The sequence below is a fragment of the Turicibacter sanguinis genome (assembly GCF_013046825.1).
Lineage (GTDB): Bacteria > Bacillota_I > Bacilli_A > MOL361 > Turicibacteraceae > Turicibacter > Turicibacter sanguinis.
Genome location: NZ_CP053187.1, coordinates 1,779,838 through 1,837,508 on the forward strand (window position 1 = coordinate 1,779,838; position 57,671 = coordinate 1,837,508).

A 57,671-nucleotide genomic window follows, 5' to 3' on the forward strand; every position below is an offset into this window, starting at 1 on the left:
ATCAAGGAATTTAAGTCAGTTTTTAGATGTATAGGAGGAGAGACATCATGATACGAGATAATATATTAGAAACTGAAAAGATTTCAAAGCTTTTTATTAAGTTTTCGATTCCAGCGATTCTTTCGTTAACAATTGCGGGGATTCAAACAATGGTCGATGGAGTTTTCCTTGGAAACTTTGTTGGAACAAATGCAATGGCAAGTGTGAATATTGCCGCTCCATTTATGCAACTTATGATTGGAATGAATTTAATTATTGGAGTTGGAGGAGCAAGTTATATTGGACGAAGTCTTGGCGAGGGGGAAGTGAAACGTGCCCAAGATATTTTTAAGTCCGCGTGCTTATTTATGCTAGGATTATCATTGGTCATTGCAGTTTTTGGGTTTACATGTAGTCAACAAATCGCGACGTTTTTAGGAGCGAATGATGTGCTATTAGCAGATTCGGCAATGTATATTAAGATACTAGCTTTATTTGCACCATCTATTGGACTATCATTTATTTTAGGAATTTTTGTCCGTTGTATTGGAATGCCAAATGTGTATTTAGTTAGCTCGATTGTCAGTCTGATTGCCAATATTATCTTTAACTATGTTTTAATCAAAGTTTTAAATTTAGGAATCATTGGTGCTCCGATTGCAACGGGACTATCATTTACGGCATCCTTCTTGATTGTAGCTATTCCATTCTTCAAGAAATCATCAATTTTAAATTTTACAAAAGGAAAATTTAATGCGAAATTAACGGGGGCCCTTTTATATAATGGTTCGTCGGAGGGGGTCTCATCGTTGGCAACAGCTATTTCGACATTTGTTTTTAATACAGCTTTTATGCGTATTGCAGGGGAAGCGGGGGTATCTGCTTTTACAGCCATCGGGTACCTATCTTTATTCGCTTCTTTGATTGTGTGCGGTATTTCTGCTGGAATTGGACCGGTTATTTCTTATAATTATGGGGCAGGATTACAAGAGCGTGTCCGTCAACTGTTAAAATTATGTTGTCAGGTTGCCTTAGTAATGGGAAGTTTATTATTTATTTTAATTTTCTTTTTTGGAAAATATATGGTGTTATTATTTGTAAAGGATAATCAGATTGTATTAGAGTTAGCGACTCATGGAGCTAAAATTTATGCCTTTACATTCTTCTTAAATGGAATTAATATTTTATTCTCAGGATATTTTACCTCAATTGGAGATGCCCTATCTTCAATTATTGTGGCAATCTGTCGTGGAATGATTTTTATTTTAACGGGAATTATGATTTTCCCAAGGTTCTTTGGAATTAGTGGAATTTGGATGACGGTTCCATGTGCTGAATTATTAACTATTTTAGTGGTTATTTTCTTAATGAAAAAATCAAAAGCAAAACATGAAGCAGTGGCCAAGCAAGAATTAATATTAGAATAAAAAAAGAGCCTTCGAGGCTCTTTTTTTATTTTGTTTCACGATATTGTTTAGGACTTTTACCATAAATTTTTCGAAAGACTTTTGAGAAAGCAAAGGGATCAGGATAACCAACAGATTTAGCAATCTCATTAATGGGTTGATTGCTGTTCATTAATTGATGACTTGCCTTTTCCATTCTAAAGTTCATTAAAAATTCTTGAGGTGAAATATTGAGTTTTTGTTTGAAGATAGAGGTTAAATAACTACGGTTTACACCAATGTAGCTGGCAATATCATTAATTTTAATGGGTTTCATGTAATAGTTATTAATAAATTCAATGGATTGCTCTAGGTATCCTTCAGCCGCTACTTTACTTCGGTGTTTTAAATCAATATTAGCGTTATTAGAAGCGAGTTTAGATAAGAAAAGATAGAGAAGGGATTGAATTTCAAGTTCATTAGAGGGGGTATCTGCATTTAATTCAAACATTTTCTTCACACAGTTATATAAGCTAGCAGAATCTTGACATTCAAAGATGAGATTTTCTTTATTAAGATTAGCGTAATTTAAGTAGTGTGCTGCTTTTACCCCGTTAAAACCAATCCAGATGTAAGTCCAAGGATTTTGTTCATCAGCTTGATAAGAATGTTGCGTTTCAGGTGTAATTAAGAAACCTTGATTCTTTTTTAAATGATAGGTTTTGTCATTTACTTTATAGGTTCCCTCTCCATCTAAAATATAGTGAATCAAATATTGCGAACGTACCTTATCGTAAGAATGTCTAGGGGGACAAGCTTCAATCCCACAGAAACATAAAAACAAATCAAATGATTGTTTATTTAATGGTTCAAAATAAGTGACAGTCTCGTCTTGAAAATAGTTACACTCTCCCATATAATACTCTCCCTCCAATAAAGCTAAAGATAACCCCCTTACATTTTCGGATTAACTCAGACTTGTAATTTTTATTTTACTATAAAAAAAACGCTTATAAAAGTTTGTTTCTCACATTTTAACATAAAGGGCTTACATTTTACCATGTTTTAACCTGTTAAAGTGTAATATTATAATTATGTAAACCTTTACAACGAGTTTTAAGCGATAAAGAACATAGAAGAGTTTACTAAATATTTCAAGAATAAGTTCAAGTACTAAGAAGGAAAAATCCTTTTAAAAATTAATCCATGGGGGGAAAATGGCATGAAAAAACATTTAAAAAGATTATTTGGGGCGACAATGGCAACTGCTCTTTTAGGAACAACATTAGTAGGGTGTGGAAATGAGACAGCATCAGGTTCTGATACAACGAAAGGAAACTCAAAAGGAACGACAATTACTTATTCCATTTGGGATAAAGGTCAAGAGCCAGGCATGCAGGCCATTGCGGATGCATTTGAAGAAAAAAATCCAGGAATTACAGTTAATGTAGAGGTAACTCCTTGGGATCAATATTGGACAAAACTTGAAGCTGCGGCTACTGGGGGAACGTTACCAGATGTATTCTGGATGCACTCAAGCCAACATATCCGTTATGCAAATAGTGGAATGTTAATGGATTTAAATGAAGTGATTGAAAATAGTGAAGTACTCGATATGAACAATTTTGCTCAAGGTGTTGTTGATTTATACAATGTGGATGGAGCGCAAATTGCCATTCCAAAAGATGTTTCAACAATCGGTCTGTGGTACAACAAAACATTATTTGATGAAGCGGGTGTTGAATATCCAAATGAAAATTGGACATGGGATGATTTATTGAGTGCTGCTCACGACCTAACTGATTCTGAAAAAGGGGTTTATGGATTAAATGCTCCTTTAAACACAGAAGAAAATTTATTTAACTATGTTTATCAAAATGGGGGAGATATCCTTATCAACGATAAAACAGAATCAGGGTATTCATTACCAGAAACACAAGAAGCTTTAGAGTGGTATGCAAATTTAAGTTTAGTAGAAAAAGTGTCACCTTCTCAAACACAATTTGCTGAAAATGGAAATTCAACCTTATTTACATCAGGAAAAGTTGCAATGGGAATGTTCGGTTCTTGGATGTATAACGAATTTATTACAAATGAATATACGGCAAAAAATTGTGCAGTAGCAGCATTACCACAAGGAAAAGCAGGAAATGCAACCATTTATAATGGATTAGGAAATTCAGTAGCAGCTAATACGAAAAATAAAGAAGCAGCAATTAAATTCATTGAATTCTTAGGATCAGAAGAAGCAAACATCATTCAAGGTGAGTACGCATCAGCTATTCCGGCTTACGGTGCAGCGCAACAGGCTTGGGTTGAAGCAACAACTAAAAATAATTTTGATACACAATGCTTAGTTGATATGTTAGAGTACGGACACATTAAACCTTACACTAAAAACACAGCAAAATGGGAAACAGTAGAAATGGAAATCTTACGTAAAGTATGGGCTGGTGAGTTATCAGTAACAGATGCTTGTCATCAATTAGTGACGCAAATTAATGCTATTTTAGCAGCAGAATAAAAATAAACAAAGGGTAACTGTTCAATTGAACGGTTACCCCTAAAAAAAGCGGAGGGGAAAATATGGCGATTGCATTAAATAAAAGAAAAGTAAAAAGTACCGCTAAACTAAAAAATGCGAAGCATAATGAGTGGATGTGGGGATATATTTTAGTAGCGCCAACAGTCATTGGATTATTAATTTTAAATATTATCCCACTAATTCAGACATTTATTTTAAGTTTTCAAAAAACAGGTGATTTTGGATCTTCTCAATGGGCTGGTTTTGAAAATTATAAACGTTTATTTTCAGATCCAGCCGTTTGGCAAGCCACAGGGAACACATTAAAATACGTCCTCATGGTGATTCCATTTATTATCATCTTTTCATTATTAGTTGCTGTCTTATTAAATCAAAAAATTAAAGGGAAAAGCATTTATCGCGTTATTTATTTTTTGCCAATGGTTGCGGCACCAGCTGCTGTTGCGATGGTTTGGAAATGGTTATTTAACTCAGAATTCGGTTTAATTAATTATTTATTAAGCCTCATTGGAATACAGGGACCTCAATGGGTAAGTGATCCTAATTTCGCTTTAATTGCCATTGCCATCGTTGGAATTTGGAGTGCTGTTGGTTACAATATGATTTTATTATTAGCAGGTCTTCAAGAAATTCCAAAAGATTATTACGAAGCCGCTAGTATTGATGGAGCAGGATCAATTCGCCAATTCTTCAGTGTCACATTACCATTAGTTTCACCAAGCTTATACTTTGTAATGGTCACAAGTATCATCTCAGCGTTCCAAGTATTCGATGTTATCTTCATGATGATTGATAAAACAAGTATGGCAATTGAAAGTACACAATCACTTGTTTACTTATTCTATCAACATTCATTCACCGTTAATGATAAAGGTTATGGATCAGCGATTATCATGTTATTATTAGCCATTATTATGGTCATTACATTTATTCAATCAAAAATTGAGAAAAAATGGGTACATTACTAAGGGAGTAGAGGTGAGAAAAATGAAAAAAATTAAAAAAGGGAATCTATTAATTCACATCATCTTAATCTTAGGTGCTGTCGTCATGATTTTACCTTTCGTATGGATGGTCTTAACATCTTTAAAAACATTAGGAGAATCAACTCAGATCCCTCCAAAAATTTTCCCAGACAAAATGCAATTTAGTAACTATACAGAAGTACTTCGTTTATTACCATTTGGAAAGTTCTATCTTAATACGATTTTAATGATAATCTTCCGCGTTATCGGATCAGTATTATTTAGTGCCATGGCTGCTTATGCTTTTGCAAGATTAAATTTTCCAGGAAAGAAATTTTTCTTTAGCTTAGTTTTAATTCAAATGATGGTACCAGGACAATTATTTATCATCCCACAGTTTAACTTAGTTCAAAACTTAGGGTTATTAAACACCGTCACTGCCTTAGTGATTCCAGGGGTAGTAAGTGCTTTTGGAACATTCTTATTGCGTCAGTTTTTTATGGGAATTCCAGCCGAACTTGAAGAAGCAGCAAAACTTGATGGATGTAGTATTGGACGTACTTTCTTTACCATCATGCTCCCGCTTGCTAACTCTGGACTCGTTGCACTTGGAATTTTCACAGCATTATTTGCTTTCAAAGACTTAATGTGGCCGTTAATTGTTAACATGTCAATTGATAAAATGACGCTATCTGCTGGATTAGCCTCATTACAAGGACAGTTCTCAACAAACTTCCCGCAATTAATGGCGGGGTCATTACTTGCCATTTGGCCAATGTTATTAATCTTTATCGTTTTCCAACGTAAATTTATTGAAGGAATTGCAACAACTGGAGGAAAATAATTAAATTTCATTCTTTATACCTGCCTATTTTAAAATATAGAGGACTGATTGCTGCCTACCCATATCAGTCCTTTTTTCTGTTATAATTTAATAAAAGGGTAGAAACATGAAGATCGAAAAACAAATGTATGAAATAGTAATAAAATTTATTGAGAAAAGATATCTAACTGGCTTAAGAGAGACAGTTGTCATAAAACTCGGTACTGTATCATATAACAATGGTATATTAGAATTTCGTATTACCTAGTGATTGAGGAACTCTCTCTACGAGAGGTTGGGGCCCAAAAAGTTATTCATCAATACAATGTTAAAAGGGACGCTAAATTGTTAGCGTCCCTTTAGATTATTTATATTCTGGTAACCATCCTTCGTGGGCTTTGATTAAATCATCGACTAAGGCGTAGATGTCATCAATTGAAAGCTCAGATGAAGTATGAGGATCAAGCATGGCTGCATGGTAAATATGTTCTTTTTTTAGTGTTAAAGCTGCTTTAACGGTTAACTGATGGACGTTAATATTGGTACGATTTAAAGCGGCAAGTTGTGGAGGCAAATCTCCTACAAAGCAAGGTGTGACACCACTTGCATCAACTAAACATGGGACTTCAACCACGCAGTCATTAGGAAGGTTAGTAATTAAGCCAGTATTTAAAACGTTAGCGCCAATTTTATAAGGCTTGTTTGTAATCATGGCTTCCATGATATAGGAAGCATATTCGTGGGTACGGGTATGAGATAAGCTATGATCATGAACAATCTCTTCGCGGAGTTTATTCCAGTTTTTGATTTGTTCTATACAACGACGAGGATATTCATCTAGTGGAATATTAAAACGCTCAATCAACTCAGGGTATTTCTCTTTAATGAAGTAAGGCATATATTCTGAGTTATGCTCACTTGATTCCGTTACATAGTAGCCAAATCGTTTCATGATTTCAAAACGAACCATATCATAGTGTTTTCCTTCAAAAGCAATTGCTTTCTCTTTGATTTTTGGATATAAATCTTGACCATTCGATTCAACTTCTAATAACCATGCCATGTGGTTAATCCCTGCAATTTTATACGAAACATTGTCGTATTCCATCCCTAAATGACGTAAAAGATCTGGTGCACACACTTGAACGCTATGGCAAAGCCCGATTGTTTTAATTTTAGTCGCCTTTAAAACGGCCAACGTTAAAATACTCATTGGATTCGTGTAGTTTAGTAGCCAGGCATCTGGACAAACTTCTTCCATGATTTTGCAGTAGTCAAGTAGAACGGGAATCGTACGCAGTCCTCTAAAGATACCGCCAATTCCTAACGTATCGGCAATCGTTTGACGAAGACCATACTTTTTAGGAATCTCGAAATCTGTAACCGTACAAGGCTCATATCCTCCGACTTGGATGGCATTCACAACAAATGTTGCATCAGTCAAAGCTTCGCGAGCATCCGTATAAGAAACAATTGTTGCACGGCTTTCATTGCAGTTTTTATTAATATTTTCAAGCATTTGATATGATTCGTCTAATCGTTTTAAGTCAATATCGTATAAAGCAATATGAGCATCTTGAAGACTTGGGGTTAACATACAATCCCCTAGTACATTTTTAGCAAAGACTGTACTTCCGGCTCCAATAAAGGTAATTTTAATCATTTATAAATCCCCCTAATAGTAAGTTGTTTTTACCTCTCCATTATAATTATTGTGAAATCGTTTTAATAGGTCTAGATGTCGGATGCATATGGAAAAATGATGGTTGTTATAAAAAATAACTAAAATTTTACTAAAACGAAGTTGTTTATTCAGGTTAACTATAATATAATAACTTTGGAAGCGTTATCTTTAAAAACGATTAGAAGACGTCTTAGGTTATGAGGAAAAAAGCAATAGAAGTGTATAAAGAGGAGAGATAGGATGGGATTTTTAATTGATGAAAAACGCCAACTGTTTGGATTAGAAACAAATAAAACAACATATGCTTTTGCAGTTGATAATATGGGATTATTACGTCACTTATATTGGGGACCAAAAGTAAATAATCTTGAAGATTTTGACGTACCGGCTTTAGCGGAAATGTCGAGTAACGATCCAATCTTGGATTTAACGGATGAAGAATATCCAGTCTTTGGTGGGATGCGTTATAAGGAACATTGTTTAAAAGTAAACTTTGCTGATGGAACGCGTGACATTGAGTATCGCTATGTTGGGTATACGCAGACTGAAGAGACGTTAGTGATTCACTTAAAAGATGCACATTACGAGTTTGAGTTTGATTTACATTATAAAGTATATGAAGTTCAAGATTTAATCGAACGTACAGTATCGGTTCGTAATACTGGGAACGATATCATTGAAATTGAAAAAGTTCATAGTGGACAAATCCATCTTCCATATCAAGATTTAACGTTAACAAGCTCTCATGGACGTTGGTTAGCGGAGTTCCAAGAATTTAAACAACCACTTGGTCAAGGGAAAATCGTGTTAGAAAACCGACGTGGGATTTCAACGCATCATCACAATCCATTCTTTGTTTTAGATCATCAGGCATCAGAAACAAATGGAGAAGTATACTTTGGGGTTTTAAAATTAAGTGGAAACTTCCAAACGATTATTGAACCACGTCCTTATGGCGGAACGCTTGTTCAAATGGGAATCAGTTCACACGACTGTGTGATTTCACTGCAACCAGGTGAGGAATTCATGGCTCCTTCCATGTTAGTGGGTTACACGAATTCAGGATTTGAGGCGATGACACATGCCATGAATGACTTTGCTAAACAACATGTCCTGCGTGATGGAGTTCGTCCTGTCCTTTACAACTCATGGGAAGCAACTGAGTTTGATGTTCACTGTGATGAACAAATTGCATTAGCTAAAAAAGCGAAAGAGATGGGAGTCGAGTTATTTGTTATCGATGATGGATGGTTTGGGCAACGTCATTCTGATGCAGATGGACTTGGAGATTGGTATGTAAATACCGATAAGTTCCCTGAAGGATTAACCCCCTTAATCTCGGCTGTTAAAGAGATGGGAATGATGTTTGGAATTTGGATTGAACCAGAAATGGTGAATCCACCAACACAGTTATTAAAAGATCATCCGGACTGGATTTATCATTTTGAAAATCGTATGAATGATACGTCACGTAACCAAATGGTATTAAATGTAACGTTACCCGAAGTGCAAGAATTTATATTTAATATGATTGATGATTTATTAGCAAATTACGAGATTGATTATATTAAATGGGATGCAAATCGCCCAATCTCTCAAACAGGAATTTCACGTGATATGTGGTACCGTCATATTGAAGCGGTGTATGACATTGCACGCCGTGTGAAAGAGAAGTATCCAAACTTATTACTTGAAGCTTGTGCAAGTGGTGGAGGACGAGTAGACTATGGAATGTTAGATTCATTTGATGATTTCTGGACAAGTGATAACACAGATGCCTATGACCGTCTAACAATTCAACGTACTTACTCATATGTGTACCCAATTAAAGCGATGCGTGCCTGGGTAACAGATGCTAACAATCGTTCGACGATTCCATTAACATTCAAGTTCCATAGCGCTATGATGGGGACACTTGGAATGGGATGCAATATTTTAAAATTTACAGAAGAAGAGATGGAATTATCTCGTCAGTTGATTGAAGAATATAAAGAAATTCGTCATATTATCCAAGATGGGGATTTCTATCGATTAAATCCAATCACGTCAAATAACTATCAGGTATATGAATATGCAAATGAAGATGAAGCTGTCTTATTTGTCTTCTTACCTCAAACACAAATTTCACGTCTTGGCGCTTGTATTAAAATACGAGGACTTGATGCAGATGCACGCTATGAATTTAACTTAAGTGATGATCTCATCATCAAATCGGGATCGTATTTAATGAATCACGGAATTCAAGTGAAGTTATCAGGTGATTATGCAAGTACCATTATTAAATTTAAAAAAATAGCTTAACCAAAAGACTGTATCAGCTTATTTGATACAGTCTTTTTGGCTAATGAGGGGGGGATTGTTTTTTGTAATTTAAGTAAAATAAACTGATTTTTAGTTTTATAAAACGGAAAACGATAACTTCAATGTTTTTATATAGGTGTAAACGGTTTTTCAAAGATAGTTTAATGGAAATAAAAAAGGAATAATATGATCTATTTTCAATATATTTTCGTTTAAAAGTCGCTATTAAAGGTAAAAAAATAAATAAATTTTACTCAAATATGTTGTAAAACGATTTCACACGTGGTAGTATATAACCATGATAGATGATGTAAGCAATTACAGAAAACGATTGCTTTCAAACCAAAAAGGAGGGGGAGTTAGTGATGAAACTAACTGCTAAAGCGAAATATTCGTATGGTATAGGGGCATTAGGAAAAGATTTAGTTTATGGTATTGTGGGGACCTATTTAATGTTTTATTTTACAGATGTTGTGGGGTTAGCTCCAGCGTTTGTCGGAACATTATTCTTAGTTGCACGTATTTGGGATACAGTAAATGATCCAATGATGGGAATGATTGTAGATAATACCAAAACTCGATTCGGTAAATTTAGACCTTGGATTTTAATCGGAACACTTATTAATGCTGTTGTGTTAATTTTCTTATTCAAAAAACCTGATTTAGAGGGATTACCTTTATATGCTTACTTCTCAGTGATGTATATTTTATGGGGGATGACGTATACCATTATGGATATTCCTTATTGGTCAATGATTCCTTCTTTAACAAAGGATAAACAAGAACGTGAACGTGTGGCTGTTATTCCTCGTATCTTTGCTAGTATCGGTGGTTTAACAATTGGAACATTTGGTTTAACATTTGTTGCCCTTCTTGGGGGTGGAAACGATGTTAAAGGATTTGAATTATTAGCAGTTGTCATTGCAGCCATCTTTATTTTAAGTTCTGTGATTACCTGTCTTAATGTTAAAGAGCCTTCAACATTAACGGCTGAAGGAACAGATAAAAAAGCAGACCGCGTAACATTCAAACAAATGACTCAAATTATCCGTAAAAATGATCAGTTAATGGTCTTCATGGGTGTTGTATTATGTATGAATTTAATGATGCAACTTTTAGGTGGAATGGCGATTTACTACTTTAAGTATGCAACAGGTAATGATGGAATGTTCAAAATTTACAATGGAACAGCAGGACTTGCTGAAATTGGTGGTTTATTATTATTCCCGATTTTAGCTCGTAAAATTGGACGTCAAAAATTATTTAAAGTGGGATGTTTCATTCCAGTTATCGGATTGGTCGGGTTATTATTCTCAGGATTATTAGCACCAAATCAACCGATCTTCACCATGATTTCAGCCATTTTAGTACGTGGTGGAGGAGGGTTCGTCTTAGCTTCAACAACCGTTATGCTTGCAGATGTTGTTGACTATGGGGAATTTAAATTAGGAACACGTAATGAAAGTATTATCTTCTCTGTTCAAACGTTATTAGCAAAAGCAGCGTCAGCCTTTAGTGGATGGGCGATTGGTGTAGGGTTACAATTAATGGGATATGAAGCGAATCAATTACAATCTGCTGGAACAATTATGGGAATGCGTGGATTAATGATTTTCGGACCGATTGTGTTTATCATCTTATGCTTCGTCATTTACAAAAAGTTCTATAAGTTAAATGGAGATTTCCATGAGGAAATCATCATGGAATTAGAAGCACGTCAAGCTTTAAAACCTGCAAAGATTCAAGGATAATAAAGAGCCTCAGCGATAGCTGAGGCTTTCTTTTTAGGTAAAAACGATGATGAAATGACAAAAAAGAAGATAATTTAATCAAATGAATAAGAATACGAGCAGATGTGTTAATACAGTCAAAAATATGTCTTTTTAAATAAAATTCAGGCAATCATTTTCCGACAATCAATCAAAGAATGGAGAAGAAGCCTGTCATATTAACGGAAAATCGACATTGTAAACGGTTAACTATTCGTATTGTTGGATAGTTTTGTAAAATGATAGATTTTCAAAAATGGGTAAGGATGCTAAAATGTTGTTATATGTTTATTTAGGTTTAACTGGGGGGAATTATAGATGCGAGTATACGAATTTGCACGAAAATATAATATGACAAGTAAAGAAGTTGTAACGGTATGTCAAGAACTAGGGATTGAGGTCAAAGCTCAATCTAAATTAAATGATGAATCTCTTGAAGTACTGAATGGACGTTTAAGTCAAGGAAAAGACACAGAGGTAAAAGAGATAAAAGAGGTCGTGAAGCCTACAGTCATTAAACGTCAAAAAGTTAAAAAACCAATGTTATATGTGGTAACGGAATGTGAACCATTTACAAACCTTGGAGAGCTTGGAAAAGTTTCGAAAGCATTTGTTGAAGCTCAAGAGGGAGATGTAATAGTGGCTTTACCAAAGTATTTAAATATATCTGAAACATTTGGAAATGAAATGGATTGGCTTATGGATTTACCGGTTAAATTCGGAACACATGAAGCTCGTGCTTCAATTTTTAAATTAGTAGAAGGAAATGTGACGTATTTATTTGTTGGAAATGATCACTACTTCCACCGTAATGAGATTTATGGATTCGCAGATGATGTGGAACGTTTTGCTTTCTTTAATCGTGCCATCTTAGATGTGTTACCTCTTTTAGGAATGCAAGTGGGTGAAATTCAGGTGAATGAATGGCATACAAGTATGTTACCGTTAATGTTACATGTTGATTATCATCAACATCCTTATTTCTCGAAAGTCAAAACAACGTTAAACATTCATAATTTAGAATATCAAGGTTGGTATGATGCAAGCATTTTAACAGAAGTATTAGGAATCAGTCGTGAGTATTATGACAATGGATTGACACGTATGGGGGATTCTGTTAACTTACTAAAGAGTGGAATTGAAACAGCACATAAAGTCGTTTTAACAGATATTAGTGCTGGGCAAATGAAGTTAGATGGAATGGTGAACAGTGGAATTACGGCTGTTTTGGAAAATAAAGTCCTAAATCAAGCAGTATAAGAGATGATGAGTTGTTTCAACAGAAGGTGAAACAACTCTTTTATTTTTCATTTTAAGAGAAGAAAGGAGGACTAAATCTAAATCCGTTAGTTGATTTAGTTTGAAAAGAAGTGCATAATAAAGGTATCTAAAAAAATCAAAATAAGATTCAGAATAAATGGTTAATATTCTGTCTCGTGATAGAAGGTGAATCCATATGTCAATTCAGCGTAATGCGCCATGTTGGTGTGGTAGCGGGAAAAAATATAAGCAGTGTCATTTAGATTATGATCGAGTAGTTGAAACATACAAGCGTAAAGGGATTGTGAAAACACCTGAACAAATTGAAGGAATTCGCCGTGCAGGTATTGTGAATACGAAAATTTTAGATCGTGTGGCACAGTTTATCAAAGCAGGAATTTCAACGGAAGAAATCAATACGTTAGTCCATAACTATACGATTGAATTAGGTGGGACACCGGCACCGTTAAATTATCAGGGATTCCCTAAAAGTACATGTACGTCAATTAATGATGTTGTTTGTCATGGAATTCCGTGTGAGGAAGAAGTTTTAGAAGAGGGAGATATCATTAATGTTGATGTCACAACAATCGTTGACGGTTACTACGCAGATGCTTCGCGTATGTTCACGGTTGGAACTGTTTCAAAAGAAAATGAAGATTTAATCCGTGTGACGAAAGAATGTTTAGAGCTTGGATTAGCGGAGGCAAAACCAGGGAATCATATTGGCGATATCGGTGCTGTCATTGAAGAACATGCTAAAAAACACGGTTATACAGTAGTCGCTGAAATTGGTGGTCATGGAGTGGGAGTTGAGTTCCATGAAGAGCCGTTTGTACCACACGTTGGAAAGCGTGGAACAGGTCCATTAATTGTGCCAGGTATGACGTTTACAATTGAACCGATGATTAACATGGGAAGGGCAGATGTTTGCCAGGATGAAGAGGATGGATGGACAATCTTCACAGAGGATGGAATGCCGAGTGCTCAGTGGGAATATACTATTTTAATCACAGAAGATGGAAGTGAGATTTTAACTCATTAGTTGAAGAGGACGTTAAGTCCTCTTTTTTTACATCATTAAGGTAATGGATAATCAAGATTGTTGAGTTAACTAGGTGGTATCGTATTTAAATGAGTAGGAAAGTTACGGAGAAGGCTTGCATGTGATTGCTATCGGTAAAAAAATTTTATTTACCTTAATGGATGGGGTGCATCATGATCAAATCAACGTAAAGAAGAGGTAGAAAATTAAAGTTTCTACCTCTTTTTTTTATTTAATGGATAAATACTAGGCGCCATGCTATAATTTGTAGAAAGATGTAGAAACATCGTGAGGGGGAAAAACTAAATGAAAAAGTATAAGAGTGTTTTTGTGGGGATTGGAGTGGTTATTGTAACACTGATTGTGTTGAGTATGTGTACAACAAAGATTAAACCAGGGTATGTAGGTGTTGTTTATAGTTTAAATGGTGGAATTAAAGGTCAAGTATTAACGCAGGGGTTACATGTTGTTAATCCACTTTATAAAGTGACGAGCTATTCAGTGGCAACAGAACAAGGATATTTATCTGCGGATTCGAAAGAAGGAGCAAGTGGAGATGATAGTTTCTTAATTCCTACTTCTGATGGAAAAACAGTTAACATTGATTTGGAGTATTCTTATCATTTTGACAGTGAGTTATTACCACAAACTTTTACCAAGTTTAAAGGTCAAGATGGAAAGGAAATTGAAGAAACATTTATGCGCGGAAAATTAAAGACGTGGGTTGGAGAAGTTTCATCAAAGTTTTCAGTAATTGATATTTATGGTGATAAACGTACAGAATTAAATGCTAATGTTTTAGAGTATGTAAAAGATAAATTTTATGAATATGGAATAGTAATTGACTCAGTCAATGTTTCCCGTATTGGATTAGATGCTCAAACAGAAGAGGCGATTCAACTAAAAATTAATAAGCAACAAGAGCTAGAAACAGCTCGTTTAGATAAAGAAAAAGCAGAAATACAGGCTGAACAAAAGTTAGTAGAAGCACAGGCTGAAGCAGATGCGAAAAAAATTGAAGCTCAAGCTGAAGCAGATGCTGAATTGATTAAAGCAGAAGCTCAATCGGAAGCTAATCGTATGATTTCAGAGTCATTAACTGAAGAGTTATTAAAATTAGAACAAATTCAAAAGTGGAGTGGAGAAGTTCCGCAAGTGCAGGGAGCCTCAACGCCAATTATTAGTTTGGATTAATATGAAAAGGAGTTGTCTTTTTTACAGATAACTCCTTTTTTCTATAAAGGTTAATAAATTTCGTGAAAACGATTTACCTTAATAAAAATCTATGATAAAATATTACTATAATTATTAATAAAATTTAGTAAAATATTTTCCGAAGGGGAGGAATCGGGTATGAAAACAACAGAAGAAATTCAATCAGTGTTAATGAATCCAGAAATTTTTGAAATCAACCGTTTAAAGGCACATAGTGATCATCGTTATTATCAAACATTAGCAGAAGCAGTGTCTAAAGGTGAGATGACGTGGCGCCACTCATTAAATGGACAATGGTTATTTAAATATAGTGAAAATGTGATGGAGCGTCCAGTTGGGTTTGAAGCGTTAAACTTTAATCTTGATGGATTTGAGCGTATTAATGTTCCAGGGCATATCCAATTACAAGGTTATGATAAACCACACTATGTGAATACTCAGTATCCTTGGGATGGGCATGAAGAATTAAAACCTCCATACATTCCAGTTAACTATAATCCAACGTCATCTTATGTGACTTACTTTGATGTGCCAAAAGAGTGGGGTGGGCAACCAGTTTGTATTTCATTTCAAGGGGTCGAGACTGCTTTTAACGTTTGGTGTAATGGAGAGTTTGTTGGATATAGTGAGGATAGCTTTACGCCAAGTGAGTTTGACTTAACAAATTTTATCAACCGTGAAGGTGAAAATAAATTAGCAGTTCAGGTTTATAAATGGTCAACAGGAAGTTGGCTTGAAGATCAAGATTTTTGGCGTTTATCAGGAATCTTCCGTGATGTTTATTTATTCACGAAACCAACGACTCATGTCGAAGACTTATTTGTGAAAACAACACTAAAAAATGACTATCAGGATGCAATGGTCAGCGTAGACTTCAGGGTAATCGGTGAAGAGGCAACGATTGTCGCACAATTAGTGGATGGAGAAGGTCAAGCTGTAGCAAGTGGAACTTGCGAAGTGGTAAATGAAACAGCACACCTTGAATTAGAAGTAGAAGGTGCTCACTTATGGAGTGCAGAACATCCGTATCTTTATCAATTGCAATTAGAAGTGAAAGTGAAAGGTGAAGTTGTTGAAGCGATTTGTCAACGTGTTGGAGTCCGCCAATTTGAAATGATTAATAAAGTGATGCACTTAAATGGAAAACGTATCGTCTTCCGTGGAGTTAATCGCCATGAATTTAGTGCGACTTATGGACGTAGTGTCACAAATGAAGAAATGGAATGGGATGTTAAATTCTTAAAAGAATATAACTTCAATTCAGTTCGTACGTCACATTATCCAAATGCGTCTTACTTCTATGAATTATGTGATGAGTACGGTCTATATTTAATTGATGAAACGAATCTTGAAACACATGGAACTTGGCAACGTATGGGGGCAGTTGAAGAAAATGACGTGACACTTCCAAACGGACGTCCTGAATTTTTAGAAATTATTTTAGATCGTGCAAAGTCAATGCTTGAACGAGATAAAAACCACCCAAGTATTTTAATTTGGTCTTGTGGAAATGAAAGTTTCGGGGGAGAAAACTTATATAAAATGTCGGAGTACTTCAGACATCGTGATGAAACGCGCTTAGTCCATTACGAAGGGGTATTCTGGGATCGTCGTTTCAATGGGACATCGGATATGGAAAGTCGTATGTATGCAAAGGTTCCAGAAATCCGTGAATACTTAGATAATAATCCTGAAAAACCATTTATTTTATGTGAATATACCCATGCAATGGGCAACTCAAATGGTGGAATGGATCGCTACATTGAATTAGAAAATGAGTATGACATGTACCAAGGTGGATTCATTTGGGATTATATAGATCAAGCATTATGGACTGAAGATCGATATGGTAAGCCATATTTAGCGTTTGGTGGAGATTTTGGTGATCAGCCAACGGATTATAACTTCTGTGTCAATGGAATTATTTATGCTAATCGTGAAGCATCGCCAAAAATGCAAGCGATTAAAGGAGCATATCAACCATTTACAATTGAAGTTAAAGACGGTGGGGCGCAAATTCAAAACAAGAACATGTTCACAAATTTAAATGAATATACTCTAAAGTGGGAAATTGTGCGTGGTGAAGAAGTCGTATCATCTGGTGAGAGATACTATGATTTAGAACCATTATCAACTGGTTTCATTGATTTAGGGATCAATGTGACTCCACATCAGGAAGAACAAGTGATAACCATCTCAATTTGTTTAAAAGAAGACACAATGTTTGCTCCATGTGGTCATGAGGTAGCATTTGGTCAGTTAATTGTGGATGCAGTTAAAGAAGAAGAGATTCGTCCTGTTAAAGCGTTCCAAATTGCAAATGGTGACGTGAATGTTGGAATTAGCGGTGAAGGATTTGAGGTCATATTTGCTAAAAACTTAGGACGTATGGTTTCAATGAAATATGATGGGATTGAGTATATTCACCAACCAAACTTATCGTTAATGCCAAATTTCTGGCGTGCATCAACGGATAATGATCGAGGAAATCAAGCGCCGATTAGAATGGCACAGTGGAAGTTGGCTTCGATGTATGCCTTCAATGAATTTATGGAAATTAATCGTCTTGAAGAAGGATTAGAAGTTATTTTTACTTATAATTTAAATACAATGCCAGTTTCGCATGCAATTGTTAAATACTTCATTAATAGTTATGGTCAAATTCACGTGACAATGAGTTATGAAGGTGTTGAGGGATTACCAAACATGTTTAAGTTTGGAATGGATTTAGCGATTCCTTGTGAGTTCAATACGTTAACTTGGCGAGGATTTGGACCTGATGAAACGTATGCAGACCGTGAGTTTGGAGCACGCTATGGAACATTTACGAACAAAGTAGCTGACAATCTAGCGGCTTATGTGATTCCTCAAGCATGTGGAAATCATACGGGAGTACGTTATGCAACGTTAACAAACGAATCAGGAGCAGGGTTAAAAATTACAGGAGATGCTCCATTAAGTTTCTCAGCGCTTCCGTACACATCTCATGAGTTAGAAGCGGCGTTCCATCATTATGAATTGCCACCTGTTCACAAAACAGTTCTTTCAATTAATCATCAGGAAATGGGAGTTGGAGGCGATGATTCTTGGGGAGCGCGCCCAGACGCAAGATTTGAATTGCCAGCCAACATGAAGTATGAATATAGCTTTGTAATTGAGTCAGTAAAATAGTTAAAATTCTTAGCACCTGAACTTTTTATAGTTTAGGTGTTTTTTTTATAGAAAGTTAATTTTTATTATTTCAACTTTATAAAGAAAGCGTTAATATTAAATCTAAGTATTCATATGAAAGGATATGATGGATGCTTAATGAGTGTTTGATTTTATGAGGAGAAAAGATTTCATCGTGATGTTTTCTGATGAGGGTTCATGCAAAAAATTAATTTATGAGTGGGGGATTAAAGTATGAAAACGACGCAAGAGATTCAGTCAGTGTTAATGAATCTAGAAATTTTTGAAATTAATCGTTTAAAAGCACATAGTGATCATCGTTATTATCAAACATTAACAGAAGCCATTTCTAAAGTACAGATGACATGGCGTCGCTCATTAAATGGAGAATGGTTATTTAATTATAGTGAAAACGTGATGGAACGTCCGGTTGGATTTGAAGCGTTAAATTTTAATTGTCAGAATTTTAATCGTATTCATGTTCCAGGCCACATTCAATTACAAGGTTATGATAAACCTCATTACGTAAATGCACAGTATCCTTGGGATGGGCACGAGGAGTTAGTCCCACCCTATATTCCGACGACATTTAATCCAACGGCTTCTTATGTCACTTACTTTGAAGTACCAAAAGAGTGGGAAGGACAAACGGTTTGTATTTCATTTCAAGGGGTTGAGACCGCCTTTAATGTCTGGTGTAATGGAGAGTTTGTTGGATATAGTGAGGATAGCTTTACACCGAGTGAATTTGATTTAACAAACTTCATCAACCGTGAAGGTGAAAATAAATTAGCAGTTCAGGTTTATAAATGGTCAACAGGAAGTTGGCTTGAAGATCAAGATTTTTGGCGTTTATCAGGAATTTTTCGTGATGTTTATTTATTCACGAAACCAACAACGCATGTGGAAGATTTATTTGTGAAAACAACACTAAAAAATGACTATCAGGATGCAACGGTAAGCGTAGACTTCAAGGTAATCGGTCAACAGGCAACAATTGTTTCACAATTAGTAGATGCAAATGGACAGGTTGTGGCTAGTGGAGCTTGTGATGTTTTTGATGGATGTGCAAAATTAGAGTTAGATATCACTAATGCTCACTTATGGAGTGCAGAACATCCGTATCTTTATCAATTGCAATTAGAGGTAAAGGTAAAAGGTGAAGTTGTTGAAGGGATTTGTCAACGTGTCGGAATTCGTCAATTTGAAATGATTAATAAAGTGATGCATTTAAATGGGAAACGCATCGTGTTCCGAGGTGTAAATCGTCATGAATTTAGTGCAACTTACGGACGTAGTGTAACAAAAGAAGAGATGGAATGGGATGTGAAATTTTTAAAAGAGCATAATTTTAATGCAGTTCGTACCTCACATTATCCAAACGCTTCGTATTTCTATGAGTTATGTGATGAATATGGATTATATTTAATTGATGAAACGAATCTTGAAACTCATGGGACTTGGAAGTATGGTGTTTCGGTTGAAGAAAATGAGCCGGCTATTCCAAACGGACGTCCTGAATTTTTAGAAATTATTTTAGATCGTGCAAAGTCAATGCTTGAACGAGATAAAAACCATCCAAGTATTTTAATTTGGTCTTGTGGAAATGAAAGTTTTGGGGGAGAAAACTTATACAAAATGTCACAGTACTTCCGTGAAGCTGATGAAACCCGCCTTGTTCACTATGAAGGAGTTTTTCATGACCGCCGTTATCATAAAACATCAGATATGGAAAGTCGCATGTATACGAGAGTTCCTGAAATTCGTGAATACTTGGATAACCATCCTGAAAAGCCATTTATTTTATGTGAATATACCCATGCAATGGGCAACTCAAATGGTGGAATGGACCGCTACATTGAGCTTGAAGATGAGTACGAGATGTACCAAGGTGGATTCATATGGGACTATATTGATCAAGCGTTATGGACAAAGGATCGCTACGGTAAGCCATATTTAGCGTTCGGTGGAGATTTTTCTGATCAGCCAACGGATTATAATTTCTGTGTCAACGGAATTATTTATGCGAATCGTGAAGCATCACCAAAAATGCAAGCGATTAAAGGGGCATATCAACCCTTTACGGTGATTGTAAAAGAGGGTGGAGCACAGATTCAGAACAAGCATTTATTTACGAATTTAAATGAATATACACTGAAGTGGGAGGTTGAATCGGGTGAAAAATTAGTAGCATCTGGTGAGGGATACTATAACTTAGAACCATTATCAACAGGATTTATTGATTTAGGAATCGATATGACGCCACGTCAGGAGGAATTAGTGGTAACTGTTTCAATCTGTTTAAAAGAAGATAAATTATTCGCTTCATGTGGACATGAGATAGCATTTGGTCAATGCATCATAGAGGCAGTTAAAGAAGAAGCAGCTCAACCTGTAAAAGAATTTACGATTGTAGAAGGTAGTACAAATGTTGGAATTCATGGTGAAGGATTTGAAGTGCTGTTTGGTAAAATACTCGGGCGCATCGTATCGATAAAATATGATGGTGTGGAGTATATTCATCAACCAAACTTATCATTGATGCCAAGCTTCTGGCGAGCGGCGACTGATAATGATCGTGGAAGTCGAGCTCATCTTCAATCTGCACAATGGAGAACAGCAACCCTTTCTTCATTCCATGAAAAATTAGAATTTAATCGACGTGTAGACGGCTTAGAAGTAATCATTACGTATAATTTAAATACCATTCCAAGTTCTCATGCTATCGTGACCTACTTTATTAATAGTTATGGACAAATTCATGTTCACATGAGTTATAAAGGTATTGAAGGCTTACCAAATATGTTCAAATTTGGAATGGATTTAGCGATTCCATGTGAGTTTAATACATTAACATGGCGAGGATTCGGGCCAGATGAAACATATGCTGACCGTGAATTTGGGGCTAAATATGGAACTTATACAAATAAAGTTGCTGATAATGTAGCAGGATATGTGATTCCTCAAGCATGTGGAAATCACACGAGAGTACGTTATGCAACCATAACGAATGCAACTGGAGCAGGATTAAAAATTACAGGAGATGCTCCATTAAGTTTCTCAGCTTTACCTTATACATCTCATGAATTAGAAGTAGCGTTCCACCATTATGAATTACCACCTGTCCATAAAACAGTTCTTTCGATTAACGCTCAAGAAATGGGAGTTGGAGGTGATGATTCTTGGGGAGCACGCCCAGAAGCGAGATTTGAATTGCCTGGTAACGAAAATTATGAATACAGTTTTGTGATTGAGCCGACAAAATAAACTAACAGGGGACCTTGCTAAGTGAAGGTCCTCTTTTGTTTTGAAAAAAGAGCCTTTAAATTTTAAAGGATCTTTGAAACTCCTGTTAAATGATTATTGAAAATATTTCACTTATTGATGCATTTGTTGTCAAGCGCTTGTTTCGAATGTAGTAGATTTTTTTGTCTAAAAGATTATGTACGTTTTCTTTGAACTAAGGAGGAATCTCGCGAATATAGTTTATTAGATGAAACAAGCAACCAGAAACACTTCAAACATTAAAGGAGTTGTTACCTATGAGAGTGTATCAAATTAAATTTAATTCAGTTGAAGAGGTTAAAAAATTCGTTAATATTGTTGGAAAATATGGATATGAAATCGAATTAGAGCGTGATGGTCATAAGGTTGATGCGAAATCAATCATGGGGGTTTTAAGTCTCGGATTCGAAAGACCCTTAAATTTAATTGCTTCTACAGAAAATGCAATTAGTTTACAAAAAGAAATTCAAGGTTATTTATTATAAGATTTTAAACCAATGACAAAAAAGGGGAGGTGTCATTGGTTTTTATTTTGTAAAAGATTTTGGGATAAAAAAATAGAGAGAGGTCGTAGGTGGATATCAGAGAATAGCCTATAAAATTCCGTTTAAATATTAATAATTTTTAGTTAAAAAATAAAGTTTCTAACTCATTATTCGACATTTTGAAAAGTAAATATGTAAAAATTGTAGAAAATACATTATCAATTCATTGGTTTTTTGAATAGAAACGATTCAAATTCGTTAATCTTAATAATCTTCCTAACAACAAATAAAAAAACGATTAAATTTTAGAAAATAATATAACATTTCTATTCAATCTGTGTTACAATGAAACCGTTAACATAGTAACTGATTTAAACTTTAAATTACTAAAAAAACTAAAAAAACTAGGGAATAGTTTCAAGATAGTAGGGGCAAGCATTAAAAGTTTATGTTAGTTATTGATTAAGTTAGAGGGGGATTCAAAAATGAAAAAAGTAACATCGTTATTGTTTGCAGCGACATTAGCAGCTGCAGGTTTAGCTGGATGTAGTAGTGGAAATGAAACAAAATCTGAAACGCCAACGGATTCATCAAGCAATACTGAAGTAAAACCTGAAACGACAACAGACTCAACATCTGGAGATAAAGTAGAAATTAAGTTATGGTTAGATTATGATAATTATGCAGAAGCATTAGAAGAAGCAATCGAAGCAAAATACTCTAATATTGATATTGTTTGGGAACACGTAGAATCAACTCAATCTAGAACTAAGTTAGAGTTAGATGGACCGGCAGGGGTTGGACCAGATATTTTCTTACAGCCACATGATACAATGGCACAATCGATTCAAGGAAATATTTTATTACCACTTGGATCATCTTTAAGTGAGAATGTAAAATCACGTTTTATTGAGAGCGCTGTTGAAACGGCAAAATCAGGAGATCAATATTATGGTGTTCCAATTTCAACTGAATCAATTGCTTTATTCTACAATAAAACATTATTAGAAGAAAATGGATTTGATGTTGCGACAACGTTTGAAGAAGTAAAAGCACAAGGAGATGTGTTTAATAATGCGGCTGAAAATAAATTCATCATGCGTTTTGAAGCGGGGAACGCCTATACGATGCAATTTTTCTTAACAGCAAACGGTTACCAATTATTTGGAGCGGATCATACTGACCCAAATGCAATTAATTTCGATTCTGAAGAGGCAATTGCTGGATTAGAATATTTCAAATCTATGCAAGAATATTTACCAGTCCCTTATGCTGACTTAACAACTGATACCGTTGAAGTTGAGTTCGGTAAAGGAACTGTGCCATACGTTATCGTTGGTCCATGGGCTATTTCTGAAATTAAAAACACAGCAGACTTTGAATGGGGAATTACAACCATTCCAACGATTAATGGGGTTCAACCATTAACATTCTCTGGGAATATCATTGCATCTATTAGTGCTTACACACAACATCCTGATGAAGCACGTCAAGTATTAGAATACATGATTTCTGATGAAGGATTAGAAATTCTTTATAAAGTTCGTGGAGCAATTCCAGCCTTACAAGATCCAACTGTTATTGATGGACTTTCTGATGATGCTTATGTAATGGGAGTTCTTGAACAAGCTCAATTCTCTGAACCGATGCCAAGTATTCCTGAAATGGCAAGTTTCTGGGCACCTGCTGAAACAATGTATCGTTCAGTTTGGGAAGGGTTAGCGACTCCACAAGAAGCGGCTACAAAAGCCATGTCAGATTACGAACAAGCATTATTGTTAGTACAATAATTTAATTTTGAAAGAAGTTATCTAGTTTGGGATAGCTTCTTTTTTTTAGATAAATAATAAGCTAAAATACTGTATTGATGTAAACTAAATATTTAGGATGTCTTGATTATTAAAGGAAAACAATAGATGCGATGATGAAAATAAGGAGTTTAGTTATGAAAGTTGGCGTTATTTCAGATACTCATAATGTTTTAAGAGAAGAGGTGTTAGATTATTTAAAAGACTGTGATTATATTATTCATGCAGGTGATGTCTGTCAGGTAGAGATTATGGAACGTTTAAATCAGATTGCTAAAACGTTCGTGGTAGCAGGAAATAATGATAAAGCACTCGATCTTCCAAAAGATTTAGAAATTGAGTTGGGTGAAATCTTAATTTATGTTGTACACGATAAATTAGATATTCCTAAAAATATGAATCATGTTAATCTTATTATTTATGGTCACTCACATAAGTATGAGTATGAGGAACGTGAGGGGATTAAGTATTTAAATCCCGGTGGTTGTGGACGTCGGCGATTTTCATTACCATTAACCATGGCAATCCTTCATCTAAATGATGATCATATGGAAATTGAAAAAATTGACTTACAATATTAAAAGGAGCATGTCATTAAAGAATGCTCCTTTTTTGTGTTTATGGAATCAGATGAATCCAACCATAAGAATCAGGTATTAATCCCCACTGAATTTTTGTAAGAGTTTCATAAAGTTTATGAGTGAGAGGACCGGTTTCAAAACCATTAATGATAATTTCATCTCCCTTATAATAAAGTTCTCCAATGGGTGAAATAACGGCAGCAGTTCCTGTACCGAACGCTTCAGTTAAGGTTCCATTATGGCCTGCGTCCATTAATTCTTCAATACTTAAAAGTCGCTCTTCTACCGTGATGCCCCAGTCTTTTAGAAGATGGATAATCGAATTACGAGTGACCCCAGGCAAAATAGAACCGTGAAGAGGGGCTGTAATTACCTTGTTATCAATCACGAACATGGCATTCATTGTTCCCACTTCTTCAATATATCGACGATGAATCCCATCTAACCATAATACCTGTGTATAACCGTGCTCTTTCGCTTTTCTCTCGGCGACGATGCTTGAGGCGTAATTTCCACCGCATTTTGTGAATCCCGTTCCCCCGATGACAGCTCGAACATATTCATCTTCAACCCAAATTTTAACAGGGTTCACGCCTTCAGGATAATAGGAGCTGACTGGTGATAAAATGATGATGAATTTGTATTGTTTTGATGGATGAACGCCAACTCCCGCTTCGGTTGCAAACATAAAGGGGCGGATGTATAGAGAGTGTTCAAACTCATCTGGAATCCAATCCTGTTCGTATTTGACGAGTGTTTCAATCGCTTTAATGAATAAATCCTCAGGAACTTCAGGCATACAAAGTCGCGCATTGGATTGATTTAAGCGATGAGCATTTAGTTCAGGTCTAAATAAAGCAATTTGACCATCTTGTAATTTATAGGCTTTTAACCCTTCAAATGTTTCTTGAGCATAGTGAAACACCATGCAAGCCGGGTCGAGTTCAATCGGTCCGTAAGGAATAATTTTAGCATCGTGCCAACCGATTCCTTCTGTATAATCCATTGTAAACATATGATCGGTAAAATATTGTCCAAACCCAAGAGGTTCACCACTCGGTTTTTTCTTGAGATGATTTGAACGTTCAATTTTAATATCCATTATGATTCCTCCTTATGCACAAAAAGAGACTATGCAAGTCTCTCATCTGATTTGACCTTTGATTCAATCCCTTTGTACATGAACACTAGGTCGTTGTAGTGAAATTTATTTTTGTGGTAAAACTGTGCGGCATCTACGTTATTAGTCATCAAGGTAATACCAGCTAGATTTCTTTCTTTCACATACTTCTCCATAAATCGAATCAAGTGTGTTCCATATCCACGATGTTGAAGATCCGGTGAGATATAAAACTCATTTATATTCAATTCATCGTGACGCCACCATGTGCGTTCATGACAAAGTGAAACTCCAACAATTTCTCCATCGTCTTCAAGTAAAAAACCAACAAAGCGTGGCATTTGAGTGAGTTCTTCAATATAGGTTTTAGCTTTTTCAGTAGACCAGCGACAATCCCAAGTCGTTGTATTATAAACTTCAATTAAAAGGTGGGCACAAGCTGCTAGATGTTCGGGCTCGTAGTAGATAATCCTCATTCATTTCACTCCTCTTTCAAGTCTTATACTTCTAACATATGAAGGAGTAGGGGAGTTTATTAAAAACTTCGAAAAAAAGTGATTCATGAGTTTTATCGTAATTGAGGAGAAGATAGCCTATTAGCAGTAAGGAGTTATAAGTTAACTTTTTAAGTAATAGGATGAAATCATTTATTTGGTTAGTTCTTGTACAAAATAATAAAAGAGGTGACTTCTAATGAGCCACCTCTTTTGTTATTTTGTAAATGTGAAGGTTGTTTCTTGAGTATAAATTTCGCCTGGTTTTAAAACTTGTGATTCGAAATCAAATGGAACTAAATGTGTTTCAAAACAAGCCCCTAAATGATTTTCTCCCATACGACCATTTTCAAATGTTAAATCTGGTGTTAGGAAATTTCCGGCATAAAATTGCATAGAAGGTGAGGTTGTTGAAACTTTTAAGGTGCGATTTGAATCTAAATGTTTAAAGACAACGGCATGGTCAATATCGCTTAGAAGATATAAGTGATCATATCCTGATGTGTTTTCAAATAAGGGTAACACTTCTTTAGACTTATGATTAACAATCGTTGGTTGATTGAAATCAAATAATGTTCCTTTAACCGGTACTAATTGTGTTGTAAATGATAAGTTTTCATCCACCTCAGCAACATAATCAGCTTTAATTTGTAACTCATGATTATAAATGTTTTCTTTTAAGTTACCTGATAAGTTGAAGTATGCATGTTGTGTTAAGTTTACAATGGTATCTTGATCGGTTGTGGCTTCATAAGTGACTTTAAAGTTGTTTTTGTCAAGAAGGTAGCATACTTTAACTGATAAGTTTCCAGGGAATCCATTTTCTTGATGTGGTAGTGTCGTTGTTAAGGCATAACCTGATGGAATTTCTATCACGTCAAAGTTAGCATAAGTTAAACACTGTGCACCACCATGTAAATTATTAGGTCCATTGTTAAGATCAACGTTAATCGTCTGGCCATTTAATTCGAAGATTCCGTTTTTAATACGATTTGAGGTACGTCCGATAATCGTATTTAAGTAACATCCGTTATCAAAGTAAGATTCAATATTCTCGTAAGCAAGTACTAAGTTTTCACTGTAGTCATCACTTGCAAGAGCAATTTTAGTGATTGCCCCTCCAAGATTTAAAAAACGAACTTCTAACTCTTCATTTTTCATGCTATATTCAACCACATTGATGCCATTGAATATACCTTTTTCAACTGTTTTGTATTCCATTTTTATCCCCCTTAATCATTCATTATAAACTACTTGAACGTCGAATAAGACGAGTCGGAATCGTTACTTTTTTTGCAATTTCACGATCATTGGCAATGCGTTCAATAATTAAGTCAATCGCTGTATCCCCCATGTGTTTTGTATTCATATCAATGGTTGTTAATGATGGAATCGTATACTGTGCTAGTGAGATATTATCATAACTAATAATTGAGACAACATCTGGTACTTTAATGTTATTTTCATTTAATGCTTTTAAGCATCCAATGGCCATCGCATCTGATGCCACGATATAAGCATCAAGAAGATGATCTTTTTTGATAATCTCAGACATGATTTCATACCCTGAATCAGCTGTAAAAGCTCCAAGATAAACATGGCTTTGATTAAATCGTTTCATTTTTGTCATTTCATCAATATAAGTAGTTAAACGCATATCAAGAAGTTCTTGTCCATCTAATGTTTTTTCAATTCCACAGATAAATCCGATTGAATTTAATTTTAAATCTACTAAATATTTAATAATATCTTTTGTTGCTTCTGTTAAATCTGCCATCACGACATCGATATTATAGTGTTTTGAATAGCAGTCAACTAAAACAAGATGGGGATTGATTTCATACAGTTTATCAATCTCATCATGACTGTATTTTCCGAGGGCAATTAATCCATCTAAATTCATGGCAGCAATATCTTCAAATGATTTCATTGGAAGATAGATTTTTTCTAATTTTATATTTTGAACCTGACATTGGTTTTCGATAGCTAATCGAATTGACATATAATACGGATCTGTAATTTCTTCTGCTACTGAATACCAGTAAACTAATCCAATTGTTAATCCGGATGTCTTTTTTGTTGTTTTGTTACGACGACTAAGTGGAACATAATTCAATTTTTCAGCAGTTGCCATAATTTTTAAACGAGTATCATCTGATACATTAAAGTTTTTATCTTGATTTAAAACTCGAGAAATGGTTGTAATAGAAAAACCAGTTAAGTCAGCAATATCTTTAATTTTTGCCATAAGGCGCCTCCTTTCTATGAATAATGAATATTTTTATCACTATTTTCACTATTATTTTATCATCATCTTTCATAAAATAAAACAGAATAGCCGAAACATTTCAAAAAAATGTAAGGGTTTTAACAAAATACTATTGATTTTTTTAGTAAAAAAGTATAAAATTTTAGTACAGAAAGAAATCGTCAAGTAAAAGAACGAATAAAGGAATAGAAAAATTAAAAAAAGAGAGGGAAATGAAATGATGGTTGAAAATATGAAAGAAGCATTTGAAAAAGTATTCGGTGAGGGGAAAGAAACCAAAATGTTTTTCTCTCCAGGACGTGTTAATTTAATTGGGGAGCATATTGATTACAATGGGGGATGTGTATTTCCATGTGCAATTACTTATGGGACTTATGCAGTTGTATCAGAGCGTGAAGATAAAAAAGTTCGTTTATATTCAGGAAACTTTGAAGAACGCGGCATGATTGAATTTGAATTAACAAATTTAGCTCATACAGAAGATGAAAACTGGAGTGCTTATGTTAAAGGGGTTATGGTCCAATTTTTAGAAGCAGGATATGAAATTGCGAATGGATTCGATGCCTACGTCTTTGGAACAATTCCAAATGGATCAGGATTATCGTCTTCAGCATCACTGGAATTATTAGTGTCACAAATTTTAAAAGAATTAAATGGTTATGATATCACAATGGTTGATATGGTGAAGTTATCACAAAAGGCTGAAAACGAATATGTAGGTGTTAATTGTGGAATTATGGATCAATTTGCGATTGGGATGGGGAAAAAGGACTCAGCTATTAAATTAAATACAAATGATTTATCATATGAGTATGCAGAAGCTAATTTAGGGAATCATTCTATTTTAATTATGAATACAAATAAAAAACGTGAATTAGCGGATTCAAAATATAATGAGCGTCGAGGAGAGTGTGAGGCGGCATTAGAATTATTAAAAACAAAAGTAGATATTAATTTCTTATGTGATTTAAGTGTTGCTGAGTTTGATAATGTCTCAAGGGTATTAAATAAAGATATTTTATATCGCCGTGCAAAGCATGCTGTAACGGAAAATGAACGTGTTAAATTAGCCATTGATGCATTAGGAAGTGGGGACTTAAGACGTTTTGGAAAATTATTAAATGCTTCACATAAATCATTACGTGATGATTATGAAGTAACAGGGACGGAATTAGATACAATTGTTGAACTAGCTTGGGCACAAGAAGGTGTGCTAGGAGCTCGTATGACGGGAGCAGGATTTGGTGGATGTGCGATTGCGTTAGTTAAAAATGAAACATTAGAGACAGTTAAACAAGCAATCGCAAAAGGATATAAAGAAGCCATTGGCTATGATGCAGATTTATATGTTGCCACAATTGGAGATGGAACAAAAACTTTAGTTTAAGGGGAGAAAAGGCATGAATATCAATTATGAAATTAATCGTCTCATCAGTTTTGCATTAACTCATCACATGATCGAAGAAGCTGATGTCGTATATACTGCAAATAAAATCATCGATATTTTAAGATTGCCTGCATTTGAATATGAAGAAGTTCAATTAGAATCGATGGAAAATCCAAGTGAAATTTTAGAAGCTATTTTAGATTATGCTGCTTCAACTGGTGTACTAGAATGTGACAGCATCGATCATCGTGATTTATTAGATACTAAAATCATGGACTGTTTAATGCCACGTCCATCTGAAGTGATTAAAACATTTAATGGACTTCATGCTAATAATCCTAAAGTTGCGACAAGTTATTATTATAATTTAAGTAAGGCTTCGAATTATATTCGAGTAAGCCGTGTTGAAAAAAATTTAAGTTGGAAATCATCAACTAAATATGGTGATTTAGATATTACGATTAATTTATCAAAGCCTGAGAAAGATCCAAAGGCGATTGCGATGGCGAAAAGTCTACCAAGCTCAAATTACCCAAAATGTTTACTATGTAAAGAAAATGTTGGGTATGCTGGGACATTAAATCATCCAGCACGTCAAAACCATCGTATTATTCCTTTAACGTTAACAAATGAAGAATGGTTCTTGCAATATTCTCCGTATGTTTACTATAATGAGCACTGTATCATTTTAAAAGGTGCGCATGAGCCCATGAAAATTTCAGCCAAAACATTTGAACGCTTATTACAATTTGTAGAACAATTTAAACATTACTTCATTGGATCAAATGCAGACTTACCGATTGTCGGGGGATCTATTTTAACACATGATCATTTCCAAGGTGGAGCTTATGAATTTGCAATGGAGAAAGCACCGATTTTAAAAACGTTAAATGTTTTAAATTTTGCAGATGTTGAAGTTGGTTTTGTGAATTGGCCACTTAGTGTGTTACGTTTAAAATCAACGGATCGTCATCGTTTAGTAGAACTTGGGGATATTATGTTAAAGCATTGGCGTGGGTATAGCGATGAATCATTAGGAATTTTAGCTTATACAGATGAAACACCTCATAATACGATTACACCAATCGCTCGTTTTAAAGAAGGAAAATATGAGTTAGATTTAGTGTTACGTAATAATCGTACATCTGAAGATCATCCTGATGGAATCTATCATCCTCATGCTCACTTACATCATTTGAAAAAAGAAAACATTGGGTTAATTGAGGTTATGGGATTAGCTGTTTTACCAGGACGTTTAAAAGATGAATTAGAGGTAGTAAAAGAAGCCCTTATTTTACGAGATGCAGATGTCTTAATAAATGCTAAGTTAGAAAAACATGTGCCATGGCTTGAGGAAATGCTAAGACGTTATGAAGCGGTGGAAGTTTGCAAAGCCATGTCAATTATTGAAGCAGAAGTAGGTTCTAAATTTGTAGAGATTTTAGAATGTTGTGGCGTTTATAAACTAGATGAAGAAGGATTAGCGGGGATACAACGCTTTATTAACTCAATTAATCGTTCATTTTAAGGAGGAAGTTAAATGAAAGTTTTAGTAACAGGTGGAGCTGGCTATATTGGTTCTCATGCCGTTTATGCATTAATTGAACAAGGGCATGACGTCGTAGTCGTTGATAATTTAGTGACTGGGCATCGTGGGGATGTTCATCCGGAGGCGACTTTCTATCATGGAAGTATTGCAGATTATCGTTTTATGACAGAGGTCTTACGCAAAGAATTGGTAGATGGAGTCATCCACTTTGCGGCTTACTCTTTAGTCGGGGAAAGTATGACAAATCCATTTAAATATTATGATAATAACATGAGTGGAACAAATGTTTTATTAAAAGCAATGGAAGACTGTGGGGTAAAAAATATTGTCTTCTCATCTACTGCTGCCACATACGGAGAAGCACAAAATATTCCAATCCTAGAAACAGATCCAACAAACCCGACAAATGTTTATGGAGAAACAAAATTAGCAATGGAACGTATGATTAACTGGTACCATAAAGCTCATGATACAAATTATGTTTCATTACGTTATTTCAATGTAGCGGGAGCACATGAATCAGGATTAATTGGGGAGAAACATGATCCTGAAACGCATTTAATTCCAATTATTTTACAAGTTGCATCAGGACGTCGCGAAGCGATTAATGTTTTTGGTGATGATTATGAAACAGCAGATGGGACTTGTATCCGTGACTACATTCACGTTTGCGATTTAGCAGAGGCTCATATTTTAGCGATGCAATATCTTGTAAACGGTGGAGAAAGTACAATTTGTAACTTAGGAAATGGGGAAGGATTCAGCGTGCTTGAAATGATTGAAGCAGCACGTGAAGTGACGAACCACCCAATTCCAGCGATTATTTCACCACGTCGTGCAGGTGATCCGGCAAAGTTAATTGCTTCTAGTCAAAAAGCAAAAGAAATTCTAGGTTGGATGCCAAAGCATCCGGCAGTTAAAGATATGATCGCAAGTGCGTGGGCGGTTGAACAAAAACGAATAGTAAAATAACAGCGAAAAACGATAGCAGGTGCTATCGTTTTTTTACTTAAATTGAGATAAAGGGGAAGAAAAATTGACAAAAAATGATAAAATAAAACCTATAAAAAGACTATATAGACAATAAGTGTCCATGTTCTATGGTATAATAGGAAAGAAATGGTGAAGTTATGTTACAAGGGAAAGATTTAAAGTTTAATCGGATTTTATCCATTTATCAACGCATAATAGAAGGGCGAGTTTTAAATAAACAACAATTAGCTCTAGAATTTGGTGTTAGTGAAAAATCCATTCAACGCGATATTGAACATTTAAACATTTATCTAGGGGAACAAACGGAGCGAGCTGACTTAATGATTAAGTATAGTCGGAAGCAAGGTGGATATATTTTAGAAAATGCTGAACAATATCATTTACGCCGAGAGGATATTTTTGCAATCATCAAAGTTATGTTGGGGACGCGGGCGTTTAATCAAAAAGAAATGAATGATTTGATTAACATGTTGTTAAAACAGATGGATCAATCTAATCAAAAGATGATTAAGGAATTGATTGGGAACGAACTTTTAAATTATGTTCCATTGCAGCATAATGAAGAACTATTAACAAAGGTCTGGGAATTTAGCGAGATTATTCAAAGAAGACAGGTTATTGAGATGTCTTATACACGCGAAGATTTTATTACAATTAAGCGTTATCTACAGCCAGTTGGCATTATTTTTTCTGAGTATTATTTTTATTTAATTGCTTATATGGAAGAATTGAAGCCGAATGCTTTAGATTACAATCACGTTAAAGATGATCATTTACGTATTTTTAGAATTGATCGCTTTAATGATTATAAAGTAATCAATCGAAATTTCTACGTCCCTTATTCAAATCGCTTTGAAGAGGGAGAGTTTAGAAAAAGAATTCAGTTTATGTATTTGGGAGAACTTTTACGTGTAAAATTTGAATTTTATGGCCCTCGAATTGAACCAGTCCTTGACCGTCTTCCAACAGCCACTATTATCGAACAAGATTTTAATAAATTTGTTGTTGAAGCAGAGGTCTATGGTAGAGGGATTGACATGTGGTTAAGGAGTCAGGGGAGTGCAGTTAAAGTACTATCACCTAGTAGTTTAGTTGATGAGATGAAAAAAGAAGCACAACGAGTTTTAGAGTTGTATTTAGAGTAAAAAATTTTTGAATTGAGAAGATTAGAGAGAATTTTGGGTAATGTCTTGATTCGAATCGTGAATTTTTTGATTTGGTTCAAGTGTTTGACTTGGTTTTCGCCAAGTGGAGAGCCAGGATAAGTGGGGACTTATATTTGAGTAATGAATTAACATAAAAAGATAACTTCTATGGGGGAAGTTATCTTTTTTTATTTAAGAATAATAAAGTGAAGAATATGACTTTTTTTTATGGAGTCATTTTTACCTAAATAAGCACAGTTCATCAAAAGAACACACAAACTTTGTTGTAAACGTATTCATGGTGTGGTAAATTTAATAGTGTAAATAACACTACTCTTTTTCAGGGTGAAAAATGTTAGTTTAATGTCTTTATCGGGGGGATAATGAGATTTAATATTTTAATTAAATTCTTGGCAAGGAATTATATAATTCTGAAAAATGAGGTTTAGTTAAAGAGTAGAGGACTTTAACATGGAGTGTTATTATACGAAAGGAATGTATTAAGAAACCTTTGTTGATATTTTTTCTTCTACTCGTTAGCAGAGAAAGTATTTAAGCCGTTTGTTTTGTTACACTATGTTTTAAAAAGCGAGCCCATTTGGCTCGCTTTTTAAATTTTAATTAACGTAAGATGGAACTTTTTCCTCAGGAAATTCATCTAAGTCTGAAAAGTCGTAACCGCGAAGTAAGTTTAGATGTGAGAATAATTGAAATAGATACAAATCGGTAATAAGTTGATCGTTGGAATGCTTTTGCCCTTTATCTTTTAATTCAATGGTTGTATAAATTTCATCACGATTAATGACCTCAATAAAGGCATTTAATTGAATAGAGGGTGACGGGAAAGAACTAAAAATATGCAGTATTCTTTTTATTTCAGCGATTGTTTGGTCAGCATTTAAATGTTTTAAAGTGATTAAAGTGTTGTCGGATAACGGTTTTTGATATTCTATCTCATAGATTAAACGGCCTAACTCATGTACAACATAAAAAAGATAATAAATATCAGTTTCTTCACCTGAGAAATCAATGGAACCTTGTTTGCGTTCATAAATAACTTGATATGTTTTAGCCAAACGTATTCCCCCTCTCTTGCGAGACTTTATACTATTATCATATTCAAAGATAACGGGGGATTTGACAAAATTCGAAAAAAGAAAATCTAACATAAGATAGTAATTTAATGATTAAATTACGTACAGAATAATATCTGAAGATTTTCAAGATTTAGACGTGTAATCATGGTATAATAGTAGGAAACGTTTTCTTTAAAGGAGTGCTTAAGGATGAGTTTAATTTTATCAATTGATCAAGGGACAACGAGTACCCGAGCAATTGTTTTTAATAAAAAAGGCGAAGTAATTGAAAAGGCACAGCGTGAAATTACGTGCTTATATCCCTCATCAGGATGGGTTGAACAAGATGCAAATGAAATTTGGGTTTCAACGATGTCAGTAATTAGTTCCGTGTTATTATCGGGGAAAGTAGATGTGAGTCAAATCAAAGGAATTGGAATTACAAATCAACGTGAAACGACCATCATGTGGGATAAAGTCACAGGAAAACCACTTTATCATGCGATTGTTTGGCAGTCACGTCAAACGGATGCTATTTGCGAAAAGTGGAAAGAAAAAGGTTATGAACAAATGGTAAAAGAAAAAACAGGATTGCTCATTAATTCTTATTTCTCAGCCTCAAAAATTAGATGGATGCTTGATCATATCGAAGGAATTGAAGAAAAAATTGCACGTCATGAAGTGTTATTTGGAACCGTTGATAGCTATTTAGTTTGGAAGTTATCAGGAGGAAATGCCCATATTACAGATGTCACAAACGCTTCGCGTACGTTATTATTCAATATTTATACTGGAACATGGGATGATGACTTACTTGAGGCATTTGGTATCCCAAAATCCATTTTGCCAGAAGTTAGACAAACGTCTGAAATCTATACTTACACCCTTCCTCATATAACAGGACGTCCTTTGCCAATTGCAGCTGTTTGTGGGGATCAACAAGCTGCTTTATTTGGACAAATGTGTTTTCAAAAAGGTCAGGTTAAAAATACGTATGGAACAGGGTGTTTTGTTTTAATGAATACGGGTCATCAACCGATTGAGTCAAGTCATGGATTATTAACGACAATCGCTTGGAAACTTAATAATCAAACATATTATGCATTAGAAGGAAGTGTGTTTGTGGGAGGAAGTGCGATTCAGTGGTTGCGAGATGGTCTACGTATGTTTAAGGATGCAAAAGATTCGGAAACTTATGCTCAACGTGTCGGTGATTGTGGTGGTGTTTATGTGGTGCCAGCTTTTGTTGGTCTTGGAACACCGTATTGGGATAGTGAAGTTCGTGGCGGTGTGTTTGGATTAACACGCGGTACATCAAAAGAGCATTTTATTCGTGCCACACTTGAAGCGATTGCTTATCAAAGTAAGGATGTAATCATGGCCATGAAAGAAGATTTGAATGATGAAATTTTAGATTTAAAAGCGGATGGTGGTGCAACGTTAAATCAATTTTTAATGCAATTTCAAAGTGATATTTTAGGAGTTGAAGTTAGTGTTCCAAAAGTAACGGAAACAACTGCGTTAGGGGCTGCTTATTTAGCGGGACTTGCAACAGGTGTTTACGAGAATCTTGAAGAAATTGCAAGTTATGCCTCTGCACCAAAGCGCTATGATCCAAAATTATCTAAAGAAGATCGAGATGAACTTTATAGTGGTTGGCAAAAAGCGATTGAAGCAGTTAAACTCTTTAAATAAGTTTAAGAAGACGAATAATTGAGAAGACTTAGGAATGAGTCTGACGTTATTCGTCTTTTTTTGTTCATGAGGGATGGTATTAATTAAGAATGGAAGGTGATAAAATGGTCGATATTTTAATTATTGGATGTGGGATTGTTGGATCTTTAATGGCATATGAGTTATCAAAATATGATGTTAAAGTGGTGGTTGTTGATAAAGAAAATGATATTGCAAATGAAAGTACGATGGCTAATAGTGCGATTATTCATGCTGGATTTGATCCTATTCCTAACACATTAAAGGCTAAGTTGAATTTACTTGGAAAAGATTTATATGAACCGTTATGTAAAAGTTTAAAGGTTGGATATAAAAAGGTAGGTTCTTTAACAGTAGCAACGAGCGAAGAAGAAGTTAAAAAGCTTGAAATACTTGAATCGCGTGCCAAGGAAAATAAGGTGAAGGTCCGTTTAATCTCAGGTGACGAGGTTCGAGTTCTAGAGCCCCAATTATCTACCAATATTGTGAAGGGGTTAGTGTGTGAGGAGACGGCGATTGTTTATCCATGGGAAGTGGCAATTGCTGCGATGGAAGTTGCCTTAAATAATGGAGTAGAACTTCAGTTAAATACGGAAGTTTTGGCAATCCATAAGGGTGATAACTATGAGGTTCAAACGAGTAATGGCATGATTCAAGCGAAGATGGTGATTAATGCAGCGGGATTGTTTGGCTGTGAGGTTGGACGAATGATTAACCCTGAGTTCGAGTTTGAAATCCAACCACGACGTGGAACTTATTTTGTTTTAGATAAAGATTTTAATGCTATCTCGCGTGTTATTTATCCAACGCCAACTGAGCGTGGAAAAGGTGTCTTAATCGTACCAACGACTCATGGAAATACGTTGCTTGGTCCTGATTCAGAGATAGTGGATGATAAAGAGAATGTGGCAACAACGGTGGAGGCATACGATTATATTAAGGATCAGTTATCACGTATCTTACCACAGTTTCCCGCGACTCATGTGATGAGATCTTTTACAGGGTTACGCGCAAGTGGTAGTAGTGGTGATTTTTATATTCAACCCGATTCACGTTATGAAACGTTTGTGCATGTAATTGGAATTGAATCTCCTGGTTTATCAGCAGCTCCTGCGATTTCTAAATATGTTCTAGATTTTATTCGCCCCCATATTGAACTCAATGAAAAAGAATGGGATTCATCAAGACGTCCCTATGTGAATTTAAAGGCGTTAACTCGAGAGGAGAAGAATGCACTAATTCAAAAGAATCCTGCTTATGGACGAATGGTTTGTCGATGTGAGCAAATTACGGAAGGTGAAATCATAGATTCGATTCGACGTCATGCAGGGGCCACGACTGTTAAAGGTGTCAAAAAACGTTGCCGTCCTGGAATGGGAAAATGTCAGGGAAGTTTTTGCGAACCGTATGTCTTACAAATTTTAGCACGGGAGTTGAATCAGTGTGTGGATGAAGTGAATTACGATGAAGTCGGTACGAATATATTAGTTGAAGAAAAGTAAGTGAGGTGAAATAGATGTTACAATATGAGGTCGTTATTATTGGTGGCGGATCGGCTGGAATGGGTGCCGCGATTGGTGCTTGTGAAGGTGGTGCTAAAAAGGTCTTAATAATTGAACGAGATAGAGAACTTGGCGGTATTTTGCAACAGTGTATTCATAATGGATTTGGTTTGCATAAGTTTAAAGAAGAGTTAACGGGGCCACAGTATGCGAATCGTTATATCGAAAAGTTGAAGCAGTATCCGGTTGAAATTATGTTAAATACGATGGTAACGAATTTAACGAATGAGAAAATCATCACAATTTTGAACGAGCAAGGGGAGCAAGATATCAAGGCATCAGCCGTTGTTTTGGCGATGGGATGTCGTGAAAATAATCGCCAAGCTCTAAGTATTCCAGGAACTCGTCCCGTGGGTATTTTGACCGCTGGAACAGCCCAACGTTATTTAAATTTGGATGGTTATTTGGTTGGAAAGAAAGTTTTTATTGTTGGATCGGGAGATATTGGTTTGATTATGGCACGTCGAATGGCACTTGAAGGGGCAGAAGTTTTAGGGGTAGCTGAAATCATGCCATATTCAAATGGATTGACACGAAATATTGTGCAGTGCTTAGAGGATTTTAATATCCCACTCTTTTTATCTCATACCGTGACAGATATTAAAGGAAATCGACGTGTCGAGGGGGTGACGATTTCTGAGGTCGATGCTGATCGTCAACCGATTCTAGGTACTGAAAAACAGTTTGAGGTTGATGCAATTTTATTCTCAGTTGGTTTGATTCCGGACAATGGGTTAAGTAAAAAAGCAGGGGTCATCTTTGATCCCGCTACAAAGGGAGCTTGTGTTTTTGAAAATTTAGAGACGACGGTCAGCGGAATTTTTGCTTGTGGGAATGTGTTGCATGTTCATGATTTAGTTGATTTTGTATCGGATGAGGCAGAGCGTGCAGGATATTATGCTGCTTTATATGCGCTTGGTCATTTAGGTCATGATGATGGGGTGTTAGAAGTCAAGGCAGGAGAAGGAATCAAATATGCGCTACCTCAAAAAATTAGACCAAAAGAACTTGAGGCTTCACTTGAGTTAATGTACCGTGTGACAAAAAAGTATCAGCAAGCAATTGTTAATGTTGTTCAGGATGGAAAAATCGTTCATCAGTTGAAACGTCATGTATTGTTACCGGCAGAAATGGAAAAAATTAAAATTCCAACTGAAGTGTTAAATTCATCAGGTAAGGATTTAACGATTGAAGTCAAATGTCTATATAACTCCTGATAAGTTTTGTGTCGTTGAAAACTTTTAACGGGACTATCGTTATACCTCAGTATCAAAAGGGCTTAGATACTAAGCTAGATTATAAAAATATAAATTATATTTCAGTTTCTATTTAGGAGGAGCGTTACATGAGTCAAGCGTTAACGTGTATTGTTTGCCCGGTTGGATGTTCACTAAACATTGATGAAGAAGGGCATGTGAGTGGAAACCATTGCAAAAGAGGGCTAGCGTTTGCAAAGTCTGAAACAACGAATCCAACGCGCGTTGTGACAACGACGATTGCTATTGAAGGAGCGATTTATCGTCGCTTACCGGTTGTAAGTAGTCAGCCAGTCCCAAAATCTAAAATGATGGAGTTTGTTAAAGCAGTTCAATTAATAAAGGTAGAGGCGCCAGTAAGTTGTGGCGATGTGATTTTATCCGATGTGCTAGGGCTTGGAATTGATGTGATTGCTTCACGAACGCTCAAGAGGTGTCAGGATGTTAAATAAAAAAGTGAGTGTGGTGATAGATCGCCCACTTGGCTCAAGGCATCCGAAGCACGGGTTTTATTATCCGATTAATTATGGGTATATTCCTAATACGATTGGGGGAGATGGTGAGGAGATTGATGCCCATGTTATTGGAGAGTTTGAACCGCTCGAGACGTTTTGCGGGTATGTGGTTGCGATTATTCATCGTGAAGATGATGTGTAGGAGAAGTTAGTGGTATGCCGCGAGGTATCAAAATACAGCCAGTCTCAAATTGAGGCATTAGTTGAGTTTTGTGAACGATTTTTTAAGTCGAAGGTATTAATGGGGGATTTAGATGACAGGGGTGAAGATTCAAAGGTTAAGTGATTTAGGAAGTAATCGCATTAAAGAGGCAGCTCACTTTACTGTGCATCAGTTTCGTGAGATGTTTCTTTCAATTAGTGAGGATGAGGAGGCATTTATTTTATTGTTTATGAAGGCGATGGTCGTTGAACAATGTTTTGTTGCCATCGCAGAGGATAAGGTAGTTGGAATAGTTGGGGTTTCGACGCCTGTTAGAGGGGCTTTTGAGGTTAGTTTAAAGGAGGTACAAGGCTGTTTAGGTTTTTTTAAAGGATTAAAATTTTATTTTAATCTTGTAAATTCTGGACTGACATTAAAGCCTTATCAAATTTATATTAATACGTTAGCAGTTGATGAAGCGTATCGCCGTCTTGGAATTGGAACATTATTGCTTGAAGAATGTATGTTAAAATCATGTGGACATGAATATTTGTTAGATGTGATTGATGTGAATACAGGAGCGCTTAAGTTATATGAATCGTTAGGTTTTAAGGTTCTGAAACGTAAAAAACAGATGTTTGCGAAGCAGGCAGGCTTTAATGAGTGTATTTATATGAGTAAGCGATTAAGATAAAAAAGTAAAAGAATAGGTGAAAAGGAGTGGGGGAAAATTTGTTAATCCCCTCCTTTTTCTCTATTCTTTTTTTAGTTGATTGTGTATAATTTATTCATTATGTAAGGGAGGGAAAACATGGTAGGAACATTGGTGAATACAGGAGCGATTATCATTGGTGGAAGTTTAGGACTACTTTTTAGAAAAGGAATTCCAAGTAAACTAACAGATACAATTATGAATGGGTTGGCCTTATGTGTGTTGTATATCGGTTTTACGGGAGCTTTGAAGGGGGAAAATAGCCTTGTTATTATTTTTTCGATGGTCATTGGAGCCGTTATCGGTGAATGTTTGGATTTAGATGAGCGTGTTAATCAGTTAGGACTGTGGCTTGAGAGGAAGTTTAAAAAGGTTGATTCTAAGACCTCGATTTCAGAGGGGTTTGTGACGGCGAGTTTGTTGTTTTGTGTTGGAGCCATGGCGATTATCGGAGCTTTACAAGATGGATTAGTTGGAAATTATGATATGTTATTAACGAAGTCGATGCTTGATGGGGTTTCCGCCGTTATTTTTGTGTCAACGCTTGGAATCGGGGTTATTTTATCGGGTGCTTTTGTTCTGACTTATCAAGGCAGTATTTCGTTATTAGCCGGGGTATTAGCACCATTTTTAACGGATAGTGTGATTAATGAGATGACGTGTGTAGGATCTTTATTAATCATTGCACTGGGGTTCAATGTTTTGAAGATAACTCATATAAAAATTATGAATTTAGTTCCTGCCATTTTTATTCCTATCTTATTAGGGCTATTTCTTTAGATAAAAAAATGGCACTCTTATTGATGAAGGCAAAAAACGACAAAAAACTTGACTTATTGTCGTTATAATCAGTACAATATAAAAACTTTAGAGTTTGAAAGAGATAAGGTGAGATAAGTTTTTCATATTGTAAAAACTTTACTTTACGACTAGCAGGTGAGGGTTAGATTGCCTGTGGCAATTGATAGGAGGGCTTCATTATGTTAAGTGAACTTTAGGTCCTAGTTTTCTTTTAAAAAAGGGTGTTCCCGTGACTAAAGTTGGCCTTATTATCAAAAGACTTAGCGATTAAGTCAGACTCTAAAAATAAAGAAACATTTCTGTTTCTATAGATAAGGTGGGATAAGTTTTTCATACTAGAAAAACTATACTTTTCTTATCAACTGAGGAGACCACTGGACTAGGGGATACCTTAGTCTCAAAGAGGTTTAAATCCTGAGATGGATTTATAATTGTGAAATATAGATTGGAAGTGTAAGGAATGGTAGAAGCTGTTTTTGGAGAAAAGTTAGCCGATCAAACTTATATTGATCGAAAAGGTGTTTATGCAATTATTATGAATGAGAAGAATGAAGTTGCAACAGTCAAATTGCCACATGGATATTTCTTGCCAGGTGGTGGACTAGAAGGAGAAGAGAGTAAAGAGGCTTGTTTACGACGCGAGTGCTTAGAAGAACTCGGATGGGAAATTGAAATTAATGAGTATGTTTGCCAGGCGGCTAATTATCATTTTTCAATTTATCGTGACAAATATCTGTACTCAACAGGTTATTTTTATTTAGCAAGCAAAGTGGATGAAGTGACAGAACCGATTGAACAAGATCATGAATTAGTCTGGTTACCTCTAGAAGACTGCATTAGTGAATTGTTTCTTGACCATCAGGCTTATGCTATTGAAAAAGTATCACAAATGTTATAGCACAGGAAAAGAACATTCTATTGAATTAGAATGTTTTTTTATATATAAGAGCAGATAAGTTTTTCATCCTTAGAAACTTTTATTTTCCCTACCCGAGGGGGACTAATGGAGGAAAGCGATAGGTGAGTCATGTAGCCTAGGGAATCGGTTGTGCTCACTACGTTTGTTTAAAGAGAGAGAAATTTTTAGGATGAAATGAGTTTTTTTACATGTAAATTACATTATTGAATACCTCTTTTTATGCTATAATAGTAACAATTCTTGTGAAAAGGAGTGTTAATGATGATCGAAATATTAAAGTCTCGTCGTCGTAAGCTAGGAGCTAATATTAAAGACGATTCTATTATTGTATTATTCTCGGGAGAGGCTCCGGTTAGTTCAGGAGATCAACGTTATACTTATACACCACAACGTAATTTTTATTATTTAACGAATATTGACCGCCCTAAAATGGCTTATGTTTTAAAGAAAATGAATGGTGTGATTGAACATCATTTATTCATTGAGACTGTTTCAGAAGTCGAAGAAAAATGGACTGGAAAACGTTTAAGCAAAGAAGAGGCGCATGAGATTTCAGGAATTAAAAGTATCTTACCAATTTGTGAATTAGAAAATGTTTTAGGACGCTGGCTATTAAATGACCGCATTGAATCCATTTATTTAGATTTAGAGCGCGGTTCATATCATCATCCTGATACAGTGCAAATTGAATTTGCTAAACAATTAAAAGAGAAATATCCATTTGTACGTCTTGAAAATGTTTATCATGATATTACGAAATTACGTTTAATTAAGTCAGAAGATGAAATTGAAAATATGCGTACAGCGATTGAAAAAACACGAATCGGGATTGAAAGCTTAATGAAAGCTTCAAAGCCTGGGATGCTTGAGTATCAATTAGAAGCACATTATGATTTTGCAATTAAAACGGAAGGGGTTAAGAAAACCTCATTCCATACGATTGCAGCTTCAGGAGTTAATGCAACAGTGCTTCATTATGATAAAAATGATTCTGTGTGCCAAGACGGAGATTTAATTTTATTTGACCTTGGATGTGAGTGGAATTATTACTGTTCAGACATTTCACGTACCTTCCCGATTAACGGAAAGTTCACGGATCGTCAACGCGCCGTTTATCAAGCAGTTTTAGACGCACAATTAGCAACCATCGAAATTATTAAACCGGGTCTTCCAATGGCAGAAGTTAATGAGTTTGCCCGTCGTAAATTAGCTGAAGGATGTAAAAAACTTGGCTTAATTGAAAAAGATGAGGAAGTTTCACGTTACTACTACCATGGAATCGGACACTATTTAGGACTTGATACACATGATGTTGGAGGTCGTGGGGGTGTCTTACAACCAGGTATGGTTATTACGATTGAACCAGGATTATACATTGAAGAAGAAGGAATCGGAATTCGTATTGAAGATGATATCTTAGTTACAGAAGATGGATATGAAAACTTATCAAAAGATATCATTAAATCAATCGAAGACATTGAAGCCTTTATGAACTAAATAAAAAAACATCTCGCACAGAGATGTTTTTTTGTGCATATTATTTGATAATAATTATCATTGTTGGTAAACTTTAATTACAGTAGTTGATAATAATTATCAATTATAACTAAATGAGGTGATTGAAATGAAATTTATGATGGACATTAGAGAAAAAACGTCTTTACTACATAGTGCAGCAGAACATACAGGATATATTAAGAAGTTAGTAGATGGAGAGGCATCGGTTGAGGGATATGCAGAGTACCTTTATAATCTAGAAAAAATGTATCAAGCCATTGAAAAGGCACTTGATGAAAATGAACAAAATGAAGTCGTCAAACCATTTGTGACAAAAGAACTATATCGTTCTGAATTAATGCGTCAAGATTTAGCCTTTTTATTAGGAGATAAATTATCATCAATGCAACCATTAGCATCAACGGAAGCATGTGTGGCCAAAATTGAAGCTTTATCAACCTCACAACCTGAATTAGTGGTTGCTTATGCTTATACAAGATTTTTAGCTGATTTATTTGGAGGACGTATGTTCTTATCCCTCTTAAGTACAAGCTATAAAATTGACCAACGAGCTTTAAATTATTATCAATTCCCAGAAATTAATGATTTACGAGGATACGTGATGAAATATCACAACATGTTAGCGGATATTCAACTATCTGATGAGATGAAGATTGATTTTATTAATGAAGTTAACAATGCTTATATCTATAACTTAGCTATTTCAAATGAATTAGATGCAAAGTTAAAATAAGATGAATGGATTAATCTTAATTGAGCTAAGCAATGTTTTGAGAAAATATTAAATGGAATACCTATAATAGAAATAGAATACCAAGCGTTTGTAAAATAAAAAGGGAGTTCGTCTTAGAGACGGACTCCCTTTTTTCGATCTTTAAAAATAGTGGTGGCAAATTTAACGAAGTATTTAGAGAAAGGTAAAAATAGTAGGACGGTGACGAGATTAAAGACAAGTTGAGCATTGGCGATTTGACGTTCAGGAGACGGACTAAAGGTGGCGGTAAAGTCGATGAGTAGGCTAATGAATGGCAGAAAGAGTAGTGTTCCTACCAAGTTAAAAGTAAAGTGAATCAGTGCCGCTTGTTTTCCAGCTGTATTTCCTCCTAAACTTGATAATATGGCTGTCATACAAGTTCCAATTTCATGTCCAAATAAAATAGGAATTGCGGTATATAAAGAAATCGCACCGGTGGAAACAAGTGAAATAAGGATAGCGGTGGATGCAGATGAACTCTGGATGAGGAAAGTAATCGACATTCCAAGAAGTAGACAAAGGATAAGATTGCCTTGGACGTTGAAAATCAATTGTTGAAAGAGGGTAGACTCAACAATCGGGCTCATGGCTGTTTTAACCATTTGAAGCCCAAGAAATAATAGTCCAAAGCTAAATAAAAAATATCCAATTTGGTGAAAGGGTCTTTTTTTAAAGCAGACAATGATACAGGTTCCTACGCAGATAAAGTAAGGAATAAAATCCGTTAAATTTAAGGTGATTAATTGTGTCGTCACAGTGGTTCCAAGATTGGCTCCCATAATAACACCTGTGGCTTGTAATAAGCTCATCAGACCTGAATCAACGAGTCCGACAACTAATACAGTAATAGCTGAGCTACTTTGAACGAGCGCTGTGAAAATCGCACCAAGGAGCGCCCCTTTATAAGGGGAGGTAATGGTTGTTTTGAAGATGGTCTTTAGTTTATCTCCAGCTAGTGATTTAAGAGCGTGACTCATTTGTCTCATTCCATACAAGAATATGAGTAACCCACATAATAAGTTTAAAATAATCGGGATGGTGTGCATAATGTACCTCCAAAAATTGAGTTCTTTTTAGAGTGTACGATCTTGATTTTTAAAATAGTCTATCTTTCGCTCGACTAATTATTATCGAACTTTTGATTAAAAATGAAAATTCTTGTCCATAATGAGGTAGTCGAAGAGAAAGGGATGACGTTTAATGAATAATATTTTATTTAAAATGATAGAAATTGAAGATATGTTAATGAAACGAATGGAAAATGGAAGTTATACCGATCAATTAGTTTGCCAAATTCAACTGAACACATTAGAGTTGTTCAAACATTATCCGATTCGCAGTTATGAAGAATCGCAAGATGTGTTAAGACAAATGGATTTAGTTTTTGGTATTTCATATTGATAAGTCTAGATAAGTCTTTCACACTTAGAAACCTTTTATCTAAACGATAAGGGAACTTAGGACTAAAAAGATTAAGTATTGAGACTGATTTCTAATTGTGGAATAAAACTCGTTTTTATATAGATAAAAAAAACAAGCTAACGTAAATTTAGCTTGTTTTTTTATGGTTTATTTGATTGAATTATCACTTAAGTTTAAGATATATTCAGCGATATTGATTGAGTGGTCTCCGATACGTTCAAAGTTTGAAATAGCATCTAAGAATACGGCACCACTATGAGCATTACATTTATTTTCACTTAAACGCTTAATGTGTTTATCACGTAATAATTCTTCTAAGCGATCGATATTCTCTTCAAAAATCACCGTATCATTTGCTTTTTGACGGTTGTTGTTTTTGTAACTTGCATAAGATGAATTAATAGATTCTAATGTGTAGTTATACATTAATTTTAATTCTTCAATTGCGTCAGATGTGAATGATAATTTACTTGTTGCCACTTCTTCAGCAAGCTCTGCAATGTTTTTACTATGATCTCCGATACGTTCAATATCACTTACAATCTTAATCATCGAAGCAATACGATTTGTATCTACCTCTGTGATATCGTGTGATGAAATCGAAACTAAGAAAGAAGAAAGATCACGTTCCATACGATTGATTTCTGATTCATTTTCATATATTTTTCTGTAGTCTGTAGTTTTTCCATCCATTAATGCATTAGTTGCTAGCGTTAAGTTTTCTTTCGCTAGATCATACATGGTTAAGCTTTCTTGGAAAGCTTGCTCAAATGCAATGGCAGGAGTTTCTAAGAAACGACGGTCAAGGCGATTAATAGACGCTTGTTCACCTTCTTTGTCTTTAAGTGCTAAGTTAGCTAACTTAACAAATACACCAGCAAAAGGTAGTAAGATAATCGCATTTACAACGTTGAAGATTGTATGAGCATTTGCGATTTGCTTATCAATGTCACCACCCATATGAGTCACGATATTTGATAAGATACCGATTAGTGGTAAGAAAATCAGGGTTCCAATTAAGTTAAATGACAAGTGAATGAAAGCCGCTTTTTTGGCAACTTTATTTGCATTTAAACTTGATAGTAAAGCAGTAACACATGTTCCGATATTATTACCAAATAGGATAGGAATTGCAACTTGCAAACTAATTGCTCCTGTTGCGGCTAATGATAATAAAATCGCTGTTGAAGCCGAAGAACTTTGAACGACAGCAGTCATAACGGCCCCGACTAAAATTCCTAAGAACATATTTCCTTCAAGGGCTATAATTAAGTCTTGGAAGAATGTTGTTTGAGCAATTGGACTCATTGCATCCTTCATTGCTGTTAATCCCATGAATAGTAAACCGAATCCGAAGATAATTTTTCCGATTTCTTTTCGGTTTTGTTGCTTCATGAATAGGATTAGTGCAGCCCCGATGATAATAAATAGTGGAATATAGTCATCGATTTTGAATGTAATTAATTGACCTGTAATTGTTGTTCCAATATTAGCCCCCATAATGACCCCTACTGCTTGGTATAGGCTCATTAATCCAGCGTTTACGAAACCAACGACCATAACGGTTGTAGCACTACTACTTTGAATAATTGCTGTGACGATTGTTCCTACTAATGCCCCTTTTAATGGATTCGTGATGGCTTTATCGAAGAATGATTTCAGCTTTGAACCAGCTGCATTTTCAAGACCATCTCCCATAAACTCCATTCCAAATAGGAATAGGGCTAGTCCACTAAATAGACCTAAAAAGATGTTGATGTAATCCGACATACAGTAACCTCCATATTTTATCCTGTTCAATCATACTACAAAATCCTACAATTGAAAATAATATGTTAGTAATAAAGACTCATATTTGGAGTCATTTTAAATTGAATTTATAATTTTTTAAATATTTTAATTTTTTGTGTTAAAAAAACACAAAAAAAAGGTATAATTATCAATTTGTGTAACTGAGAAAAATGCGTTATTAATAGGATAAAATTTTACATGTTAAATTAATTTTGATAAAAAAACGCGTATGTATACAACTTTTATATCGAAAACTAATAGAGATTAATTACAAATTGACTGGATTCAAGAAGAAGATTATTATATCATTTGGTTTTGGAATGTGAATTTAGTATAATAAAGTTACTTTGAAAAGTTAATTGATTTGAGTGGAGGAAATAAAACATGCAAAAACCTGTTTTAAACATATCAGAATTACGTGCAAATGTTGAAGATAAAGAAATTTTAAAAGGCGTAAATTTAGAAATTAAGGGTGGAGAAGTTCATGCGATTATGGGTCCTAATGGGACAGGTAAATCAACACTATCTTCAACCATTATGGGGCATCCTAAATATAAAGTAACAAGTGGAAATGTTACATTAAATGGTGAAGATGTATTAGCGATGTCAGTTGATGAGCGTGCTCGTGCCGGATTATTCTTAGCGATGCAATATCCTGCAGAAGTTCCAGGTGTGACAAACTCAGACTTCTTACGTACAGCCATGCAAACACGTATGGAAGAAGGAAAAGACGTTCCTTTATTTAAATTTATCCGTGAATTAGATAAGAGCGTTACAAAACTTGAAATGCGTGAAGATTTACCTCACCGTTATTTAAATGAAGGATTCTCTGGTGGAGAGAAAAAACGTAATGAAATCTTACAAATGATGATGTTAAAACCAAACATTGCAATTTTAGATGAGATTGATTCAGGGCTTGACGTTGATGCATTACGTATTGTTGGAGAAGCTGTTAACTCAATGCGTTCTGAAAACTTTGGATGCTTATTAATCACTCACTATCAACGTTTATTAGACCACATTAAACCAGATTTCGTTCACATTATGATGAAAGGTCGTATCGTTCGTTCTGGTGGACCTGAGTTAATTGAACGTATCGATCGTGAAGGATACGATTGGATTAAAAAAGAATTAGGAATTGAAGATGAACGTGTGATCATTCCTGAAGAAGGTCGCAAAGTGGTTTCAATCGGAACTTGTGCAACTAAGGAAATGTTAGATCTATAACAATTAGTGCTTGATTGAAAAAAACAATAAATTAATGTTATAGATGAAAGGGGCAAAGAACTGATGATACAGTTACCAACATGGGTACAACAGATGCAAACAGAGGCGCAGTCTGTTATGCCGTCTTTAAAATTACCAAAAGCAGACCGTACAATAATAAAAAACTGGGCGTTTGAAGCTATTGAAGTTCAAACACCATCTACATATAACAATGAAATTCCGAGTGCTGTGGCACATTTAGTATCAACTGAAGATCAAAATGTTGTGATTTTATGCGATGGAAAGATCGTGTATCAAAATTTAGGAATAGCTTTTGATGGAGTTATTATTGCTAATTTAGAAGAGGCACTAACGAAACATGAAGCGATTTTTAAACCTTACTTTATGAACGTAGCGTCGGTTGACACAAATCGTTTAACAGCATTACATATGGCACATTTAAATAGTGGATTATTTATTCACGTCCCTAAAAATAAAGTGGTCAAAGAAGCCTTAAACGTTATCTATTTACAAGAAAATGGTTCTTTATTTAATCACACTCTGATTGTGGCGGAGCCAAATTCTGAATTCAAATACATTGAAAACTACTGCAACACAGTTTCAGGAAACATTAATGTCATCTCAGAAACTGTTGTAAAAGAAAATGCTCAAGTTGACTATGCGGCAATGGATCGCTTAACGAGTGAGACATTAGCTTACAATTTACGCAAAGCAAGGGTAGAGGCTAATGGTCGTCTTCTTGTTTCTCTTGGAGCTTTAAATGATGGAAATACAGTTTCAGAAAACTTAGTTTCATTAGTTGGACAAGGGGCACACGCAGAAGTGAAAACAGTAGCGATTGCAGAAGGTTCACAAAAACAAAATATTACGGTTAATATTGAACATTTAGCACCGTTTACTGAGGGACATATTGTAAATCATGGTATTTCTAAAGATGATGCTCAATTAACATTTAATGGAATTGGGAAAATTCATAAAGGAATGAATGGTTCTAATGCACAACAAGAAAGTCGTGCAATGATTTTATCAGAAACGGCTCGTGCTGATGCTAATCCAATTCTTTTAATTGACGAGTATGATGTGAAAGCAGGACATGCGGCTGGTGTTGGAAAAATTGATGAAGAACAATTATATTATTTAATGAGTCGTGGATTAACTCGTCGTGCAGCGGAAGTCTTAATTATTTATGGGTTCTTAATGCCATTTATTGATGAAATCCGTAACGAGTCAATTAAAGCTGAATTTGAAAAAGTAATTGCGCGTAAAATCAACGCGTAACGAGGTGAATCAAATGACATTAGACATTAATCGCATTCGAGAAGATTTTCCTATTTTAAAAGAAACAATGAATGGTCGTCCGCTTGTTTATTTAGATAGCGGAGCTACAACGCTTAAACCACAAGTCGTGACAGATGCAGTTAATTATTACAATACGAAAAAAACGTCTAACGTGCACCGTGGTGTTTATCAATTAAGTAACGATGCGACTGAACTATATGAGGGAGCTCGTGAAAAAGTAAAGAATTTATTAAATGCTAAAAAAGTAGAAGAGATTGTCTTTACAAAAGGAGCGACTCAGGCTTTAAACTTAGTCGCTCAAAGTTATGGGTTATATAATTTAAAACCAGGAGACGAAGTGATTGTTTCAGAGCTTGAACATCACAGTAGTTTTTTACCTTGGCAACATGTAGCTCGTGTAACAGGGGCAGTCCTTAAGTTTATCCCACTAGATGAAACAGGACATATTACAGTTGAAAACTTTAAAAAAGTATTAAGTGACAAAACAAGAGTTGTTGCGATTAATTATGTTTCAAATGTAATGGGATACATCTCACCAATTAAAGAGATTACAGCATTAGCACATGAAGTAGGGGCTATTGTTTCAGTTGATGCGGCACAAGCTGTTCCACATATGAAAATTGATGTTCAAGATTTAGATTGTGATTTCCTATCATTCAGCGGTCATAAAATGTGTGGACCAACAGGTGTTGGAGCATTATACGGAAAATATGAATTATTAAATGCAATGGAACCGATTGAATTTGGTGGAGAAATGATTGATATTGTTGGAGAAGTAACTTCAACATGGAAAGATGCACCATACCGCTTTGAAGCGGGAACACCCGTGATTGCAGGAGCGATTGGACTTGGAGCGGCCATTGATTATTTACAATCCATTGGATTTGATGAAATTGCACAACATGAATATGAATTACGTCGTTATGCTTTAGAAAAGTTAGAAGAGCTGGGAGGCATCACCATTTTCAATAAAGATGCAAAAACGGGTATTATTTCATTCAATATTGATGGAGTACATCCTCATGATGCTGCTACGATTTATGATGCCGAAGGAGTATGTGTTCGTGCAGGACATCATTGTGCTCAACCTTTAATGGGATGGTTGTGTCAACCTGCAACACTTCGTGCAAGTTTCTATTTATACAATACAAAAGAAGAAGTGGATGCATTTATTGAAGCCACTCGAAAAGGAAAGGAGTTTTTCGACGGTGTCTTTTTCTAATTTAGAACAATTATATCGCCAAGTGATTATGGACCATTATAAAAATCCACGTAATAAAGGATTATTACAACAAGATGGATATCATGAGGTACATTTAAAAAATCCAACCTGTGGAGATGACATCACAGTTCAAGTTAAAGTTGAAGATGGAAAAATCATCGATCTACGTCATGAAGGAACTGGATGTTCTATTTGTTGTTCATCAGCTTCTGTTATGTCTCAAACATTGAAAGAGAAAACATTAGAAGAAGCTCAAGAGATTACAAATAACTTCTATGAACTTGTCAAAGGTAATGAGTTTGATGAAGATTTAGATATGGGAGATGCACCTGTTTATCAAGGTGTTTCTAAATTCCCGGCACGTGTAAAATGTGCAACCATTTCATGGAAAGCTGCTGAGCAAGCATTAAATGAAATGAAAAAATAACACCACTTAATTTCTATTGAGTGGTGAGACGCCAAAATGAAATGGAGGGTTACCGGGTGAGTGCTGAAGTACAAGAGAAAAAACACGAAATTGAAGGCATCGTAACCGATTATAAGTACGGATTTAAAACGGACTATAAAAATATCAAAGATACAGGTAAGGGAATTTCAGAAGCAGTTGTCCGTGAAATTTCTGAAATTAAAGGTGAACCTGAGTGGATGTTAGAGTATCGCTTAAAAGCATATAATCATTTTGCGAAAACTCCAATGCCTGAATGGGGACCGGATTTATCTGAAATTAATTTTGATGATTATACATATTATATTAAACCATCTGAAAAAACTGAAAATAGTTGGGATGAAGTTCCAGATGAAATCAAAGACACGTTTGACAAATTAGGAATTCCTGAAGCAGAAGCAAAATTCTTATCAGGAGTTTCAACTCAATATGAATCAGAGGTTGTTTATCATAATAATCAAAAAGAATTAGAAGAAGCTGGTGTTATCTTCATGGATACAGATTCAGCTTTAAAGCAATATCCTGATTTATTCAAAGAATATTTTGGAAAAGTTATCTCGTATGCAGACAATAAGTTCTCAGCGTTAAACAGTGCCGTATGGTCAGGTGGATCATTTATTTATGTTCCTAAAGGTGTTAAGATTGAAAAACCATTACAATCATATTTCCGTATTAATACAGAAAGTATGGGGCAATTTGAGCGTACATTAATTATTGTTGATGAGGGAGCAGACATTCACTATGTAGAGGGATGTACAGCACCAACCTATTCAGCAGATTCATTACACTCGGCTGTCGTTGAAATTTATATTCGTAAAGGTGGACGTTGCCGTTATTCGACGATTCAAAACTGGTCAAATAATATCCTAAATTTAGTAACAAAACGTGCCGTATGTGAAGATTATGCACATATGGAATGGATTGATGGAAATATCGGTTCAAAAATTACAATGAAATATCCTGCATGTGTCTTAAAAGGAGAAGGAGCAAAAGGAACAACTATTTCGATTGCTTTCGCTGGAGAGGGACAAATTCAAGATGCAGGAGCTAAAATGATTCACTTAGCCCCTAATACATCTTCAACAATTATCTCTAAATCATTATCACGTAATGGTGGAAATGTAACATACCGTGGAATTGTTGAACATGGGAAAAATGCAAAAGGTGCTAAATCACACGTTGAATGTGACACACTCATCTTAGATAATGTTTCTAAATCAGATACAATTCCTTATAACATCGTTAAAAATGATGATGTAACTATTCAACATGAAGCAACTGTTTCAAAAGTCTCTGAAGAACAATTATTCTACCTAATGAGCCGTGGTTTAACGGAAGAGCAAGCAACAGAAATGATTGTTATGGGATTCATTGAACCATTCGCAAAAGAATTACCAATGGAATACGCAGTCGAACTTAACCAATTATTAAAACTAGAAATGAACGGATCGATTGGCTAATCCTGAGTAAAGGTGATTTAAACTACACAAACGCTCAGTTAGTGTTATTTAAAAGGTCGAGAAGAATAATCAATCTACCTTCTGATTTCTTTTATACTTAATGTTTTAGTGATCGTTTTAAAAATATACAAAAGCTAGTAGGCAATTCTGTCTACTAGCTTTTTTTCTTGAAACTGTTAATTTTGTTTTTGTATGAACTTGTCGAAAAAACTAAAACTATAAAAGAAAGGAGTGATTATTATGTGTCAAAAAAATGTTGGACGCCTAGATTCATATGTTCGTATTAGTGCCGGTTTAATGATGATTAGTTTAGGGATTATGAAACATAAAGGATGGTTAGCGGCTATGGGTAGTATGAAAGTAGCCGAAGGGATTACTCGTTATTGTCCAATCCTTGATTTATGTCATTTTACAACACTAAGCGACGATGAATTGTTAGAAGAGGTTTTACTTGAAGAAGCGTTAGAATGTGCTATCGATGATGCTTGCGGTTGTGGATGTGACGATGACTTTGATGATTATGATGAATTAGAAGATGAACATGATTGTCATTGTTGCCATCACGATATCGAAGATTACGCAGAAGAAGGAATGTAGTTAAAAAAAGAGCACCACTTGTCATTTTAAACAAGTGGTGTTTTTTTAGGATGTAAAAAGAAGCTGAGAAAGTCTCAATTTCTTTTTATTTTATAGTGGAAAATCATCTACCTCTAAATCTCGGTTTGGATTCGTATTAGGTTCAGAAATTTCTTTTAAAGCTATTTCTGCTCTTCCATCGGTTAGTTGATGAACGGCAAGATCTCCAAGAGAAATCATTCCTACTAATTTTTGATCATGATCGACGACTGGGAGACGTCTAACCTGTTTATCTGCCATTAAAGAGATTGCTAATCCAACTTCTGAATGTTGTTCAATTGTATAAACTGGATGAGTCATGATATCTTCAATTTTGGTACTCATCGGAAGAATATCAGCAAATACACGAATGACAATATCGCGGTCTGTTACTAGTCCAATGACTTTTGAGTTTTCATCGATGACAGGAATCGAACCGACATTATGTTTTTTCATAAGACGAGAGGCGTTAAGAACCGTTTCAGTTGGTGTTAAGGCTTCAATGCCATCGGTCATAAATTGTTTTACTTCCATAAACAAAACTCCTTGTATTTAAATTTCGTTTTTAGTTTACTCAATCAAAGATGAGTTATGCTTTTATTTCTAGAAAACATAAAATAGTGTCACTAAACTAGGCTTTTTGTATAGATTATAGAGAGGTGATTGAAGTGTTACATGTAAATAAAATTAACATTGAAGGTTATGAATTTTTAACTTATGAGGTAGAGTTACCTAAAACAACTCTCTTTATCGTGTCACATGAAAAAGTAGGATATATCATGTGTGCTGCACTCGATATTGATTTCTTTAACAATTCTCCTAAATTAATTGCACGTAAAATTATTGCAGGACGCGCAGAAGGGGTTCGTAGTATTGAACAACTTTTAGATGCTCCACTTGCCAAGGTAACGGTTGCAGCTGATGAAATGGGAATTAAGGTTGGAACGATTGGTAGAGATGCCCTAGTTCTAATGGCTAAAAGTTTAGAAGAATAATAAATTTTAAAAGACTGTTTTCAATGGAAAAAACAGTCTTTTTTGCATACTTTTTAGGTAATTGTTCACTCTAAAGAATGAATAGTATTTTGGTAAATTTTTGACGCTATTAATCTAAAGGTCAAAAGGATACTCATTGATTTCGTTATAATAGAGGTGAATTGAATGAAGAAATGGATTGGTTGGTTACTAGTATTAGTTGTCATTTTAGTGTTAGGAGGATTTCTTTTAAGTCGTCCAAAAGACGTGTTATACGATCATGTGCAGGCAACAACGCAAGATTTGACGACCTATTATAGTTTTAGCGGGAATGTCGAAGCAAAAGATGCACAGTCCTTAATTTCAACAACAATGTTTCAAGTAAATGAAATTCTAGTTGAAGAGGGACAGTGGGTTGAAAAAGGAGAAGTATTATTAACAACGTCTCAAGGTATGAAATTAGAAGCAAGCGTATCAGGTGAAGTGTCAACGATTTATGTACGTGAGGGAGATTTAGTGACAAGTGGTACCCCTCTAGTAGATGTGACGGATTATGAACACTTACAGATTAAAGTTAAGGTGGATGAATATAATATTATCCCGGTATCGGTTGGAAAAGAAGTGAGTGTTCATGTGAATGCGTTAAATCAAGATTATTCTGGTAGTATCTCTCATGTGACGAAAGAAGCACAAATCAGTAGTGGGATTGCCTACTTTATAGCGACAGTTGATATCGAAGAAAATGCGAATTTATATATTGGAATGTCATCAGAAGTGAAGCTTGTCAATGAAAGTGTGACAGATGCCATTGTTTTACCGATGGATGCTATTCAATTTAAATCGGATGAAACACCTTATGTTTATTACCAAAATGAAAATGATGAAGTGATAAGCAAAGATATTACGGTTGGGATCAGTGATGGTGTCTATGTGCAAGTGTTGAGTGGCGTTAATCAAGGTGAGGACATACTAGTTCCTAAAGCTATCGAAATTAAGACCCCTTTTGAAATGATGAAGCACTCGAATAAATAGAGGTGAATCAGATGTCAGAAGAAATTCTATCAATGAAAAGTATAGTCAAGTCCTATGTGCTAGGGGATGAGGAGCAAGTTGTTTTAAAAGGCATTAACTTCCGTGTTAATGAAGGAGAATTTGTCTCTATTTTAGGGCCATCTGGTTCTGGAAAATCGACGATGATGAATATTATTGGCTGCTTAGACTGTTCGACCAGTGGTTCATATATTTTATCAGGACAAGATATTAAAGATTTAAATGAAAATGAATTGGCGGATATTCGTAGTCATGAAATTGGATTTGTTTTCCAATCGTTTCAATTGCTACCAAGATTGACGGCTTTACAAAACGTTGAGCTTCCAATGATATATGCAGGAATTCCATCACATGAACGAAAAGTAAGAGCAAAGGAAATGCTTGAACGAGTTGGACTTGCTAATCGTATCCATCACTATCCTAATCAATTATCTGGTGGGCAACAACAACGTGTTGCGATTGCAAGAGCTATTTCTACAAATCCAACGATTTTATTAGCAGATGAACCGACTGGAGCATTGGATCAAAAAACAAGCCATCAGGTGATGTCATTATTTAAAGAATTAAATCAAGAAGGTCGGACAATTATTATGATTACACATGATGAAACGATTGCCAAAGAAGCATCAAGAATCGTGCGGATTTTAGATGGAAACCTCTTAGAGGAGGTGATAAATCGTGTTTAAAGAAAGTATCATTATGTCTTGGCAAAATATCATTTATAATAAAATGCGTTCCTTTTTAACGATTTTAGGGATTGTAATTGGAGTTAGCTCAATTATTGCCCTTATCTCGATTGTAGAAGGCGTAACAATGGAAGTGACAAGTCAATTTTCTGAACTAGGTGCAAATAAATTAACGATTCAAGCAAAAGGCACGCCATTAAAAAAAGGATTAACCGATTATGAAGTACAATTATTAGCCGATATTGATGGGGTTAATGGTATATCTCCGACAATAAGCACGACAACCTCTGTTGTAGGAAACGGACAAGTCCATGATAAAGTGACAATCGAAGGAAAAAATGCTTCATACTTTAAGTATAATCAGTTGGCATTAAAAAGTGGGCGATTACTTAATTCGATTGATTTATCTCAACAATCAAATGTCGCTTTAGTCAGCGAGTCGCTTGCAGATACCTTGTATTTTGGTGAACAACCGATTGGGCAGTATCTGTTAATTAACGGAATTTCTTATCGGATTGTTGGGGTTTTAGAAAAAACAGATCAAATGGATATGATGTCTTCAATGTCAGGTAAGCAGTCAGAAAATAGAGTGATTGTGCCGTATCAAAATTTAATGGGATTAGTGGGCCTCAATTGTATTAATAATGTTGAAGTTTATATGCAAAATAATGCAAATGTAGATGAAATTATTGGGAAAGTTGAGCTAATTTTAAATCAAGCATTTAATTACAAAGAGAATAGCTATAGCATCATTAACATGGAGGGGTTACTTGATACAATTCAAAGTATGAATTCGATGATGACCATGATGCTCGTTGGGATTGCCTCGATTGCGTTATTAGTCGGAGGGATTGGGATTATGAATATGATGCTTGTTTCTGTCACAGAGCGTACGATGGAAATCGGACTTAAAAAAGCCTTAGGAGCAAAGCCTCGAAGTATTCAACTTCAGTTTTTAATTGAGTCGATTTTTCTTTCGTTATTTGGTGGAGTTGTAGGATTAGTACTCGGAGTTATGATTGCTTTTGTAGTGGCCTTTATTATTGGATTTACACCGAGCATTTCTACTAATTCGATTGCATTGGCTTTACTATTTTCAGGTGGGGTAGGGGTGATATTTGGTTTAGCTCCTGCTAGAAAAGCAAGTCAATTAAATCCCATTGATGCTTTACGAAGAAGTTAAAAGTCTATCAATCACCTATACCTTTTTTTAGAGGAGGACATATATTAAAAATAGGAGCAAACTATCTTATT

49 protein-coding genes are annotated in these 57,671 nt (G+C 35.1%); 39 read left to right on the forward strand and 10 right to left on the reverse strand.

Annotation, left to right across the window (positions count from 1 at the left end; translation table 11 throughout):
- Positions 1–47 precede the first annotated feature (47 nt).
- Positions 48–1,406, forward strand: a complete 1,359-nt coding sequence (locus tag HLK68_RS08640) for an MATE family efflux transporter (protein ID WP_132942758.1) — start codon at positions 48–50, stop codon at positions 1,404–1,406.
- Between the two features lie 25 nt (positions 1,407–1,431).
- On the opposite strand, the gene HLK68_RS08645 is transcribed toward HLK68_RS08640, so the two are convergent.
- On the reverse strand, positions 1,432–2,280 hold the full coding sequence (locus tag HLK68_RS08645) for an AraC family transcriptional regulator (protein WP_009607011.1): 849 nt from the start codon (positions 2,278–2,280) through the stop codon (positions 1,432–1,434).
- A gap of 306 nt (positions 2,281–2,586) precedes the next feature.
- Between HLK68_RS08645 and HLK68_RS08650 the strand changes: the two genes are divergently transcribed.
- The 3 genes from HLK68_RS08650 to HLK68_RS08660 all read left to right on the forward strand — a co-directional run bounded on the left by HLK68_RS08650 (position 2,587) and on the right by HLK68_RS08660 (position 5,718).
- Positions 2,587–3,888, forward strand: a complete 1,302-nt coding sequence (locus tag HLK68_RS08650; protein ID WP_009607002.1) for an ABC transporter substrate-binding protein — start codon at positions 2,587–2,589, stop codon at positions 3,886–3,888.
- A 62-nt stretch (positions 3,889–3,950) separates the two neighbouring features.
- Complete coding sequence (locus HLK68_RS08655; protein WP_009607008.1) at positions 3,951–4,877, forward strand: carbohydrate ABC transporter permease; 927 nt, start codon at positions 3,951–3,953, stop codon at positions 4,875–4,877.
- A 19-nt stretch (positions 4,878–4,896) separates the two neighbouring features.
- Positions 4,897–5,718 carry a carbohydrate ABC transporter permease gene (locus HLK68_RS08660; RefSeq protein ID WP_006784373.1) on the forward strand — a complete coding sequence of 274 codons (822 nt, stop codon included), beginning with the start codon at positions 4,897–4,899 and terminating at the stop codon, positions 5,716–5,718.
- A gap of 343 nt (positions 5,719–6,061) precedes the next feature.
- On the opposite strand, the gene melA is transcribed toward HLK68_RS08660, so the two are convergent.
- Positions 6,062–7,360, reverse strand: a complete 1,299-nt coding sequence (melA, locus tag HLK68_RS08665) for an alpha-glucosidase/alpha-galactosidase (protein WP_006784372.1) — start codon at positions 7,358–7,360, stop codon at positions 6,062–6,064.
- Positions 7,361–7,621: 261 nt separating this feature from the next.
- On the opposite strand from melA, the gene HLK68_RS08670 reads away from it, so the two are divergent.
- The 10 genes from HLK68_RS08670 to HLK68_RS08715 all read left to right on the forward strand — a co-directional run bounded on the left by HLK68_RS08670 (position 7,622) and on the right by HLK68_RS08715 (position 24,301).
- Positions 7,622–9,682, forward strand: a complete 2,061-nt coding sequence (locus tag HLK68_RS08670; RefSeq protein WP_006784371.1) for an alpha-galactosidase — start codon at positions 7,622–7,624, stop codon at positions 9,680–9,682.
- Positions 9,683–10,047: 365 nt separating this feature from the next.
- Positions 10,048–11,433 (forward strand): melibiose:sodium transporter MelB, encoded by a 1,386-nt coding sequence (gene melB / locus HLK68_RS08675; protein WP_009607003.1) that lies wholly within the window; start codon positions 10,048–10,050, stop codon positions 11,431–11,433.
- A 336-nt stretch (positions 11,434–11,769) separates the two neighbouring features.
- Positions 11,770–12,711 (forward strand): translation initiation factor IF-2 N-terminal domain-containing protein, encoded by a 942-nt coding sequence (locus HLK68_RS08680; protein WP_006784369.1) that lies wholly within the window; start codon positions 11,770–11,772, stop codon positions 12,709–12,711.
- A 196-nt stretch (positions 12,712–12,907) separates the two neighbouring features.
- Positions 12,908–13,756: a methionyl aminopeptidase gene (locus HLK68_RS08685; RefSeq protein WP_132942757.1), complete on the forward strand. Its 849-nt coding sequence runs from the start codon at positions 12,908–12,910 to the stop codon at positions 13,754–13,756.
- Positions 13,757–14,062: 306 nt separating this feature from the next.
- Positions 14,063–14,950, forward strand: a complete 888-nt coding sequence (locus tag HLK68_RS08690) for an SPFH domain-containing protein (protein WP_132942756.1) — start codon at positions 14,063–14,065, stop codon at positions 14,948–14,950.
- Between the two features lie 159 nt (positions 14,951–15,109).
- Positions 15,110–18,142 (forward strand): glycoside hydrolase family 2 TIM barrel-domain containing protein, encoded by a 3,033-nt coding sequence (locus tag HLK68_RS08695; RefSeq protein ID WP_132942755.1) that lies wholly within the window; start codon positions 15,110–15,112, stop codon positions 18,140–18,142.
- A 234-nt stretch (positions 18,143–18,376) separates the two neighbouring features.
- Entirely contained in the window at positions 18,377–21,409 is a 3,033-nt protein-coding gene (locus HLK68_RS08700; protein ID WP_132942754.1) for a glycoside hydrolase family 2 TIM barrel-domain containing protein, read from the forward strand.
- 275 nt (positions 21,410–21,684) lie between these two features.
- Positions 21,685–21,912, forward strand: coding sequence for an HPr family phosphocarrier protein (locus HLK68_RS08705; RefSeq protein WP_009607006.1), 228 nt, complete (start codon positions 21,685–21,687; stop codon positions 21,910–21,912).
- Positions 21,913–22,397: 485 nt separating this feature from the next.
- Entirely contained in the window at positions 22,398–23,702 is a 1,305-nt protein-coding gene (locus HLK68_RS08710; protein WP_055165452.1) for a sugar ABC transporter substrate-binding protein, read from the forward strand.
- A gap of 155 nt (positions 23,703–23,857) precedes the next feature.
- Positions 23,858–24,301, forward strand: coding sequence for a metallophosphoesterase family protein (locus tag HLK68_RS08715; RefSeq protein WP_055165449.1), 444 nt, complete (start codon positions 23,858–23,860; stop codon positions 24,299–24,301).
- Between the two features lie 37 nt (positions 24,302–24,338).
- Here the strand turns inward: HLK68_RS08715 and HLK68_RS08720 are convergent, their stop codons facing one another.
- From HLK68_RS08720 to HLK68_RS08735, 4 genes are all read right to left on the reverse strand, one after another.
- Entirely contained in the window at positions 24,339–25,403 is a 1,065-nt protein-coding gene (locus HLK68_RS08720) for a branched-chain amino acid aminotransferase (protein ID WP_006784361.1), read from the reverse strand.
- A gap of 29 nt (positions 25,404–25,432) precedes the next feature.
- Entirely contained in the window at positions 25,433–25,897 is a 465-nt protein-coding gene (locus tag HLK68_RS08725; protein ID WP_006784360.1) for a GNAT family N-acetyltransferase, read from the reverse strand.
- A 234-nt stretch (positions 25,898–26,131) separates the two neighbouring features.
- Positions 26,132–27,136, reverse strand: a complete 1,005-nt coding sequence (locus tag HLK68_RS08730; protein WP_055165447.1) for an aldose epimerase family protein — start codon at positions 27,134–27,136, stop codon at positions 26,132–26,134.
- Positions 27,137–27,158: 22 nt separating this feature from the next.
- Positions 27,159–28,163, reverse strand: a complete 1,005-nt coding sequence (locus HLK68_RS08735) for a LacI family DNA-binding transcriptional regulator (RefSeq protein ID WP_006784358.1) — start codon at positions 28,161–28,163, stop codon at positions 27,159–27,161.
- 238 nt (positions 28,164–28,401) lie between these two features.
- On the opposite strand from HLK68_RS08735, the gene HLK68_RS08740 reads away from it, so the two are divergent.
- The 4 genes from HLK68_RS08740 (at position 28,402) to HLK68_RS08755 (ending at position 33,258) form a co-directional block, all read left to right on the forward strand.
- Entirely contained in the window at positions 28,402–29,571 is a 1,170-nt protein-coding gene (locus HLK68_RS08740) for a galactokinase (RefSeq protein WP_006784357.1), read from the forward strand.
- A gap of 13 nt (positions 29,572–29,584) precedes the next feature.
- Entirely contained in the window at positions 29,585–31,099 is a 1,515-nt protein-coding gene (gene galT, locus HLK68_RS08745) for a UDP-glucose--hexose-1-phosphate uridylyltransferase (protein ID WP_055165445.1), read from the forward strand.
- 12 nt (positions 31,100–31,111) lie between these two features.
- Complete coding sequence (gene galE / locus HLK68_RS08750) at positions 31,112–32,092, forward strand: UDP-glucose 4-epimerase GalE (protein ID WP_006784355.1); 981 nt, start codon at positions 31,112–31,114, stop codon at positions 32,090–32,092.
- A 158-nt stretch (positions 32,093–32,250) separates the two neighbouring features.
- Positions 32,251–33,258 (forward strand): helix-turn-helix transcriptional regulator, encoded by a 1,008-nt coding sequence (locus HLK68_RS08755; protein ID WP_132942753.1) that lies wholly within the window; start codon positions 32,251–32,253, stop codon positions 33,256–33,258.
- 617 nt (positions 33,259–33,875) lie between these two features.
- On the opposite strand, the gene HLK68_RS08760 is transcribed toward HLK68_RS08755, so the two are convergent.
- On the reverse strand, positions 33,876–34,334 hold the full coding sequence (locus HLK68_RS08760) for a hypothetical protein (protein ID WP_006784353.1): 459 nt from the start codon (positions 34,332–34,334) through the stop codon (positions 33,876–33,878).
- Positions 34,335–34,544: 210 nt separating this feature from the next.
- On the opposite strand from HLK68_RS08760, the gene glpK reads away from it, so the two are divergent.
- From glpK to HLK68_RS08810, 10 genes are all read left to right on the forward strand, one after another.
- Complete coding sequence (gene glpK, locus HLK68_RS08765) at positions 34,545–36,029, forward strand: glycerol kinase GlpK (RefSeq protein WP_009606992.1); 1,485 nt, start codon at positions 34,545–34,547, stop codon at positions 36,027–36,029.
- 104 nt (positions 36,030–36,133) lie between these two features.
- Positions 36,134–37,549 (forward strand): NAD(P)/FAD-dependent oxidoreductase, encoded by a 1,416-nt coding sequence (locus HLK68_RS08770; protein ID WP_129821206.1) that lies wholly within the window; start codon positions 36,134–36,136, stop codon positions 37,547–37,549.
- Positions 37,550–37,563: 14 nt separating this feature from the next.
- Positions 37,564–38,826: an NAD(P)/FAD-dependent oxidoreductase gene (locus HLK68_RS08775; protein ID WP_055165442.1), complete on the forward strand. Its 1,263-nt coding sequence runs from the start codon at positions 37,564–37,566 to the stop codon at positions 38,824–38,826.
- A 128-nt stretch (positions 38,827–38,954) separates the two neighbouring features.
- On the forward strand, positions 38,955–39,317 hold the full coding sequence (locus HLK68_RS08780) for a DUF1667 domain-containing protein (protein WP_006784349.1): 363 nt from the start codon (positions 38,955–38,957) through the stop codon (positions 39,315–39,317).
- On the forward strand, positions 39,307–39,522 hold the full coding sequence (locus tag HLK68_RS14585) for an inorganic diphosphatase (protein ID WP_006784348.1): 216 nt from the start codon (positions 39,307–39,309) through the stop codon (positions 39,520–39,522). The genes HLK68_RS08780 and HLK68_RS14585 overlap by 11 nt, the downstream gene beginning before the upstream one ends.
- A gap of 112 nt (positions 39,523–39,634) precedes the next feature.
- On the forward strand, positions 39,635–40,216 hold the full coding sequence (locus tag HLK68_RS08790) for a GNAT family N-acetyltransferase (RefSeq protein WP_006784346.1): 582 nt from the start codon (positions 39,635–39,637) through the stop codon (positions 40,214–40,216).
- Positions 40,217–40,333: 117 nt separating this feature from the next.
- Positions 40,334–41,014, forward strand: coding sequence for a DUF554 domain-containing protein (locus HLK68_RS08795; RefSeq protein ID WP_132942752.1), 681 nt, complete (start codon positions 40,334–40,336; stop codon positions 41,012–41,014).
- Positions 41,015–41,495: 481 nt separating this feature from the next.
- Positions 41,496–41,933, forward strand: coding sequence for an NUDIX hydrolase (locus tag HLK68_RS08800; RefSeq protein WP_006784344.1), 438 nt, complete (start codon positions 41,496–41,498; stop codon positions 41,931–41,933).
- Between the two features lie 282 nt (positions 41,934–42,215).
- Positions 42,216–43,451 (forward strand): aminopeptidase P family protein, encoded by a 1,236-nt coding sequence (locus HLK68_RS08805; protein ID WP_006784343.1) that lies wholly within the window; start codon positions 42,216–42,218, stop codon positions 43,449–43,451.
- Positions 43,452–43,578: 127 nt separating this feature from the next.
- Positions 43,579–44,205: a biliverdin-producing heme oxygenase gene (locus tag HLK68_RS08810; RefSeq protein WP_055165440.1), complete on the forward strand. Its 627-nt coding sequence runs from the start codon at positions 43,579–43,581 to the stop codon at positions 44,203–44,205.
- 113 nt (positions 44,206–44,318) lie between these two features.
- Here the strand turns inward: HLK68_RS08810 and HLK68_RS08815 are convergent, their stop codons facing one another.
- On the reverse strand, positions 44,319–45,272 hold the full coding sequence (locus HLK68_RS08815) for a Na/Pi cotransporter family protein (RefSeq protein WP_006784341.1): 954 nt from the start codon (positions 45,270–45,272) through the stop codon (positions 44,319–44,321).
- Between the two features lie 154 nt (positions 45,273–45,426).
- On the opposite strand from HLK68_RS08815, the gene HLK68_RS08820 reads away from it, so the two are divergent.
- Positions 45,427–45,627, forward strand: coding sequence for a hypothetical protein (locus HLK68_RS08820; protein ID WP_006784340.1), 201 nt, complete (start codon positions 45,427–45,429; stop codon positions 45,625–45,627).
- 168 nt (positions 45,628–45,795) lie between these two features.
- Here HLK68_RS08820 and HLK68_RS08825 read toward each other — a convergent pair whose 3' ends face one another.
- Positions 45,796–47,418, reverse strand: coding sequence for a Na/Pi cotransporter family protein (locus HLK68_RS08825; protein ID WP_006784339.1), 1,623 nt, complete (start codon positions 47,416–47,418; stop codon positions 45,796–45,798).
- A 405-nt stretch (positions 47,419–47,823) separates the two neighbouring features.
- Here HLK68_RS08825 and sufC point away from each other — a divergent pair, with 405 nt between their 5' ends.
- From sufC to HLK68_RS08855, 6 genes are all read left to right on the forward strand, one after another.
- Positions 47,824–48,666 (forward strand): Fe-S cluster assembly ATPase SufC, encoded by an 843-nt coding sequence (gene sufC, locus HLK68_RS08830; RefSeq protein ID WP_006784338.1) that lies wholly within the window; start codon positions 47,824–47,826, stop codon positions 48,664–48,666.
- A gap of 63 nt (positions 48,667–48,729) precedes the next feature.
- Positions 48,730–49,944 (forward strand): Fe-S cluster assembly protein SufD, encoded by a 1,215-nt coding sequence (gene sufD / locus HLK68_RS08835; protein ID WP_132942751.1) that lies wholly within the window; start codon positions 48,730–48,732, stop codon positions 49,942–49,944.
- 13 nt (positions 49,945–49,957) lie between these two features.
- Positions 49,958–51,187: a cysteine desulfurase gene (locus HLK68_RS08840; protein WP_009607014.1), complete on the forward strand. Its 1,230-nt coding sequence runs from the start codon at positions 49,958–49,960 to the stop codon at positions 51,185–51,187.
- Positions 51,174–51,614, forward strand: coding sequence for a Fe-S cluster assembly sulfur transfer protein SufU (gene sufU, locus HLK68_RS08845; protein ID WP_006784335.1), 441 nt, complete (start codon positions 51,174–51,176; stop codon positions 51,612–51,614). The genes HLK68_RS08840 and sufU overlap by 14 nt, the downstream gene beginning before the upstream one ends.
- Before the next feature lie 56 nt (positions 51,615–51,670).
- On the forward strand, positions 51,671–53,092 hold the full coding sequence (gene sufB / locus HLK68_RS08850; protein WP_009606985.1) for a Fe-S cluster assembly protein SufB: 1,422 nt from the start codon (positions 51,671–51,673) through the stop codon (positions 53,090–53,092).
- A 240-nt stretch (positions 53,093–53,332) separates the two neighbouring features.
- Positions 53,333–53,689 (forward strand): YgaP family membrane protein, encoded by a 357-nt coding sequence (locus tag HLK68_RS08855; RefSeq protein ID WP_006784333.1) that lies wholly within the window; start codon positions 53,333–53,335, stop codon positions 53,687–53,689.
- 90 nt (positions 53,690–53,779) lie between these two features.
- Here HLK68_RS08855 and HLK68_RS08860 read toward each other — a convergent pair whose 3' ends face one another.
- Positions 53,780–54,241: a CBS domain-containing protein gene (locus tag HLK68_RS08860; protein ID WP_006784332.1), complete on the reverse strand. Its 462-nt coding sequence runs from the start codon at positions 54,239–54,241 to the stop codon at positions 53,780–53,782.
- 134 nt (positions 54,242–54,375) lie between these two features.
- Here HLK68_RS08860 and HLK68_RS08865 point away from each other — a divergent pair, with 134 nt between their 5' ends.
- The 4 genes from HLK68_RS08865 to HLK68_RS08880 all read left to right on the forward strand — a co-directional run bounded on the left by HLK68_RS08865 (position 54,376) and on the right by HLK68_RS08880 (position 57,600).
- Positions 54,376–54,702 carry a YunC family protein gene (locus HLK68_RS08865; protein WP_170837673.1) on the forward strand — a complete coding sequence of 109 codons (327 nt, stop codon included), beginning with the start codon at positions 54,376–54,378 and terminating at the stop codon, positions 54,700–54,702.
- Between the two features lie 165 nt (positions 54,703–54,867).
- Positions 54,868–55,713, forward strand: coding sequence for an efflux RND transporter periplasmic adaptor subunit (locus tag HLK68_RS08870; RefSeq protein WP_006784330.1), 846 nt, complete (start codon positions 54,868–54,870; stop codon positions 55,711–55,713).
- Between the two features lie 11 nt (positions 55,714–55,724).
- Positions 55,725–56,417, forward strand: coding sequence for an ABC transporter ATP-binding protein (locus HLK68_RS08875; protein WP_009607012.1), 693 nt, complete (start codon positions 55,725–55,727; stop codon positions 56,415–56,417).
- Complete coding sequence (locus HLK68_RS08880) at positions 56,410–57,600, forward strand: ABC transporter permease (RefSeq protein WP_082410084.1); 1,191 nt, start codon at positions 56,410–56,412, stop codon at positions 57,598–57,600. Before HLK68_RS08875 ends, HLK68_RS08880 begins: the two co-directional genes overlap by 8 nt.
- The last annotated feature ends 71 nt before the right edge of the window (positions 57,601–57,671 follow it).

Coding starts and splice junctions, on each gene's coding strand:
- HLK68_RS08790 (WP_006784346.1), top strand. CDS start 39,635: ATGACAGGGGTGAAGATTCAAAGGTTAAGTGATTTAGGAAGTAATCGC.
- glpK (WP_009606992.1), top strand. CDS start 34,545: ATGAGTTTAATTTTATCAATTGATCAAGGGACAACGAGTACCCGAGCA.
- HLK68_RS08700 (WP_132942754.1), top strand. CDS start 18,377: ATGAAAACGACGCAAGAGATTCAGTCAGTGTTAATGAATCTAGAAATT.
- HLK68_RS14585 (WP_006784348.1), top strand. CDS start 39,307: ATGTTAAATAAAAAAGTGAGTGTGGTGATAGATCGCCCACTTGGCTCA.
- HLK68_RS08855 (WP_006784333.1), top strand. CDS start 53,333: ATGTGTCAAAAAAATGTTGGACGCCTAGATTCATATGTTCGTATTAGT.
- HLK68_RS08640 (WP_132942758.1), top strand. CDS start 48: ATGATACGAGATAATATATTAGAAACTGAAAAGATTTCAAAGCTTTTT.
- HLK68_RS08735 (WP_006784358.1), bottom strand. CDS start 28,163: ATGGCAAAAATTAAAGATATTGCTGACTTAACTGGTTTTTCTATTACA.
- melA (WP_006784372.1), bottom strand. CDS start 7,360: ATGATTAAAATTACCTTTATTGGAGCCGGAAGTACAGTCTTTGCTAAA.
- HLK68_RS08800 (WP_006784344.1), top strand. CDS start 41,496: ATGGTAGAAGCTGTTTTTGGAGAAAAGTTAGCCGATCAAACTTATATT.
- sufD (WP_132942751.1), top strand. CDS start 48,730: ATGATACAGTTACCAACATGGGTACAACAGATGCAAACAGAGGCGCAG.
- sufC (WP_006784338.1), top strand. CDS start 47,824: ATGCAAAAACCTGTTTTAAACATATCAGAATTACGTGCAAATGTTGAA.
- HLK68_RS08690 (WP_132942756.1), top strand. CDS start 14,063: ATGAAAAAGTATAAGAGTGTTTTTGTGGGGATTGGAGTGGTTATTGTA.
- HLK68_RS08670 (WP_006784371.1), top strand. CDS start 7,622: ATGGGATTTTTAATTGATGAAAAACGCCAACTGTTTGGATTAGAAACA.
- HLK68_RS08860 (WP_006784332.1), bottom strand. CDS start 54,241: ATGGAAGTAAAACAATTTATGACCGATGGCATTGAAGCCTTAACACCA.
- HLK68_RS08740 (WP_006784357.1), top strand. CDS start 28,402: ATGATGGTTGAAAATATGAAAGAAGCATTTGAAAAAGTATTCGGTGAG.
- galT (WP_055165445.1), top strand. CDS start 29,585: ATGAATATCAATTATGAAATTAATCGTCTCATCAGTTTTGCATTAACT.
- galE (WP_006784355.1), top strand. CDS start 31,112: ATGAAAGTTTTAGTAACAGGTGGAGCTGGCTATATTGGTTCTCATGCC.
- HLK68_RS08710 (WP_055165452.1), top strand. CDS start 22,398: ATGAAAAAAGTAACATCGTTATTGTTTGCAGCGACATTAGCAGCTGCA.
- HLK68_RS08680 (WP_006784369.1), top strand. CDS start 11,770: ATGCGAGTATACGAATTTGCACGAAAATATAATATGACAAGTAAAGAA.
- HLK68_RS08825 (WP_006784339.1), bottom strand. CDS start 47,418: ATGTCGGATTACATCAACATCTTTTTAGGTCTATTTAGTGGACTAGCC.
- HLK68_RS08720 (WP_006784361.1), bottom strand. CDS start 25,403: ATGGATATTAAAATTGAACGTTCAAATCATCTCAAGAAAAAACCGAGT.
- HLK68_RS08725 (WP_006784360.1), bottom strand. CDS start 25,897: ATGAGGATTATCTACTACGAGCCCGAACATCTAGCAGCTTGTGCCCAC.
- HLK68_RS08780 (WP_006784349.1), top strand. CDS start 38,955: ATGAGTCAAGCGTTAACGTGTATTGTTTGCCCGGTTGGATGTTCACTA.
- HLK68_RS08655 (WP_009607008.1), top strand. CDS start 3,951: ATGGCGATTGCATTAAATAAAAGAAAAGTAAAAAGTACCGCTAAACTA.
- HLK68_RS08755 (WP_132942753.1), top strand. CDS start 32,251: ATGTTACAAGGGAAAGATTTAAAGTTTAATCGGATTTTATCCATTTAT.
- HLK68_RS08805 (WP_006784343.1), top strand. CDS start 42,216: ATGATCGAAATATTAAAGTCTCGTCGTCGTAAGCTAGGAGCTAATATT.
- HLK68_RS08810 (WP_055165440.1), top strand. CDS start 43,579: ATGAAATTTATGATGGACATTAGAGAAAAAACGTCTTTACTACATAGT.
- HLK68_RS08815 (WP_006784341.1), bottom strand. CDS start 45,272: ATGCACACCATCCCGATTATTTTAAACTTATTATGTGGGTTACTCATA.
- HLK68_RS08685 (WP_132942757.1), top strand. CDS start 12,908: ATGTCAATTCAGCGTAATGCGCCATGTTGGTGTGGTAGCGGGAAAAAA.
- HLK68_RS08715 (WP_055165449.1), top strand. CDS start 23,858: ATGAAAGTTGGCGTTATTTCAGATACTCATAATGTTTTAAGAGAAGAG.
- HLK68_RS08770 (WP_129821206.1), top strand. CDS start 36,134: ATGGTCGATATTTTAATTATTGGATGTGGGATTGTTGGATCTTTAATG.
- HLK68_RS08730 (WP_055165447.1), bottom strand. CDS start 27,136: ATGGAATACAAAACAGTTGAAAAAGGTATATTCAATGGCATCAATGTG.
- HLK68_RS08875 (WP_009607012.1), top strand. CDS start 55,725: ATGTCAGAAGAAATTCTATCAATGAAAAGTATAGTCAAGTCCTATGTG.
- HLK68_RS08775 (WP_055165442.1), top strand. CDS start 37,564: ATGTTACAATATGAGGTCGTTATTATTGGTGGCGGATCGGCTGGAATG.
- melB (WP_009607003.1), top strand. CDS start 10,048: ATGAAACTAACTGCTAAAGCGAAATATTCGTATGGTATAGGGGCATTA.
- HLK68_RS08870 (WP_006784330.1), top strand. CDS start 54,868: ATGAAGAAATGGATTGGTTGGTTACTAGTATTAGTTGTCATTTTAGTG.
- HLK68_RS08820 (WP_006784340.1), top strand. CDS start 45,427: ATGAATAATATTTTATTTAAAATGATAGAAATTGAAGATATGTTAATG.
- HLK68_RS08695 (WP_132942755.1), top strand. CDS start 15,110: ATGAAAACAACAGAAGAAATTCAATCAGTGTTAATGAATCCAGAAATT.
- HLK68_RS08795 (WP_132942752.1), top strand. CDS start 40,334: ATGGTAGGAACATTGGTGAATACAGGAGCGATTATCATTGGTGGAAGT.
- HLK68_RS08650 (WP_009607002.1), top strand. CDS start 2,587: ATGAAAAAACATTTAAAAAGATTATTTGGGGCGACAATGGCAACTGCT.
- HLK68_RS08645 (WP_009607011.1), bottom strand. CDS start 2,280: ATGGGAGAGTGTAACTATTTTCAAGACGAGACTGTCACTTATTTTGAA.
- HLK68_RS08705 (WP_009607006.1), top strand. CDS start 21,685: ATGAGAGTGTATCAAATTAAATTTAATTCAGTTGAAGAGGTTAAAAAA.
- HLK68_RS08660 (WP_006784373.1), top strand. CDS start 4,897: ATGAAAAAAATTAAAAAAGGGAATCTATTAATTCACATCATCTTAATC.
- HLK68_RS08840 (WP_009607014.1), top strand. CDS start 49,958: ATGACATTAGACATTAATCGCATTCGAGAAGATTTTCCTATTTTAAAA.